Genomic DNA, 57,153 nt, shown 5'->3' with positions numbered 1-57,153 from the left:
CTGTGCCGCACGGTGATGACCACGGGCGAGCTGGCGACGGATACGCTGCTGTCGCTGATGCCGTCTGAAACGGCAAAGCCGAAAATCGGCGCTTACTCGGAGGCGGTGTTTTCAGACAGGCATTTGCGCCTCTACCGCCTGCCGTCGTCCTCGCGGGCGTATCCGCTGGCGTTGGAGAAAAAAGCGGCGGCATATGGGGCATTTTTTGCGGAAATAGGGTTGTTGTGAAAACAGGCCGCCTGAAAATTCAGACGGCCTGAAAGCGGTGCAGCAAAAGCCTTATCGCTTGTTTTCTATGCTAAAACCGATGCTTTGCGTTATAATGCTGCGTTTCAACCTACGCCATACCACTACGATTGAGGATTAAAAAATGGGTTTTCTGCAAGGTAAAAAAATTCTGATTACAGGCATGATCTCGGAGCGTTCGATTGCTTACGGAATCGCCAAAGCCTGCCGCGACCAGGGTGCGGAGCTGGCTTTTACTTATGTTGTCGACAAGCTGGAAGAGCGCGTGCGCAAAATGGCGGAAGAGTTCGGCTCCAAGCTGGTGTTCCGTTGCGATGTGGCCAGCGATGAAGAAATCAACCAAGTGTTTGCCGATTTGGGCAAACATTGGGATGGCTTGGACGGCCTGGTTCACTCCATCGGTTTTGCGCCGAAAGAAGCCTTGAGCGGCGATTTTCTCGACAGCATCAGCCGCGAAGCGTTTAACACCGCGCACGAAATTTCCGCATACAGCCTGCCCGCGCTGGCCAAAGCAGCGCGTCCGATGATGCGGGGGCGCAACGGCGCGATTGTGGCGCTGACCTACTTGGGCGCTGTGCGCGCGATTCCGAACTACAACGTGATGGGTATGGCCAAAGCCAGCCTGGAAGCGGGCATCCGCTTCACCGCTGCCTGTTTGGGCAAAGAGGGTATCCGCTGCAACGGCATTTCCGCGGGCCCGATTAAAACGCTGGCCGCTTCCGGCATCGCCGATTTCAGCAAACTCTTGGGTCACGTTGCCGCGCAAAATCCGCTCGGCCGCAACGTGACGATTGAAGAAGTCGGGAATACGGCGGCGTTTTTGCTGTCTGACTTATCATCGGGCATTACCGGTGAAATTACATATGTGGATGGCGGCTACAGCATCAACGCGCTGAACGACGAAGAGTAAGGCTCGGCGCGGTAATCGAAGGCCGTCTGAAATTGTGTGAAAATGTAACACGTAGTTTTCAGACGGCCTGTTTTTCGTATGAAATGGTAGGTTAAAGTGAAAAAGATTAAAGAAATTCAAAGTTTAACCTTTTTTAATGGTATTTAACCTATTGGTCGGTATCATGCCGACCGTTCGTTTTCATTAAGAAATTTTATTAACATAACATAATCAGGAGTTTGATATGTCTATTGCTTCAGAATTTAAAGCGTTTGTAATGCGCGGCAACGTGGTTGACTTGGCCGTCGGTATGGTCGTCGGTACAGCGTTCAGCGCCATCGTAAAATCATTGGTTGACGATGTAATCATGCCGCCGATCGGTATTTTGATCGGCGGCGTGGACTTCTCCAACCTGTTCCTGACCCTGAAAGACGGCGCGAAAGCGACCGAAGCCGGTTACGCCACTTTGGCGGCTGCCCAAGCCGACGGCGCGGTTACTTTGAACATCGGTCTGTTTATCAACAACATTATCAGCTTCCTGATTGTTGCTGCTGCAATTTTCATGGTTGTTAAACTGCTCAACTCTATGAAAAAACAAGAAGAAGCCGCTCCCGAAGCACCGGCAGAGCCTTCTGAAGAAGTATTGCTGTTGCGCGAAATCCGCGATTCTTTGAACAAAAAATAATTTGTTCTCGATATGAAAAAAGGCCGTCTGAAAAGTTTCAGACGGCCTTTTGGTTTTTCATCATAACGGGGGACATGCTAACCCTCATGCCCCGCCATCTCTAACGCTGTTTCCACCGCCACAATCAAACTGCCCGAATCTGCCCGTCCGCTGCCCGCCAAATCCAGCGCGGTGCCGTGATCGACGGAGGTTCGGATAAACGGCAGACCCAGCGTGATGTTTACGCCTTTGCCGAAACCCGCGTATTTCAGGGTCGGCAAGCCTTGGTCGTGGTACATCGCCAAAACCGCGTCGCCGTCTTTGAGGATAAACGGTTGGAAGACGGTATCCGCAGGATACGGGCCGCGCACGTCTATGCCGTCGGCGTGCAGGTTTTCCAGCGCGGGGATGATGACTTCGATTTCTTCGTGCCCCAAATGTCCGCCCTCGCCCGCGTGCGGATTCAAGCCCGTGACCAGAATGCGCGGCGCGGCGATGCCGAATTTGTCGCGCAAATCCGCGTGCAGAATGCGGGCGACCGATTCGACCCGCGGCTGCGTTACGGCGGCGGCAACGTCTTTCAACGGCAGATGCGTCGTTACCAGCGCCACGCGCAGTCCGCCGCCGGCGAGCATCATCACGACCTGCGGCGTGCCGCTTTTTTCCGCCAGATATTCGGTGTGGCCGCTGAAAAATCCGTGCGCCGCCGCGCCGTCGTTAATCACGCCTTTGTGCAGCGGCGCCGTAACCATCGCGGCAAACAGGCCGTCTGAAATGCCTTGGTGCGCCGTATCCAAAAGCCGCAAGACATAAGCCGCGTTTTGCGGATTCAGACGGCCTGCTTCGCAAGGCGCGTCCAGCGGAATATGAAACACTTCCAAAACACCGTCCGCCGCTTTTTCAGACGGCCTCTGCGGATCGAAATCCTGAAAAACGATGTTTTTCCCCAGTATTTGCGCCCGTGCTTTCAGCAGGTTTTTATCGCCCAACACCACGGCGCGGCAGGGTAAACCGGCGGCGGCCAAGTCCAAACAGATGTCCGGCCCGATGCCGGCGGGTTCGCCCGAGGTGATGGCGAGGAAGGGAAGGGTCATGGTTGTTCCTTTGTGTTTTCCGGCAGAAGAGGGCGGGGCGGTTGGAAAGTCTGCCCGCCGTCTGCCGGTTTCCGGTGACGGCATTGTACGCGCATCGGGCGTTCAAACTGCAAAATAAAACTTCAGGCCGTCCGAACATTCGTTTGCCGTACACAGCGGGTTGGCTGCGTTTGCGGCATCGAAGTTTTCAGACGGCCTCTTTACTACCCAAAAAATCCTTACTTCACAATCTGTTCCAACTCGCCTTTTGCGTAGCGCGTTGCCATTTTTTCCAGCGAAACCGGTTTGATTTTCGCCGCCTGGCCTTCACAGCCGAACGCCGTATAGCGGTCGATACAGACCTGTTTCATCGCTTCGACGGTTTTCGCCAGATATTTGCGCGGGTCGAATTCGGCGGGGTTTTCCGTCATAAATTTGCGGATGGCGCCCGTGCTGGCGAGGCGCAGGTCGGTGTCGATGTTGACTTTGCGCACGCCGTATTTGATGCCTTCGACGATTTCTTCCACGGGCACGCCGTAGGTTTCGCCGATGTTGCCGCCGTGTTCGTTGATCACTTTCAGCCATTCCTGCGGCACCGAGCTGGAACCGTGCATCACGATGTGCGTATTCGGCAGCGCCTCGTGGATTTCCTTGATGCGGTCGATGCGCAAAACGTCGCCGGTGGGCGGGCGGGTAAATTTATACGCGCCGTGTGACGTGCCGACGGCGATGGCCAGCGCATCCACGCCGGTGTCTTTTACGAAGCGCACAGCGTCTTCCACGCTGGTGAGCATTTGGTCGTGCGACAGCTTGCCGGCGGCGCCCACGCCGTCTTCCTCGCCCGCTTCGCCGGTTTCCAGATTGCCCAACACGCCGATTTCGCCCTCGACCGACACGCCGCAGGCATGGGAAAACTGCACCACGCGGCGGGTGACTTCGGCATTGTATTCGTAGGTGGACGGCGTTTTACCGTCTTCCATCAGCGAGCCGTCCATCATCACCGACGAAAAGCCGAGCTGGATCGAGCGCTGGCACACATCGGGCGATGCGCCGTGGTCTTGGTGCATCACCACGGGAATATGCGGAAATTCTTCGACCGCCGCCAAAATCAGATGGCGCAGAAACGGCGCACCCGCATACTTGCGCGCGCCCGCGCTGGCCTGCACAATCACGGGCGCGTTTACTTGGTCGGCGGCTTCCATGATGGCGCGCATTTGTTCGAGGTTGTTGACGTTGAAGGCGGGCAGGCCGTAGCTGTTTTCAGCCGCATGGTCGAGCAGTTGGCGCATGGATACTAGTGCCATAAGAATCTCCTGAATGGGGGGGAATAGAAATTTACGCTGAATTATAGTCGTTTCCGGGTTAAAAGACTACATGATGCTACATTATTTTTTGATGTTAACGAAATAAGTGTAGCATAGATGGAAACCGCGCAAATCTTTACGCAACGGCGGTTTGGCAGAGAAACGGATTTTTTTAGACGGCATGAGGGGCAGATGCTTGAGGCCGTCTGAAAATATGTCGGGGAAAACGGTCGCAGGGCAGGCTTTGCCGCTGCTCCGCTCTTACAGCGCTTGCAAAACGGCAAACAGCCCGCTTCCGCGGAGCAGGAACGCGTCTGTTGGACCGTAAAATATTTCAGACGGCCTCAAACATTCGAATGCCGTCTGAAAAGTTTGAAGTTCCGCAAATTTGTTCCCTCTTCCGCGGGAGAGGGCTGTTTGAATTTGAACAAACGCTTGTTGATAAACCTGCCGAACCGCTCGTACCAAGCAAAGTTGAAGCACTTGTGCCGAGCGGAGCCAAAGTACTTGTGCTGAGCGAAGTCGAAGCATTCAGGTGGCCTCATTTTCTTCCCCGCCCCAACCCGTTCTATAATAAGGCCGTCTGAAAACCGAAAGCCCGACCATGCCCCGCATCACCGTTCCCGCGCCCGAAAAAATCCTGTTTACCGCCGAAATACCCGTTACCATCGGCGACATCAATTACGGCGGGCATCTCGCCAACGATGCGGTTTTGCGGCTCTGCCACGAAACGCGCGTGCGCTGGTTGGCGGCAAACGGCTGGAGCGAACTCGATGCCGGCGGCGCGGGGCTGATTATGGCGGATGCGGCGGTGCGCTACCACGCGCAGGTGCGGCACGGCGACTGCTTGGCGGTGGAAATGGGCGCGGCGGATATCGGGCGCGGCGGGTTTAACCTGCTTTACCGCATCGTCCGCGTTTCAGACGGTCTCAAGATTGCCGAAGTCCAAACCGGCATGGCCTGTTTCGATTATGCCGCGCAAAAGGTCTGCCGCCTGCCCGAGACGCTGAAAACCGCGCTGGAGGCCGTCTGAAACATGAATACCGAAGATTTTTTTACCCATCAGCCGCGTTTTCTCAACACCCTGCGCCAACAGGGCAAATCGGCGCACACGCTTGCGGCCTATCAGCGCGATTTGGCGCAGCTCGAGCAGATTCTGCCCGAAAGGCCGTCTGAAAACGCGGATTTGAAACGCAGCGATTTTGTCGCCGCCCTCAAAAAGCTGTCGCAGCAAAACCTGAGCGAACGCAGCCTCGCGCGCAAACTTTCCGTGTGGCGGCAGTATTGCGGCTGGCTGGTGCGGCAGAACCTGATGACCGCCGATCCGACCGCCAACCTCAAAGCCCCCAAGCCGCCCGAACGTCTGCCCAAAGCGCTTCAGCAGGAGCCGCTCAACCAAATGCTCGACCGCACCCCCGCCGACACCCCGCTCGACGCACGCGATTCGGCCATTTTCGAGCTGCTCTACGGCAGCGGTTTGCGCCTGAGCGAAGTGCATGGTTTGGATGTGGACGATCTCTCGCTCGACGCGGGCTGGGTCAGCGTGACCGGCAAAGGCAACAAGCAGCGCCAAGTGCCGTTGGTTGCAAAAAGCATAGACGCGATAAAGGCTTACCTTCCGCAACGCGCCGCCGCCGCGGGTGAAGCCGCGCTCTTTACCAACCGCAACGGCACGCGTCTGGGCACGCGCCAAATCCAGAAACGCCTGCAGGAATGGGCGGTAAAACAAGGCAGCGCGCAACACCTCTCGCCGCATATGCTGCGCCACAGCTACGCCAGCCATGTCTTGCAGTCGTCCCGCGACATCCGCGCCGTGCAGGAACTTTTGGGGCACGGCAACCTCTCGACCACGCAGATTTATACCAAGCTGGATTTCGACCATCTGGCGCAGGTTTACGACGAATCGCATCCGCGCGCGCGGCGGAAGAGGGGATAAACAAAGGCCGTCTGAAAATTCAGACGGCCTGAAACTGCCGGACTTTGCCGCTACAATACCCGTTTCCAACCTTTTCAGGCAGCCTCATCTGCCAAACTGCTATGCACAACCCAACCATGCAAACCCAAACCGACCCGTTCCAGTTCCTCGAAAACCTCGACTCCCCCGACACACAAAATTTCGCCGCTGCCGCCCATGCCGAAACGCAGGCGCGGTTTTTGGAAAATGATGCGGCGAAATTCCTTTCAGACGGCATTCTTGCGCAGATGCAGGATACGCGGCAGATTCCGTTTTGTCAGGAACACCGCGCGCGGATGTACCATTTCCATCAGGATTCGGAACACCCCAAAGGCGTGTACCGCGTCTGCACGGCGGCGACTTACCGCAGCGGTTATCCCGAGTGGAAAGTGTTGTTTTCCGTGGCGGATTTCGACGAAATGCTGGGCGACGACGTGTATCTCGGCGGTGTGTCGCATCTGGTCGAACAGCCCGACCGCGCGCTGCTGACCCTGAGCCGTGCGGGCGGCGATACGGCCTACACGCTGGAAATGGATTTGGAGGCGGGCGCGCTGGTGGCGGGCGGTTTTCATTTTCCGGCGGGCAAAAACCATATTTCGTGGCGCGATGAAAACAGCGTCTGGGTCTGCCCCGCGTGGGACGGGCGCCAGCTCACCGAATCGGGCTATCCGCGCGAGGTCTGGCTGGTGGAACGCGGCCAGAGTTTTGAAGAAAGTACCCCTGTTTACCAAATCGCTTCAGACGGCATGATGGTCAACGCGTGGCGTTATCTCGATCCGCAGGGTTCGCCGGTGGATTTGATCGAGGCGTCCGACGGGTTTTACACCAAGACCTATCTTCAGATTACGAAAAACCTCGAGTCCAAACCGCTCAAGCTGCCCGCCGATTGCGACGTGGCGGGCTATCTCGCGGGCTGGCTGCTGCTGACGCTGCGCAAAGACTGGCAGCGCGCCAACCAAAGTTATCCCGCCGGCGCGTTGGTGGCGGTGAAGCTCAATAAGGGCGAACCCGGCGCGGCGCAGCTTTTGTTCGCCCCGGACGAAACGCAGGCGCTCGAGTGCGTGGAAACGACCAAACGCTTTGTGGTCGCGCATATTTTGGACAACGTCGAAGGCCGTCTGAAAGCATGGCGTTTTTCAGACGGCCTCTGGCAGGAAGCCGAACTGCCGCGCCTGCCGACAGGCGCGCTTGAGCTGACCGACCAGCCGTGGGGCGGCGACGTGGTTTACCTTGCCGCCAGCCATTTCACCGAGCCGCTCACGCTCTACGCGCTGGATTTGAACGTGATGGAACTCGCCGTCATGCGCCGTCAGCGTGCGCAGTTTGTTTCGGACGGCATCGAAGTGGCGCAATATCAGGCCGTTTCCGATGACGGCGAACGGATTCCTTATTTCCATGTTGGCAAAAAAGCGGACGCAAACACGCCGACGCTGGTGTACGTTTACGGCGGGTTCGGCGTGCCCGAACTGCCGCACTATCTGGGCAGCATCGGCAAATACTGGCTGGAAGCGGGTAACGCGTTTGTGTTGGCGAATGTGCGCGGCGGCGGCGAGTTCGGTCCGCGCTGGCATCAGGCCGCGCAGGGCTTGTCGAAACACAAAAGCGCCGAAGACCTGCTCGCCGTCGTCGCCGACCTCGCCCGCCGCGGCCTGACTTCGGCGGCGCACACCGGCATTCAGGGCGGCAGCAACGGCGGTTTGGTCGCCGCCATGGCGTTCGCAAAAAAACCGGAAAGTTTCGCCGCAATGGTTTGCGAAATGCCGCTCACCGATATGCTGCGCTACCCCCTGCTCTCCGCCGGCGCAAGCTGGACGGACGAATACGGCAACCCGCTCAAATACGGAATCTGCCGCGAATATTGGGCGCAGCATTCGCCGTACCATAACCTTTCAGACGGCCAAACCTACCCCCGCGCCCTCATTACCACCAGCCTCAGCGACGACCGCGTCCACCCCGCCCACGCGCTGAAGTTTTACGCCAAACTGCGGCAGACCGGCGCCGACTGCCGTCTCCATGCCCCCGACAGCGGCGGCCATACCGGTAACGGCACCCAGCGCGACGCCGCCGACGAATTGGCCTGCGTTTTGTCGTTTTTAAAAGAAACCCTCGCCTGAACAGCCGTGCCGTCTGAAAGAGCGGTTTTTCAGACGGCCGCAACGCCCGAAAACCGCGTTAACACTTTGATAAAACACAAAAACAAAAACCCGCTTGTAGGATAAAATCAGCCTATGCTAATATGCGCCGTAACAGAAAGAGTTCCCCCAAAGGCGCAGATTGCGCATTTTTAGATGGAAAACTCCAATCTGATTCGGTAAAATAACGCCGATTCCCTTTTCTTTTATCAAACCGCCGCAAGGCATATAAGGAACGACTGACATGTCAAACATCGAACAACAAGTTAAGAAAATTGTTGCTGAACAACTGGGCGTAAACGAAGCCGAAGTGAAAAACGAATCTTCTTTCCAAGACGATTTGGGCGCCGACTCTCTGGACACCGTTGAGCTGGTTATGGCTTTGGAAGAAGCCTTCGGTTGCGAAATTCCCGACGAAGAAGCCGAAAAAATCACCACCGTACAACTGGCTATCGACTACATCGCTGCCCACAACGGCTAAGACGGTAGCGAACGACACACCGGCCTCTGCTGCGTTCCCGCAACCAGAGGCTTTTAGCGTATTTAAGGAAGGCAGAAATTAGAGAAAAACTCTAATTTCAGGCCGTCTGAAACAACCGGACGAACCGCCGTTTTCAGACGGCATCACGCCGGAACGGAAACCAACAGCGAGATCAACATGAGTCAGAGAAGAGTCGTCATCACAGGTTTGGGACAGGTATCGCCCGTCGGCAACGACGTCGCAACCGCATGGAACAACCTTCTTGCAGGCAAAAGCGGCATCGGTAAAATCACCCGCTTCGACGCCTCCGAAATCAACAGCCGCATCGCCGGCGAAGTGCGCGATTTCGACATCGGCCAATACATCAGCAACAAAGAAGCCCGCCGTATGGACCTCTTCATCCACTACGGCATTGCCGCCTCTATGCAGGCCGTTGCCGACGCAGGCTTGGACGATATTCCCGACTTGGACAAAGACCGCGTTGGCGTCATCGTCGGCTCAGGCATCGGCGGCATGCCCAGCATCGAAGCCACCGGCGTCGCCGTACAAGAAGGCGGCCCCCGCAAAATCAACCCCTTCTTCATTCCCGGCTCGCTGATCAACCTCATCTCCGGCCACGTTACCATCCTCAAAGGCTACCGCGGCCCCAGCTACGGCACGGTTTCCGCCTGCACCACCGGCGCACACGCCATCGGCGACGCCGCCCGCCTGATCAAATACGGCGACGCCGACATCATGATTGCCGGCGGCGCAGAAGGCACCATCAACATGCTCAGCGTCGGCGGTTTCGCCGCCATGAAAGCCCTCTCCACCCGCAACGACGACCCAGCCGCCGCCTCCCGCCCGTGGGACAAAGGCCGCGACGGCTTCGTCATCGCCGAAGGCGCGGGCGTCTTGGTATTGGAAGAGCTCGAACACGCCAAAAAACGCGGCGCCACCATCTACGCCGAGTTGGCCGGTTTCGGCATGAGTTCCGACGCCTACCACATTACCGCGCCCAACGAAGAAGGCCCGGCGTTATCCGTTACCCGTGCCCTGAAAGACGCCGGCATCAACGCCGCCGACGTGGATTACGTCAACGCCCACGGCACCTCCACCCCGCTGGGCGACGCCAACGAAACCAAAGCCCTGAAACGCGCATTGGGCGACCACGCATACAAAACCGTGGTCAACTCCACCAAATCCATGACCGGCCACCTCCTCGGCGCCGCCGGCGGCGTAGAAGCGATTTACAGCATCTTGGCCGTATACAACCAAAAATCGCCGCCCACCATCAACCTGCAAGAGCAGGATACCGAAGGCGGCTGCGATCTCGATTACTGCGCCAACGAAGCGCGCGACATGAAAATCAACGTCGCCATCTCCAACTCCTTCGGCTTCGGCGGCACCAACGGCACGCTGGTGTTCAAAAAGTTTGAAGGCTAAATAATTGATGTAAAAAGACAACAGGCCGTCTGAAAACCATAGCGGATTTTCAGACGGCCTGAGACTTTTGTAAAAGGCTGAAACTTTTTCAAAACAAGATATTGCCTGTTTTTAACTGTGGATTCCCGCCTGCGCGCACTTCTATCCTGAATAAATTTTTCTTAAATATCGAAATGTTACAAAATTAACATTTTAGAAAAAATAAAACTATCGAAAACCGTGCCACATCCGATGATTGACGGTCATCAAGAATGGCTTGACGGCATGGTTCGCAGTGCAAAAGTGCGTAAGAGCCAAGCGGTTTAAGATGATTTGGAAATGGGAATGCCGTCTGAAAATTAAAAACTTTCAGACGGCATCGGTGTTTTTCAGACAGCCGCTTCGCCTCCCTCTTCCAAAAATGCGCGATACACCGCGAGTTTCTGTTCCAAATAATATTGGTAGGCGGCGAGTTCCTGCTGTTGCGCGGTTAGGGCTTCGCGGTGGGCTTGCAGCAGCGCGTAACGCTGGGAGACAGTGGCATTGCCTTGATGTTTCAGGTGTGCGTAGGTTTTCATTTGAGTGAGCGGTACGCCCATTTGTTTCAGGCGCAGGATGCACAACGCCCAGTCTATGTCTTGCTCGCTGTATGCGCGGTAGCCGTTGGCATCGCGTTGGGGCAGCAGCAAGCCTTCTTTTTCGTAGAAGCGCAGGGTGGCGGGGGATAAGCCTGTTTGGGCGGCAAATTCTTTAATTTTCATATTACTACTTGCATTGGAGTTAACTTCATAGTTTATCTTATCGGCTCAGCAGTTGAAAGATTGACTGAAAATGTTTTTCAACCCTTTTAACTTTTAAGGAGATTATTATGACTGTCGGAGTCATCACTTTATGCAATGTGAAACCGGATAAACACGCAGAATTTGAAGCGGTTGAGCGCCGTTTTGTGAGCGAATCAAACACGCATCAGGGCTGCATCAGCTATTTTTGCGGCAAAGTGGCAAACGCAGAAAACCAGTTTATTTTTCAGGAGCATTGGGTTGACCGCGCGGCGTTTGACGCGCATTGTTCGCACCCGTTTTTTAAGGCGAATGAAGCAGAACTGCTCGGCTGTCTGTCGGACGGAAAATTGCATTTGCAGATTGTGGATGCGTTTGAGTAACCCGTAAAATAGGCAGCCTGAAAATAGGAAATGCCGTCTGAAAGATTATTTTCAGACGGCATCTTCAAACGGCATGGCGTACGGTTACGCCGCTTTCGGCGGCTAACCGTACCTACCGCAATACAAAACCTTATCCCGCCGCAACCGCAGCGGCCCAAGCTGCCAAGTCTTCGGTGCCGGTAAGTTCCGTGCCCATGCCGTCTGTAAAGTTGCGCCACTCGGGCAGGTATTTTTCGGAGAGCAGCGACACGACGGGGATGCCTGCGCCGACGGCGGCGGCGTATTCTTCGATCAGGCCGCTGTTTTCGCTTTCGGTGTGGCCGAATTTGTTGAACACTAAAATGTCGGGCGGCGAGGCCAGCGCTTCGCGGATGACCTCCGATGAGGCGGCCAGCCCGTGCGGGTCGAGCAGGCAGGCGTCGTCGCTGCAGCCGCCGTCGTACATAATCGCGTATTCGCGGCTGTCGGTCAGCGAAGCGGTGCGGTCGCGCATTTTGTTGCCGTTTGCGTCGAGTTTGTTCAACAGCCCGACCACGCGCAAGCCCTGCCGCCGCCAGTTTTCCACGGCCTGCCAGAGCAGGCGCAGTTCGTCGTTGCCTTCGCCGCGGTAGATGAGTGCTGCAATCGGTGTCATGGTTTGCTCTTTCATTCGAATTTCAGACGGCTTCAGCTTATTCCGTTCGGTGCGGCTGGGCAAGGCTGTCTGAAAAGAAAACAGCTGTATCGGCTTGGTTTTCCTGCATTAGCCCCCCATTTGCCGTTTGCCGGACATTTTTTCCTCAACTCAATGATTTACTGATAGAATCGGCTTTCGTTTTATTTTTTATTCATACATTTTTTGGAGCAAACGCCATGCAAAACGACGTTTACGACTACACTTCCGCCGGTGCGGTATCGCAGAAAAATACCGTATTGCGCAAAACCTACGGCCTGCTCGGCCTCTCTTTCCTGCCCGCCGCTGCCGGTGCGTTTATCGCCGCGCAGGCGGGGTTGAACATTTATGCCGTGTTGGGCGGCCGCTGGATGTCGTTTATTGCGGTCATGGTGTTTTTCTACGGCATGTGTTTCCTGATTGAGAAAAACCGTTACAGCAACGTCGGCGTTACGCTGCTGATGGTGTTCACTTTCGGTATGGGCGTGCTCATCAGCCCGATGCTGCAATACGTGCTGAATATTCCTTCGGGCGCGAAAATCGTCGGCATCGCCGCCGCGATGACCGCCGCCGTGTTCTTCACCATGTCGGCGCTTGCCCGCCATCCCAACGTCAACATGGGCGCGCTCGGCAACTTCCTCACCGTCGGTTTCGTGGTTTTGATCGTTGCGATGGTCGCCAATATGTTCCTGCAAATCCCCGCGTTGGCGCTGACGGTTTCCGCAGGTATTGTGATTTTCAGCTCGGTTATGATTTTGTACCAGACACGCTTGGTGATTGACGGCGGCGAAGACAGCCACATCAGCGCGGCGTTGACCATTTTCATTTCCATCTACAACATCTTCAGCAGCTTGTTGAACATTCTGCTTTCCCTCTCCGGCGACGAATAATCCGCGCCGTAAAAAGCCGAAAGGCCGTCTGATGCTTCGACTCCGCTCAGCAACCGGAATGATTGTTGGGTTTAATCGAAGTTTCAGACGGCCTTTCCTTTTGACAGCCCCCGTTCCGGCCTATATCCTGACAGCGTTTTCCATCATGGATGCCGTCTGAAATGAACAATCCCGCCCGCCGCGCCGTTTACGCCGGCAGTTTTGACCCGCCGACCAACGGCCACCTCTGGATGATACGCGAAGCCGCCGCGCTGTTTGACGAACTCATCGTTTCCATCGGCACCAACCCCGAAAAGCGCAGCAGCTACACCGTCGCCGAACGGCAGGCCATGCTCGAAGACATTACCCGCGAGTTTTCCAATGTGCGCATTACCGTGTTTGAAAACCGCTTTTTAGTACACTACGCCCGCGAAGTCGAAGCCCGCTTTATCGTGCGCGGCATCCGCGCCAACGCCGACTACGAATTCGAACGCTCGATGCGCTACATCAACAGCGACCTCGCCCCCGAAATTTCCACCGTCTTCCTGATGCCGCCGCGCGAAATCGCCGAAGTCTCGTCCACCATGGTCAAAGGCCTCGTCGGCCCCAAAGGCTGGCGCGACATGATCCGCCGCTACCTGCCCGAACCGGTTTACCAACGGATTTTGCGCGAACATAATAAGACGTGAACAAAAGGCCGTCTGAAACTTTTCGTCTGCATCGGCATTTCAGTTTGTTTTGCCCGAAGCGGGGAACAAAAAACAAAACCGGCTGTCCCAAACGGGTAACTTTGACGAAAGGATTCAACCCGATGGGAACGGCAAAAATATTTTCAGCCTTCTTATTTACGGCGCTCCTCTTAAAGCGCCTGCGGTTCGTTTGATGCGGACGGACTGCCTACCAAGCCCGGTTCCGCTGCCAAGCAGCCCGACCCGAATTGCGACCGCTTCGCCTTTGGAGGCGGCGGAGACAGTTGCCGGCCGAGGGAGGGTATGCCGAAAGACAAAAGCGGCCGGAGATTGCCGTTGTAAATTTTTAAAATGAATCAGGCCGTCTGAAAAACTGCAATGCAGATTTTCAGACGGCCTTTGTTCTCCCAAACTACTGATAAGAATCCTGCGTGGCGTTCGGCATCATAATCCACAACACAATATAAATCAGAATACCCGGCACGGCGGCGCTGGCGCAGGAGAGGATGACAAACAGCAGGCGGGTCAGCGTCGGCGACCAGCCGAGGTATTCGGCGATGCCGCCCATTACGCCTGCGATCATGCGGTAGCGGCGGGAACGGTGCATTTTAACGAGTTTGTCCATGGGTTTTCCTTTTTGTGATGAGGTGTGGCGACAGTTTTGAAATAGCGCTTACGCTCGGAAAATCAAGTCGCAGGGTTTGCAAAATCGTTTAAAACCGTTTCAGAGGCCGTCTGAAAACCGTTTTTTTCAGACGGCCTCTGCCCTCTTCAAGCAGCGGGCGGTTTTGCTTTACAATACGCCCCGTTATTTTCCTTTAATTTCCGTATCATCCATGAACGACCAAACTCCCGTATCCCCCGTCGGCGAAGATTATCTTCTGCTCGGTCAGTATGCCGAACGCGCTTATCTCGAATACGCCATGAGCGTGGTCAAAGGCCGCGCACTGCCTGAAGTTTCAGACGGCCAAAAGCCTGTGCAGCGGCGCATTCTCTACGCCATGCGCGACATGGGGCTGACGCACGGCGCGAAGCCTGTGAAATCGGCGCGCGTGGTCGGCGAGATTTTGGGAAAATACCATCCGCACGGCGACAGTTCGGCCTATGAAGCGATGGTGCGCATGGCACAGGATTTTACCCTGCGCTACCCGCTGATCGACGGCATCGGCAACTTCGGCAGCCGCGACGGCGACGGTGCGGCGGCGATGCGTTACACCGAGGCGCGGCTGACGCCGATTGCGGAATTGCTGCTTTCGGAAATCAATATGGGCACGGTGGATTTCGTGCCCAACTACGACGGCGCGTTTGAAGAGCCGCTGGCGCTGCCCGCGCGGCTGCCGATGGTGTTGCTCAACGGTGCGAGTGGCATTGCGGTGGGCATGGCGACGGAAATTCCGTCCCACAATTTAACTGAAGTAACCAAAGCGGCGATTGCACTTTTGAAAAAACCGTCGCTCGAAACCGCCGATTTGATGGACTATATCCCTGCCCCCGATTTTGCGGGCGGCGGCCACATCATCACGCCCGCGGCGGATTTGCGCCATATGTATGAAACGGGCAAAGGCAGCGTGCGCGTGCGTGCGCGTTATGAAATCGAAAAGCTGGCGCGCGGCCAATGGCGCGTGATTGTGACCGAATTGCCGCCCAACACCAGCGCGCAAAAAATACTCGCCGAAATCGAAGAGCAAACCAATCCGAAGCCGAAGGCGGGCAAAAAACAGCTCAACCAAGACCAGCTCAACACCAAAAAACTGATGTTGGATCTGATTGAAAAAGTGCGCGACGAGAGCGACGGCGAAAATCCCGTGCGTCTCGTGTTCGAGCCGAAATCCAGCCGCACCGAGCCGGAAAACTTTATGAACACGCTGATGGCGCAGACTTCGCTGGAAGGTAATGTTTCGGTCAACCTCGTGATGATGGGTCTGGACAACCGCCCTGCACAGAAAAATCTGAAAACGATTTTGCAGGAATGGCTGGATTTCCGCACGGTAACGGTAACACGCCGTCTGAAATTCCGTTTGAGCCAAGTAGAAAAACGGCTGCACATTCTCGAAGGCCGTCTGAAAGTGTTCCTGCACATCGACGAAGTGATTCGTGTGATTCGCGAGAGCGATGAGCCGAAACCCGAATTGATGGCGGCGTTCGGCCTTTCCGAAATCCAAGCCGAAGACATTCTCGAAATCCGCCTGCGCCAGCTTGCGCGTTTGGAAGGCTTCAAGCTCGAAAAAGAACTGGGCGAGTTGCAGGAAGAACAAGGCCGTCTGAATGTTTTGCTCGGCGATGAAAACGAGAAGAAAAAACTCATCATCAAAGAAATGCAGGCGGATATGAAGCAGTTTGGCGACGAACGCCGCACACTGGTGGAGGAAGCCGGCCGTGCGGTGCTGACGCAGACGACCGCCGACGAGCCTGTTACCGTGATTCTGTCAAACAAAGGCTGGATCCGCAGCCGCGCCGGTCACAATCTGGATTTGAGCCAGACGACGTTTAAAGAGGGCGACGGCCTGAAGCAGACGCTGGAAGGCCGCAGCGTGTGGCCGGTGGTGATACTCGATTCGCTGGGGCGCACCTACACCCTCGATGCGGCGGAAATCCCCGGCGGGCGCGGCGACGGCGTACCTGTATCGTCGCTGATTGAGTTGCAAAACGGCGCCCGCGTCGTTGCCATGCTCACCGGTCTGCCCGAGCAGCATTATCTGTTGAGCGGCAGCGGCGGTTACGGCTTTATCGCCAAACTCGGCGACATGGTCGGCCGTGTGAAAGCGGGCAAAGTGGTGATGACGGTAGAAAGCGGTGAAACCGTGTTGCCGCCCGTTTCCGTGTATGCCGCCTCTTTGATCAACCCCGACTGCAAAGTCGTTGCCGTGACCGACCAAGACCGCGCGCTGGCGTTTACCTTAAACGAACTGAAAGTGATGGCGAAAGGGCGCGGTTTGCAGCTTATCAGCCTGCATCAGGGCGAAACTCTGGCGCACATTCTAACCACCATCAGCCCGACCGTGACGCTGGAAACCGTCGGAAAACGCGGCGCGGTGCATCAGGAAACGCTGGAAACCGCCGAAATTTCAGGAAAACGTGGAAAAAAAGGTAAAAAAATCGAACTTTCCGGCCGCCAGAAAAGATTATTTGATGTAAATTCTGTATAATCACAACAAATTTATTGTAAATATTTACAATGAGTTTATTTGTCTTGTAATTAATGACATGTTACTAACTGTGTAGTAGTTTTCTACAACCGAACCGGAGGTATAAAAGCGGACACGCAGGCCGCCTTTTATTCGAAAAAGGGAGTTTTTTTATAATGATAACAACAAGCCGGAGGACAGGCTCATGACCAAAATCAGCAGTCAGGAGCTGGACAACCTCAGCGAACGCATTCCGGGATTAACCAATATCGCCCGCATCGCCATCGTGATGTCGCTGCTGGTGTTTCAAACCGTCAGCGCCTATGGTGGCGCATCCGAAAAAGCCGCGTTCCCGATGATCGAGTTTTACAGTTGGGCGGCGGTGTATTCGATTTTAATCATGCTGTCGGTGTTCCGCCCCGACTGGCAATGGCAGTCGCTCGAACTACCTAACGCCAGCGCGGTCGTCGATATTTCCATGATGATGATTCTGGTGTACCTCGCCGGCGGACTCGGTTCCGGTTTCGGTATTTTGGTGCTGCCTTTCGTCGCCACGTCATGCCTGCTCAGCTACGGGCATTACCCGCTGCTGTATGCGGGTTATGCGTCTATGCTGTATGTCATCAATCTCGTACTCGACGGCAGCATCCGCTTCAATCCCCTTTCTTGGAACACGCAAAACGTCATCACCGCCATTCTGCTGGCGGGTGCGTGTTATCTCGTTGCCATTCTGACGGCGTTTGCCGCCAAATATCTGGAACAGGCCAGCGAATCGGCCAGCAAACACCAGCTCGCCTACCGCCGCATCAGCGGCCTGAACCGTTTGGTGCTCAACCGCGTTCAGGAAGCCGTTATCGTCATCGATGCGAGCCAGCGCGTTTGGCTGTTCAACAAACAGGCCAAAGCCTATTTCCCCGGCCTGGCCGTCGATCAGCAGGAGCTGGTATTCGGCGAACTGGTCAGCCGCTGGCAGTACCAGCCCGACAAAGCCTTTGAAACCGACATCCACATCTTCCAACACGCCATGCACGTCCGTGCCGTTCCGCTGATTCAGGAGCAGACCGAACTATTGATGCTGTATGTCCGCTCGCTGCGCGAAGTGGCCGCCGAAGCCATGTCCACCAAGCTGACTTCACTCGGCCAGCTGACCGCCAACCTCGCCCACGAAATCCGCAACCCGATGTCGGCCATCCGCCACGCCAGCGACCTCTTGCAGGAAAATGAAGAGCAGGATCCTGTCAAAGCCAAGCTCTACGGCATTATCGACAGTAATATCCAGCGCATCGACAAAATGCTGGAGGACGTTTCCCTGCTCAACAAGCGCGACAATATCAGCCGCGAACCGATTAATCTGATGAAATTCTGGCTGGCGTTCAAACAGGAATTCACCCTCAACAACTCCGATGCCATCGGCTGCCTGCGCATGAATATGGAAGGCAACAACCTGACCGTACTCGCCGACCATATGCACGTCCAGCAAATCATGTGGAATCTCTGCAACAACGCCTGGCGCCACAGCCGCAAAGACGAAAACGCCATTACCGTATTAATCCGCCCGAGCGGACGGATGCACATTTCCATCGTCGTCGCCGACAACGGCAAAGGCGTTTCGCCCGAAATGCGCAACCACTTGTTCGAGCCGTTTTACACCACCGAAAAACAAGGCACGGGCTTGGGGCTGTACGTCGCCCGCGAGCTGGCGTACGCCAACCTCGGCCAACTGCACTACCACCCCGAAATGAACGGATTCGAACTGATTTTACCGAGAGAGGCTGCCGATGAGTAAGCTGCAAGATCCCGTATTGGTTGTGGACGACGAAGCCGACATCCGCGACCTCATGGAAATGACTCTGATGAAAATGGGTCTGCGCGTCGAAACCGCCGCCGGCGTCGAAGAAGCCAAAAACAAGCTCGACGACAACGACTATTCATTGGTGCTCACCGATATGCGTATGCCCGACGGCTCGGGCTTAGAAGTCGTGCAATACATCGACGAACTCATGCTAGACACTCCCGTCGCCGTCATTACCGCATTCGGCAACGCCGACCAGGCTGTCGAGGCGCTGAAAGCCGGCGCATTCGATTATCTGCAAAAACCGATTACCCTTTCGCAACTGCGTTCGCTGGTCAAATCCGCCGTTACCGTTTCCGACGCACCCTCCGTACCGCCCGAACCGCAGAAAAATGTTTCCACGGCAGCCGAGCCTTACCGTAAAAACCTGCAAACCCCTCCCGCCCGCCAACCGCTGCCTGCCCAAAAACAGCAGCGCAACATCAACGCCGGCAACGGTGTTCCCGAGGGTTTGAAATCGCTGAAAGAGCGTTTCAACACCGGCAACAGCATCGGCACCGACATGGAAGACGCGCCGCAACTCGGCGGCGAAGCCGATATGCCGCGCCTCTTGGGCATGTCGCCGCAGATGATCGAAGTGCGCCACCTGATCCGCCGTTTGGCCAAAAGCGGCGTACCCGTTTACATCGCCGGCGAATCGGGTACCGGTAAAGAACAGGCCGCGCGCACCATTCACGAGCTTTCCGAGCGCGCCGACAAACCCTTTATCGCCGTCAACTGCGGCGCCATTCCCGAAAACCTGATGGAAAGCGAGTTTTTCGGTTACAAAAAAGGCAGCTTTACCGGCGCCGACCAAGACCGCCTGGGCTTTTTCCAACACGCCGACGGCGGCACTCTCTTCCTCGACGAAGTGGCCGACCTGCCCCTGTCCATGCAGGTCAAACTCCTGCGCGCCATTCAGGAAAAAGCCGTGCGCCGCATCGGCGACGCGCGCGAAACCTTTGTGGACGTGCGCATCGTTTGCGCCACTCACAAAAACCTCGAAGCCCTCGTCGAAAGCGGCGCGTTCCGCCAAGACTTATACTACCGCCTCAACGTCGTTTCCCTGCACATGCCGCCCCTGCGCGAAATGCGCGAAGACTTGGGCGCACTGATTCTGTATCTGCTCTACCGACACCGCCACGGCAACCGGACCTACAAACTCAGTCCCAAAGCCCAAGAAGCCCTGCTGCATTACAGCTATCCCGGCAACTTCCGCGAGCTGGAAAACATCCTCGAACGCGCCGTCGCCCTGACCGTCGGTTCAATCATCCAGCTTGATGATTTGCAGATTCAGCAAAACACCAACAACGCCGTTGCCCAGCCCGTTGCCGCCGCAGTCGAAGAAGCCCTGTCTGCGTTGGAAGAAACGCCGCTGCTGCCGGTGGGCGCCCCCCTGCAACCCTTCGATCCGCGCACCATGCAGATTCAAGAATACCTCGACCAAGTCGAGCGCGGCATCATCGAAATGGCGCTGGAACAAACCCGCTACAACCGCACCCAAGCCGCCAAACTCTTAGGCATCAGCTTCCGCTCGATGCGCTACCGCATGGAACGGCTCGACATCAACTAAAAATTCAGACGGCCTGTCGCAGCAGCACAGGCCGTCTGAAAACTTTTAACCGCCAAGTTTCAGGGCAGGGTAACCGCCCACCGTTTCACAGATTCCGCCGGCCTGACGGGCCGTGCCACGATACCGACGGACACAACCATGCAGCCGACCTCTCCGACAATCCAACGCTGGGCGCTGACCCTGTCTTACGACGGCAGCCTTTTTTTCGGCTGGCAGAAGCAGGCAGACGGCCTGCCGACCGTTCAGACGGCCTTAGAACAGGCATTGGGCAAAATTGCCTGCCACCCCGTCTGCGTTACCGTTGCCGGCCGCACCGACACAGGCGTTCACGCCACGGCACAAGTCGTCCATTTCGACACAACCGCCATCCGCAGTCCGCAGGCATGGATACGGGGCGTTAACGCCAACCTGCCGCGCGGCATTGCCGTTCTTACCGCCCAAACCGTCGCCTCCGACTTTCATGCCCGCTTTGACGCTTTCGGCCGCCGCTACCGCTACCTGCTCCAATCCGCGCCCGTCCGTTCGCCCCTGCTTATCGGCAGGGCAGGCTGGACGCACCACCGTTTGGATACCGTAAAAATGAAGCAGGCCGCCGCCTTGCTGGTCGGCGAACACGATTTTTCCAGTTTCCGCGCCGCCCAATGCCAGGCCAAATCTCCCGTCAAAACCATCTATCGGGCCCGAATCAGCGGCAACCCCGAATGGATTTCGCTTGATTTGCACGGCAATGCCTTCCTGCACCACATGGTGCGTAACATCATGGGCGCGCTGGTGTATGTCGGCAGCGGCAGACTCAGCGTCGCAGAATTTTCCGGCCTTATCGAAGCCAAAAGCCGCCTCAAAGCGCCGCCGACCTTTATGCCTGACGGCCTTTATCTCACCGGCGTCGATTACCCGCCCGAATACGGCATTGCCGCTGTTTCCCTGCCTGAGTGGCTCAAAATATGCGGAAACTATGGTTGATTAAAATCGCAATGATACGGCGTTGCCAACGCCCTTATGTACTATTCGTACACTGCGGGCGTTGCCGCCTTGTCTCATTTTTATTTTAATCAACTATAGCTATATCCGTGTTTCGGGCAAAGTTTGAGGCCGTCTGAATTGTTTTCAGACGGCCTCTCCGTCTTCTTCCTTCTCCTGCAACGCCGCCAGCAGCGGTAGCAGCAGTTTTTCCAATAACTCCCAAAACAAATCCGTTTCATACGGCGCGGTTTCGTCGTTGCCGAAGATGAGCGCAGTGTCGGTGTAGCTGCCTTGCCCCTTGTTTATTTTGTTGCCTTTGTAGGCATCGGCGGCGGCTTTGAGGGCGGCGGCTTTTTTGTTTTCGTCTGTTTTTTCTTTCAGATATTTTTTTGCGGCCTCAAGGCAGGTTTTGGCGAAGAAGGGCAGGGGGCGGGTTTGGCCGCGGCTGTAGTATGCCAGCCAGTCTGCCAGCATGGCGCGGGCGGCGATTTGCGGGATTTCGGGGTAGTGCTGCGTTTGGTCGGGCAAAACCAGCCAGGTTTGGGCGCTTTCGCTTTCAGACGGCCTGACGGCGCAGAAAATCAGGTGTTTGAGGTAAACGGCGAGGGTTTCGGGGGCGTTTGGTGTTTTTTCGGCAAACAGGATTTGCCCGCGTTGGTACACGTCGGTGAGGCTGCCTTGCAGGGTTTGGTCGCCGAAATCTTGGACGAACGTTAATTCGTAGGCGTGCGGCGGGTGTTTGGGGCCGTCGAGCAGGGTTTGGTCGATGTGTTTGGCATCAGCTTGGAAACGCGCCTGCCAGAGTTTGCCCAATTCGCCGGCGGGCACCAGGCTTTCGGCGGCGAGGCGGACGGCGACGTCATCGAAGTTTTGTTTGCGGCGGCGGGCGTCGAGGTAGGCGGCTGCGGCGGTGCCGGCGGCTTCGGGTTCGAAGGGTTCGGCGGATTCCCACACGGCGTCGCGGTAGGGTTCGCGCCAGCCGAGGGTCTGGTGCAACCAGCTTTTGACGGGGTTTTTCCAAAACGCGATCAGCTCGTTTTGGCCGACTGCGGCGGCGGGTTGGTTTTCCTGCAAAGGCTGTCTGAAAAAGGCTTTCGGGCTTTCGGGCGTTTGCGCGAGGGCGGCGGCGTAGTCGCGGCGGGTGGAACTGAGGCCGTCTGAAATCTGCCCGTGCGGCCGGGTTTCAGACGGTATGAAGTAGCGGCGGGAAAACGGTTGCAAGGGGTGTTGCACAATCCAGGTTTCGAGCAAATCGCGGCTGCGCGTGCCGGTCATGGCGGCGACGGTGTCGATGAGCGCGCCCAAAAGTGCGGACGGCGCGAGTTCGGCATCGTTGCGGATGTCGCGGCCGATGTAGGAAAGGTAGAGGATTTCGCGGGCGCTGATAAGGGCTTCGAGGAAGAGGTAGCGGTCGTCGTCGCGGCGGGCGCGGTCACCTTTTTGCGGGTGGCGGGCGATGAGGTCGAATTCGGCGGCTTTGGTGTTGCGCGGGAAATTGCCGTCGTTCAAACCCAATAAACACAAGACTTTAAACGGCAGGCTGCGCATCGGCACCATGCTGCAAAAGGTGATGCCGCCGCGCAGGAAGCCCGCGTCGCTTTCGCTACCGAGAAAACGGCGCAGGTGGCGCAGGGCGGTCGGCGGCGGCAGTTCGCCCGTAAACCCGGCCAGCGCAGCTTCCTGATTCCATTGCGCAAGCGCCTGTTCAAACTGCTGAAGCGCGTATTGGTCGGCGTCGTCGGGTGCGAAGAGGGCTTCGACCAAACCGCGCGCGCGCGCCGTCCAGCCGGCGGTATCGGCATTTTGCGCCCAAAGCCGCGCGGTGTCGGCGAGCGTGCGCACGAAGGCGGCGAAGCGGGCGAAGGTGTCCAAACGGTTGACGTCGCCGTGCCATGCGCTGATCCCGTGCCAAAGCGGATTTTGTCCCTCGGGCAGCATCCAGCCCAATACCAGCCGCTCCAGCGCCTGCTGCCAAGTGAAGAGGCCGTCTGAACCGCCGCGCATGGTTTTGTCCAAACCCCAATGCACTTTGAGCGCGGCGACGGTGTCGTGCAGCAGAGGCAAATCGTCGGCGGTCAGCCCGAAGCGCGCCAATACGGGCGGACTTTCCAACAACATCAATACCTTATCGACTTCAAAACGGCTTTCGAGCAGATCCAAAACCTGTTCCAACGCATAAAACAGCGGCTGGCGGCGGCTGAGGCGCACGTCGGAAACCGAATACGGCAAAGCCTGCGCGCCCGCCTGCGCCTGCCCGAACACGGCCTCGATAAACGGGCTGTACGGCTCGATATTCGGTGTTAACACAGCAATATCGTGCGGCTGCCAAGTCGGGTGTTCGGCCAGAATGTGCAAAATCCGGTCTTTCAAAATCTGCAATTCGCGCAGCGGGCTGTGCGCCGAAACCACGCGGACCGAGCCGTCGCCGAGCATTTTTTCCGCGTTTGTCGGTACATTTTCAGACGGCATTGCCAGCGTGCGGATGTCGTGCTGAAGCCGGTGCAGCAGCGTATCGGGCTGCGAGTCTTCGTCGAACACGCGGCTTTCTTCCAGCTCGATTTCGTTTAAAAAATCAAAAAAATCGCGCCCCTGTTTGCCCAGCGAAGCCAGAAACGGATGCCCGCTCAAGTTCAAATCCGCGTCGTCCGCGCCTTTCAGAATCTGCGCCGGCTCAATCACATCGCCCCAATAGCGGCTGCTCGGATTGAGCGCAAGCATGATCACATCGCAATGTTCGGAAAGTTTCTGCAAAAGCTGCAAATACATCGGCGCCATCGTCGAAATGCCGAACACAAAAAACCGCTCGGGCAGCTTGTCCGCCGAAAGCCGCGAGAGCAGCGTTTCCCAAAGTGCCACACGGTGCGGCGCCGATTGGCGGCCGTCGTCCAAATAATGCCAAAGCTGTGCCTGCCAGCCCTCCGCATCGCCCAAATCCAGCGTTTTTCCCGCCTGCCATGCGTCAATCCATTGCGGGCGGTACACCAAATACTGGTCGAATACATCCGCAAGCTGCCCCGCAAGCCGGTAATCCGCCGCACCGCCGCTGTTCAGATAACCCTGCAACGCCGAGCGCGCACCGGCAAACTCCGAGGCCGTCTGAAAACGGCTGCTGCGGAACAAATCCAACAGCCGCCAGCGCATCACCTCGGGCGCGAACGGGCTCAGCGCGGGGATGCCGGCAATAAATTCCCGCATCAGCCGCCACGTCAGCCCTGCCGGCAGACTGAATTTCAAATTCGCCGCCACGCCCGTTTCCCGCGCCAGAAACGCGCCCAGATAACGGCGCATCCCCTGGCTCTGCACCACAATCTCCTCCGCCCGCAACGCCCCGGCCAGCGGCTGCTCTCGGCGGATGCGGCAAAACAGCGCGGCAAGATATTCAAGGCGGTCGGATTGGTAGAGGTAAAACATGGCAGGCTCGGTTTTGGTGTGGAACCGGGATTATAATGCCGTCTGAAGTATTTGCGGGATTCGTTGGGGCAGACGGCATCAGGCATTTTATTTTTTCAGCAAACGCCGTAGGTACGGTTAGCCGCCCTAAAGCGGCGTAACCGCATACCGCGCCGTTTGGAAAAACCTGTCGCCGATGCCGCCTGAAAAACGGGATTTGTACGGTACGGGTTGCGTGGGTTCGTATGGTTACGCCGCTTTAGGGCGGCTAACCGTACCTACGGCGTTTGCTCAAACATTTGAATACCGTCTGAAAAGTTTGAAGCTCCGCAAATTTGTTTCCTCCCCCGCAGGAGGGGGCTGCTTGAATTTGAACAAACGCTTGTTGACAAGCCTGCCGAACCACTCGTACCAAGCAAAGTCGGAGCACTTGTGCTGAGCGAAGCCGAAGCATTCAGACGGCCTCAAGCATTTAAATGCCGTCTGAAACCATTCGGGCGGAACTTGACAAGTTTTATGCTGTCTGAAAAACCTTTAATCAGCCGCCATTCTTGCACTTCGTCAAATTTTTAAAACTTTATACTTATCAAATCTAATCCTTTTGAACTATAATCCGCCGAAATCTGAAAAGCAACGCAAAGGAATCCGCCCCATGACCGATACGCAGAAAACGCCCGAAACCCATACCAATCAGGCAAGCCGCCGTTATTTGGCGGTGTGGCGCTGGCATTTTTATGCAGGGCTGTTTGTCGCGCCGTTTCTGATGCTGCTGGCGGCGACGGGGCTGGCGATGCTGCTGTTTGCCAATATTACCGGCAAAGAGGGCGAGCGGATGACGGTAGCGCCGCAGGCGGTGGCGAAACCGCTGTCGGTGCAGGCCGAGGCGGCGCGCGGGGCGTTGAAATCGGAAACGGCGTCGGTGTCGCAGTATTTTGCGCCGCGTGCGGAAAATATGGTGGCGGTGTTCCGCGTGGACGACGGCGGGGCGTCGAAAATGGTGGCGGTCAATCCTTATACTGCCGAAGTGAAAAATGTTTCGACCCGCAATAAAAGCCCGTATCACCTGATGGACGAAATCCACAGCGATATGCTTTTGGGCACGGCGGGCGACTATATTTTGGAAACGGCGGCCTCGCTGACGATTCTGATGATTATCACGGGGCTGTATCTCTGGTGGCAGAAACAGGGCCGTCTGAAAACGCTGCTGTTGCCTGCCGTCGGCAAAGGCCGTGCGGCGTGGCGCGATTTGCACGCGGCAGCCGGCACTTGGATTTCGTTGATTTTACTGACGTTTTGCCTGTCGGGCATTGCGTGGGCGGGGATTTGGGGTGGCAAAGCGGTGCAGGCGTGGAGCCGGTTTCCGGCGGGCAAATGGGGCGTTGCGCCCAATCCCGAATCGGATGCGGAAACCTACGGCAAGCTGTTGAACGACGGCAAAACCAAAGAAGTACCGTGGGTTTTGGAGCTCACGTCCATGCCGCAATCGGGTACGACGCGTGGCAAACACGGCATCAGCCCGAGCGAGCCGATGACGCTGGAAACGGTTGACCGCTACGCGCGCGAAATCGGATTTGAAGGCCGTTATCAGGTCAATTTCCCGAAAGGCGAAAAAGGTGTGTGGACGCTCAGCCAAGACTCGATGAGCTACGACGCCGACAGCCCGTTTATCGACCGTACCGTCCATCTCGACCAATACAGCGGCAGACAGCTCGCCGACATCCGCTACGACGACTACAACTGGTTCGGCAAATTCATGGCGGTCAGCATCGCGCTGCACATGGGCACGCTGGGCTGGTGGAGCGTGGCGGCCAACGTATTGTTCTGCCTGTCGGTGATTTTTATCTGCATCAGCGGTTTCGTGATGTGGTGGAAACGCCGCCCCACAGGCGCCGTCGGCCTGAACCCGCCCGCACAAAAGGCCAAACCGCCCGTGTGGTGGGGCATGGCCGTGCCGTTGCTGATTGTCGCCGTGATTTTCCCGACGGCGGTGATTGCCATTTTGGCGGTGTGGATTTTGGATACTTTTGTTTTATCGAGGATACCCGCGCTGGCGCGGTGGTTTAAGTAAACAGGTTTATCGGGGGAAAAGGCAGAGGCCGTCTGAAACTTCAGACGGCCTCTGTTTTTATAGTGAGATAAAATTAAGAAAAATTAAGAAAGATACAAGGCGCAGACAGTACAGGTAGTACGGGACAGATGAACTTGGCGCTTCAGCGCCTTAGTGAATCGTTCTCTTTGAGCTCAGCCGCAGCCAACGAAGTAGATTTTTATTTTAGTCTACTAAAGCTTATGGCGGCGGCGGACAATCTTTCAGACGGCCTTACACCGCCCATCCGCGTATCCGTTTTTCCAATGCTTCCGCGCTCAAGCCTAGGTCGGCGAGGAGTTTTTTCGGGTCGCCGTGTTCGGTGACGGTATCGGGAACGCCGATGAGCAACACGGGTTTGCGGATGCCGTGTTTGGCCAAAACTTCCAATACCGAGCTGCCGGCGCCGCCCTGTTCGGCGTTTTCTTCGGCGGTCACGAGGTAGTCGTGGTTTTGCGCAAGCTTGAGGATGAGCGCTTCGTCTAACGGTTTGACGAAACGCATATCGGCGACGGTAGCGTTGAGGTTTTCGGCGGCGGCAAGCGCGGGGGCGACCATACTGCCGAACGCGAAGATAGCGGTTTTCCGGCCTTCGCGGCGGACGATGCCTTTGCCGACGGCGACGGTTTCGAGGCCGTCTGAAATTTGCGCGCCGCAGCCCGAACCGCGCGGATAGCGCACGGCGGCGGGGGCGTCGAGTTGGTAACAGGTGGAAAGCAGCAGGCGGCATTCGTTTTCGTCGCTGGGGGCGGCGATGACCATGTTGGGAATGCAGCGCAGGAAGCTCAAATCGTACAAACCCGCGTGGGTCGGGCCGTCGGCGCCGACGATGCCGGCGCGGTCAACGGCAAACAAAACGGGCAGGTTTTGCAGTGCGACGTCGTGCACAAGCTGGTCGTAGGCGCGTTGTAGGAAGGTGGAATAAATGGCGACGACGGGTTTCATGCCTTCGCAGGCCATGCCGCCGGCGAAGGTAACGGCGTGTTGTTCGGCGATGCCGACGTCGAAATAGCGCTCGGGAAACTGCTGTTCAAACTCGACTAAACCGCTGCCCTCGCGCATGGCGGGGGTAATCGCGGCGAGGCGCGGGTCGGCGGCGGCCTGGTCGCAAATCCATCGGCCGAACACTTGGGTATAGGTCGGTCTGGCGGCGGGTTTGGGCGTACCCGTTTCGGCGGCGGCGCCGTCTTTGGGCAGGTTGGCGACGGCGTGGTATTTGACCGGATCGTTTTCCGCCAGCTTGTAGCCGTTGCCTTTTTTGGTGATAACGTGCAGCAGCTGCGGGCCTTTTTTTGTGCGCAACTCTTTCAAAACATTGACCAATTCGATGACGTTGTGGCCATCGACAGGGCCGGTGTAGTCGAAGCCGAAGTTTTCAAACAGCGACAGCGACTGCTTGGCATGATCCGCTTCGCTGGCGAGGCTTTTGATTTTGTGTTCGACTTTTTGGGCGATTTCCATCGCGCCGGGCAGTTTGTCCAAAACCTTGCTCGACTGCGCTTTGATGGTGCTCAACAGGCCGTGCATATCGCGCACGACGTTGCTGGCCAGATATTTCGGCAGCGCGCCGACGTTGGGGGAAATCGACATTTCGTTATCGTTGAGGATGACGAGCAGATCCACATCCATATCGCCCGCGCAGTTTAAGGCTTCAAACGCCTGCCCCGCCGTCATCGCGCCGTCGCCGATAACCGCCACGCTGCGGCGGCCGTTGCCTGCGGTTTTGTCCGCCACCGCCATACCTAAAGCCGCGCCGATGGAAGTGGAAGAATGGCCGACGCCGAACGCGTCGTATTCCGACTCGCTGCGTTTGGGAAAGCCTGCCAAACCGCCGTATTGGCGCATGGTGTGCATACGGTTTTTACGTCCGGTCAGGATTTTGTGCGGATAACTCTGATGGCCGACGTCCCACACCAGATGGTCTTCGGGCGTGTTATAGACATAATGCAGCGCCACCGTCAGCTCGACCGCGCCCAGATTGCTGGCGAAATGGCCGCCGGTTTTGCCGACGGAATCGAGCAGGAATTCACGCAGCTCGGCCGCAACCTGCGGCAGCGCGTCCTGATCCATTCGGCGCAGCGCCTGCGGGTTGTCTAGGGTATCTAATAACGGGGTTTTGCTCATGGTGTGGTTTCTTTATAGAGGCGGCGTTTGGCCGATACGCGATTATAGCAAGAGATTGCGGCACAAAGGCAGGGGGAGCGCTGTGGAACGGGGATTCTTTCAGACGGCACGGGCAGGCTTTGCGTGCGTTCGCGCAGCAGGCCGTCTGAAAGATTTCTGAAACTTTTCCCGCGCAAGCAACACTAACGTCTTGTCGGCAATCCGTTTTGCCGTCTTTTCAAAAATATTCCCCAACCGATACGAACCACGCAATGAAGCTCCCACACACCGCTCTGATTCTTTCCGCCGTCCTCTTTGCCGCCTGCGGCAAAGAGCCCGAAACCCCGCAACCCGACGCGCCGCAAAACGCTTCCGCGCCCGCGGCTTCCGCCGTTCCCGCCGCCGATGCCGCGCCTGAAAACGCGGGCGCGGCATCGGCAGCCGCCGAGTCGCAAGACGTTTCCGGCGCGCTGGTCGAGCAGGAGCGCGCGAAATGGCAGTTTTACCGCTGCGACGACGGCAAGGTCGAAGTGCGCTATTTCAAAGGCGATACCGGCCCCGCCGCGCAGGTGCGCTACAACGGAACAAGCTTTACCGCGCCGTACAGCCCCGAGTTGAGCAACGACGACTTGAGCGCGTTCAGCAACGGCGAGGAAACGTGGACGGTGGGCAATGAGTTTGACAACGACTACTACAAAGAAGGCAACGGCTTCCTCATCAAACACGAAAAAATCGAGGGCATGGGTGAAGACGGTTTGGTCGATAACACGTTGGTGCAGAAATGTATGCCCGAAACCGACGGGCAGAAAAGCTGAAGTCTGAATCCTACCCAACCTACCCAAACAGAAAAAGGCCGTCTGAAAATCCGCTGCTCCCGTGCAGACGTATTTTCAGACGGCCTTTGGGTTTATAATAAACATTTCCCACCCCGACAGGAAAACGCCATGACCGATTTAGAAACCAAACGCCGCGTAACCCAAGCCATGCTCGACAACGCCGATTTGCTGTTTTCCCGCGAAGAATGCGAGGCCGCGCTGGAAAAAGTGGCCGCCGAAATCACCCGCGATTTGGGCGGCAAATACCCGCTGCTGCTGCCCGTGATGGGCGGGGCGGTGGTGTTTACCGGCAAACTTCTGCCGCTGTTGCGTTTCCCGCTCGATTTCGATTATGTGCACGTTTCGCGTTACGGTGACAAGCTCGCGGGCGGGGCGTTCAACTGGAAACGGATGCCTGAGCGCGCGCAGATCGAGGGGCGTCATGTGGTGGTGTTGGACGACATTCTCGATGAAGGCCACACGATGGCGGCAATTCAGGCAAAGCTGCTGGAAATGGGCGCGGCAAGCTGCCGTGCGGCGGTGTTTGCCAATAAATTGATTGGTAAGGAAAAACCGACCAAAGGCGATTACGTCGGGCTGGACGTTCCCAACCGTTATGTGTTCGGCTACGGCATGGATGCCGCGGGCGCGTGGCGCAATTTAGGTGAAATTTACGCGCTGAATCAGGGCTAGGGGCTTCCTGACGATTCATCACGCAGCGGCTTTTTTGCCTTGTATCCGTTTTTTGTCTAAAAAATCCGCTTACGGATAAAATATTAGGAAGCCCTGAGGTCGTCTGAAAAACGGCGTTGGTTCTGCCTTTTCGGATTTCCCTTTTCAGACGGCCTTGTTTCTCCGCCGTTCACAACCATATAACCATAACCCGCAGTTTTAAAAACATCTTTCAGGAATACAGCCATGATCGGCCTGCTTATCATTACCCACGAAACCATAGGCGAAGCCTACCGCGGTTTGGCGCATCATTTTTTCCCCGACGGCAAACCGGAGAATGTGCATATTCTCGGCGTGTTGCCGTCTGAAAGCCACGACGACGTGATCAACGATGCGGTCGCCAAGATTCAGGAGTTTCCCGACAACTGCCACGGTGTGTTGATTATGACCGACATTTTCGGCGCCACGCCCTGCAACGCGGCGCGGCGTTTGGTGCGCGAAAACAAATCGGCGATTCTGACGGGGCTGAACGCGCCGATGCTGATTAAGGCGATTCAGTATTCGCCCAAGGCGGAAAATCTGACCGAGTTTACCGAATTGGTGCGCGATGCGGCGGTACGCGGGATTTTTGCGATTACGGCCGCGCCGGACGATTTGGTTTGTAATAAGGCTGAGGCCGTCTGAACAATATCATCAACAGAATGACGTAGGGTGGGCTTGCCGGCCCACCGTTTGCCCGCAGGACAAAATCTACGCCGGCCGTTTGCAATATTTTTTCAGACGGCATTCCTGCTCTTTTGGGCAGGTGGTGGGTTTACACCCTACTCAACATCAACATTGTTAAACCACGGCTATTTATAAAAAGGCCGTCTGAAAAATTTTCCCCGCCGTTCCACGCACACTTCTACAAGGGAAATCCATGCTCAAGCAAAACATCGAAATCATCAACAAACTCGGCCTGCATGCCCGCGCGTCGAGCAAATTTACCCAAACCGCGTCGCAGTTTGAAAGCGAAGTGTGGGTGTCGAAAAACGGCAGCCGCGTCAACGGCAAAAGCATTATGGGTTTGATGATGCTGGCGGCGGCGAAAGGCACGGTCATCGAGCTGGAAACCGACGGTGCGGACGAGGCGGCGGCGATGGCGGCGCTGACGGATCTGATCAACGACTACTTCGGCGAGGGCGAGTAATGAGCATTGTGTTACACGGCGTGGCGGCGGGCAAAGGCATTTCCATCGGCCGCGCCCACCTGATTGCTCGGGGCACGGCGGAAGTGCCTCAATACGACATCGTTGAAGAGCATCTCGAGGCGGAAGTCGAGCGCTTCAAAGCGGCGGTGAAGGCCACGCGCAAGGAATTGGAACAGCTGCGCAGCGCGATTCCCGAAAACGCGCCGACGGAATTGGGCGCGTTTATCTCGCTGCATCTGATGCTGTTGACCGATGTCACGCTTTCGGGTGAACCGGTGGAAATTGTGCGTGCTCAGAAAATCAATGCCGAATGGGCGCTGAAGCTGCAAAGCGACCGCCTTTCCGCACAGTTCGACAGCATCGACGACGCTTATTTGCGCGAGCGCAAGCAGGATATGCTGCAAGTGGTGCAGCGGATTCACAATAATCTGGTCGGCTTGTCCAACGATTTGACGCTGGCGGAAAATCCCTCGGAAGACACAATTCTCATCGCCCACGATTTATCGCCAGCCGATACCGTTCTCTTTAAAGAACAACGCATTACCGCGTTTGCAACCGACGTCGGCGGCCCCACCAGCCACACCGCGATTTTGGGGCGCAGCCTCAACATTCCGTCGGTCATCGGCCTGCACAACGCCCGCCGCCTGATTACCGAAAACGAAACCGTGATTGTGGACGGCATCAACGGCGTGCTGATTATCGCGCCCGACGACATGGTATTGAGCGAGTACCGCCGCCTCGAGCGCGCCTACCGCAGCCACAAACGCGAACTCAACAAGCTGAAAAAAACCGCCGCCACCACCGCCGACGGCACCGGCATCGAGCTTCTGGCCAACATCGAGTCCGTCGAAGACATCAAAGCCTTAAACACCGTCGGCGCCGACGGGGTCGGGCTGTTCCGCAGCGAATTTCTCTACCTCAACCGCGACACCATGCCGTCTGAAGACGAGCAATACGAAATTTACAGCGAGCTGGTCAAAAAACTCAAAGGAAAAACCCTGACCATACGCACCGTCGATTTGGGCGTCGATAAAAATCCGCGCTGGTTCGGCCAAAACGCCACGCCCAACGGCAGCCTCAACCCCGCGCTCGGCCTGACCGGCATCCGCCTCTGTCTCGCCGAACCCGTGATGTTCCGCACCCAAATGCGCGCCATCCTCCGCGCCGCCGCCCACGGCCCCGTCAAAATGATGTGGCCGATGATTACCTCCGTCGCCGAAGTGCGCCAATGCCTGATCCACCTCGACACCGCGCAAAAGCAGCTCTCCGAGCGCGGCGAAACCTTCGGCAGCGTCGTCGTCGGCTGCATGATCGAAATCCCCTCCGCCGCCATCACCGTCGGCAGCATCCTCAAGCTGGTCGATTTCATCTCCATCGGCACCAACGACCTGATCCAATACGTTTTGTCCGTCGACCGCAGCGACGATGCCGTCAGCCACCTCTACCAACCCGGCCACCCCGCCGTTTTGAAAATGGTGCAGCACATCATCCGCACCGCCAACCGCATGGAAAAAAGCGTTTCCGTCTGCGGCGAAATGGCCGGCGACACCGCCTTCACCCGCCTCCTGCTCGGCATGGGGCTGCGCCGTTTTTCCATGAATCCCAACAACCTCTTGGCCGTGAAAAATATCGTTCTGCAAAGCAACGCCGCCGCGCTGGAAGACACCGTCGCCAAATTCATGCGCAACGAAGACCCGGAAAAATCGGATAAATTGTTGAAAGGGTTGAACCAATTGGAAGTTGAGGCGTAAAGGTTGCGTTTGGAAATAAAAACACAGAGGCCGTCTGAAAATTCAGACGGCCTCTGTGTTTTTTATTTCGCACCGCGCGTTTTAAACCACGCAAACCAAACCGCCAGTACGACAAACCCGAAATACGCCACGCTCCACACGGGCAGCGGGATGTCCAAGAAATAATCGGGTACGGCGCAGTTGCCGAAGCCGCGCACGACAAATTCCCAATAGTCGAACAGCGGCCAGTCTTTCAGGCGGAACGTCCACGGCGCGCCGCAGGAGGGCGCTTCGCCCGGCGGCAGGCTTTGCAGCCAGAGCTGGTAAACCGCCACGCCCGCGCCGTAAACAGCAGGAACGCTGATGAGCAGCGCGCTGAGCGTGCGCACTGCTTTGGAAGTTTGGCGCGAAAACGCGGTCAGCAAAACGACCAAGCCGACAGCCAAAACGGAAACGCGCTGCAAAATGCACAATACGCACGGGTCCAGCCCTAAGACATATTGTGAAAAAAACGAACCGCAGGCGGTCAAGACGGAGAGGACAATCAGCCCAAGCAGGGTTTTTCTAAAGCAATTCATAGCGTTCGCGCCGTTTTCAGACGGCCTTTTGTTGTGAAGCGGAACGGGGATTTTAACACAGGCGGGAAGGCGGGTGGTATCGGGCGGGGAAAACGTCGCTTGCCTGCGGGTTAACGGGCGGAGGTTGAGGCCGTCTGAAAATTTTGGCGGGGGTAGGTCGGATACTTGTATCCGACCGACATTTTCAGCGGTTTCCATCGATGTCGGATTCAGGCAAACGTAGTACGGTTAGCCGCCAAAGGCGGCTAACCGTACGTCTCGCCATTCGGAAACACCTGCAGGTGCCGTCTGAAAAAGCGGGGTAATGGGGTTGTAATTCGTATGGTGCGGTTTGCGTGGGCCTGTACGGTTACGCCGCTTTAGGCGGCTAACCGTACCTACCCATGTTTGTCCAAATGATAAATCTGCGCGACGGCATCGACCAAGTCGCTGTTTTCCGAACCGGCTTTATTGAGGGTGCGGGTTGGGGAGTGGAGCAGTTTGTTGGTAAGCTGGACGGAGAGACGTTCCAAAACTTCTTCGGGCGAGGCGCCTTTGGCGAGCTGTTTCATTGCGTTTTCAAGCACTTGGCGGCGGGCGCGTTCGCCTTCGTCGCGCAGGGCGCGGATGAGGGGGACGCTTTGGCGGCTTTTTTGCCAAGCGGTGAATTCGGCGACTTTTTCTTCGACCATGGCTTCGGCTTCGGCGGCGGCTTTTTGGCGGGCGTCTTTGCCGTTTTGGACGATGCCCATCATGTCGTCAACGGTGTAGAGGTAGGCGTCGCCCAGCTCGCCGACTTCGGCTTCGATGTCGCGGGGAACGGCTAGGTCGAGCAGGAATACGGGCAGATTGTGGCGTTTTTTCAGGGCGCGTTCGACCATGCCCTTGCCGACCAGCGGGAGCTGGCTGGCGGTGGAGGAGACGACGACGTCGTATTCGTGCAGGATGTCGGGTAGCTCGTTGAGCAGGCGCGGTTCGGCATCGACGCTGAGTTTGTCGCACAATTCCTGCGCGCGCGGCAGGGTGCGGTTGGCGACGGCAATGCGTTTGGGGTGTTTGGCGGCGAAGTAGGTGGCGACGAGCTCGATCATTTCGCCGGCGCCGATGAATAAGACGTTGAGATCGGCAACGGACGGGAAAATCTGTTCGGCCATTTTGACGGAGGCGGCGGCCATGGAGACGGAGTTTTCGCCGACGGCCGTGTCGGTGCGCACTTCTTTGGCGACGGCAAATGTTTTTTGAAACAGGGCGTTGAGGTGGCTGCTGAGGCTTCCCTGCTCTTGGGCAACGCGCACGGCGTCTTTGATTTGGCCGAGGATTTGCGGTTCGCCCAAAACCATGGAATCGAGGCCGCAGGCGACGCGGAAGGCGTGGCGGACGGTTTCGCTGCTGTCGAAGGTGTAGAGGTAGGGGCGGATTTCTTCGGCGGGGATGTTGTGGTATTGCGCGAGCCAGTCGATGATTTGCTCGGTGTCGCCGACGCAGTAAAGTTCGGTGCGGTTGCAGGTGGAGAGAATGACCGCTTCTCCCGCCGCGGCGCTGTGCGCCAAATTCCGCACGGCTTCGGGCAGTGCGGCGGCGGCGAAGGCCAGCTTTTCGCGTATGCTCAAAGGCGCGGTTTGGTGGTTGAGTCCGACGGCGGTGAGTTGCATGGGATTTGGAAAACGGGTGGCGTGTGTAGTCGCGTATTATAGCCTAAGTCGGCTTTGGAATGAATGTTTCGGCGCGGGGCGGCGGGGTGTGGAAAGGCCGCCTGAAAACCTGGAATCGGATGTTTTCAGACGGCCTTTATGTTGTTTAAAACGGTGCGTTAGACTGCTTCGGCTTCCTCGGCCAAGAAACCGCGCAGTTTCTGCATGGCTTTGGCTTCGATTTGGCGGATGCGCTCGGCGGAGACGCCGTATTCGGCGGCCAGCTCGTGCAGGGTCAGACCGCCGTCGTCTTGCAACCAGCGGCTTTCGACGATGCGGCGGCTGCGGTCGTCGAGCTGGGAGAGGGCGTTTTGCAGACCTTCGGTTTGCAGCGCGTAATGCGCCTGTTTGGCGATTTGGCGGGTCGGCTCGGTTTCGTTGTCGGCCAACCAGTCAATCGGCGCGAAGCTGTCTTCGTCGTCGCTGTTGTCGGCCATAATCGCGATGTCGTGGCCGGTCATGCGCTGTTCCATTTCCAAAACTTCGGAAAGTTTGACGCCCAAATCGTCGGCGATGTCCTGCGCTTCTTTGGGCGACAGGGCGTTCAAGTTTTTGCGCATGGAACGCAGGTTGAAAAACAGTTTGCGCTGCGGCTTGGTGGTGGCGACGCGAACCAAGCGCCAGTTGCGCAGGATAAATTCGTGGATTTCGGCTTTGATCCAGTGTACGGCAAATGAGAAGAGACGCGCGCCGCGGCTGGGTTCGTAGCGTTTGACCGCTTTCATCAGGCCGATGTTGCCTTCCTGAATCAGGTCGGCTTGGTTGAGGCCGTAGCCGTCGTAACCGCGCGCGATGGAAACAACCACGCGCAGGTGGGAAAGGATGAGCTTTTTGGCGGCTTCGAGGTCGCCTTTGAGTTGGCGCTCAGCCAAGCTGCTTTCTTCTTCTTGAGAAAGCATGGGAATGCTGTTGACGGTATGAATGTACTGCTCCAAGCTGCCGTTACCGCTGTGGATGACGGGTAATGCGAAAGCGTTATTCATTGGTTTTGTTTTCCTTTTGTCAGACTGCCGCCTCGGAGACACGGCTTGGAATTGTGTGCGGCGGTCAAGTATAACACCGCTTTTCCGATACTTCTATCAGACGCGTTCGGTTTGCTGATATTACACTATTGATAGGTAAATTTGTGTTGTTTTTTGAAAGTTGATAGCTTTTTAAAATTTGAGTGGTTTGCTCGGGATATAGGCTTAGTATAGTACAAACATGGGTGTATGTATAGTTGTAAAGAATTTCAGACGGCCTGTTTGGATGCAAGGCCGTCTGAAAAGTTTTGTGCGTCTGCATCAGATTTTTTCTAAGCCTGAGAGCAGGGTGGCGCCTAAGACGTTTTGCATGTGGTTGAGGGCGAATCGGTGGTTTTCTTCGCTGAGGGCGGCGACGGCGGTGGTTTCGACTTCGATGCTGTAGCCTAGGTTATAGGCATCGACGGCGGTATGGAGGACGCAGATGTCGGTTAAGACGCCGGTGAGGATTACGGTATCGACTTTGCGCTCGCGCAGGCGCAGGTCGAGGTCGGTGCCGGCGAAGGCGGAGTAGCGGGTTTTGTCGCGCCAGAACACGCGGCTGTCGGCTTGGTGGGCGGCGTAGAACGCAGCGAGTTTGCCGTAGAGGCCGCGGCCGGCGGTGCCGTTGAGGTTGTGCGGCGGGAACAGGCGGCTTTCGGGATGGAAGGGGTCGTTTTCCTGATGGGCGTCGATGGCGAAAAAGATGTAGTGTCCGGCATCAAACGCGGCTTGGGTCACACGGGCGATGCTGTCTGAAACGGCCTGCGCGGGCACGCCGGCGGTGAGTTTGCCGTCGTCGGCAACGAAGTCGCGGGTGTAGTCGATGGAGATGAGGGCTGTGGGCATGGGGATTCCTCTGGGGGAGGCCGTCTGAAAAGGGGAGGGCGGTTTTGGGGATTATAACGGAGCGGGTTTTCAGACGGCCTTGGGGATGTGTAAAGATTTTTTGGACGGGGTTTCCGTAGGCCGGACTCGGTTGGCGGGTTTGCCGAACCGTCAGCCCGGCAGGATTTCAGATGTTTTTCAGACGGCATTGCCGGGCTGGAGCCCAGCCTGCGGATAGTGGAATATTAATAGCTGCGGTAGTTGTACGGTTAGCCGCCTAAAGCGGCGTAACCGTACCTGCCGCACAAACCTCACCGCACAAATTACAACCCTACCGCCCCGCTTTTTCAGACGGCATCAGCCGCCGTTTCCAAACGGCGTGACGTACTACGTCATTCGTTAAATATCGTCAGGCCGTCTGAAAATCAAACTTTCAGACGGCCTGATTTTTGGCAAAGCGGCCGTTATTCGGGTTTGCGCCGTAAGGCAAACAACACGAGGGCGACGGCGGCGAGCAGTCCGATGAGCCAGTAGGAGCCGCCCATGCGCATGTAGGGGGTTTCGCCGGTGTAGCCTTTAATGTGGCTTTCAAGCACGGCGTCGGTGTTGGGTTCGGCTGCGGCGACGATGCTGCCTTTGGGGGAGACGATGGCGGTGGCGCCGGTGTTGGTGGCGCGCACCATGTAGCGGCCGAGTTCCATTGCGCGGGCTTGCGACTGCTGGAGCTGTTGGTACATGGCGTTGGAGTCGCCGTACCAGGCCATGTTGCTGACGTTGGCGAGCAGGGTGGACTGGCGGGCGGTGGCGATGAGTTCGTCGCCGAAGCCGTCTTCGTAGCAGATGTTGAAGGCGACGCGCTGGTTTTTCAGCACCAGCGGCGCCTGGCCTTCGCCGCCCCGGCGGAAGTCGGCCAAGGGCATATTCATCAGTCTGTAAAGGAAGTTGGTAATCAACGGCAGGGGTTTGTATTCGCCGAAGGGGACGAGGTGGTTTTTGGCGTAATAGGGGACGGCGTCGGACGGGCTGCGGTAGTTGCTCAAGTTGACGACGGCATTTTCGTAACCGTTGCCGTCGGCGGTGTACTGGCTGATGCCCAACGCCAGCGCGCTGCCGTTGCTTTGCGCCTGTTCGGCAAACTGGGTGAGGATGTCTTCGGGCAGGTTTTGGCGCATCACGGGGATGGCGGTTTCGGGCGTGATGATGATGTCGGCGCGGGTTTTGCTCAGTTGGTTGTAGTATTTTTGAATGGTGGGAACGACTTGGTCTTCGTTCCATTTGAGCATTTGCGGGATATTGCCCTGAAGCAGCGCGACGGTGGCGGAACTGCCGTCGGGGCGGGTAAAGTCGGTGTTTTGCGCAATCAGACCGACGGTGCAGAGCGCGACGCAGAAACACAGCGGCATCAGGCGGCTTTTCAGACGGCCTGAGTTATCGACCAGCAACACCAGCCATGAGCCGATAAAGGCGGTGGCGAGCGTGACCAGATGGATGCCGCCGACGGGGGCGAAACCGGCGAGCGGGCTGTCTTTGGTGATTTGCGAGTAGCCGAGTGCGCCCCAGCCGAAGCCGGTGAGCAGGCGTTCGCGGGCAAATTCCGCCAGCGTCCACAAAACCGGTAAAACGATGCCGACTTTAATCCAGCGCGGATAATCGAATTTTTGCCAAAGTTTGAAACACAGCGCGGGATAGAGCGCGAGAAACGCAGGCAGCAAAACGGTCAGCGGTACGGCAAACAGATCGGGCAGGCCGGAGACGTCGTGCAGCGCGGTGTGAATCCAGTAAAACTGCGCACTGTAAGCGGTAAAGCCGAACAGATAAGCGGTCGAAACCGTGCGCTCGGGGCGGATTTCGGTCAGGCGGATCAGTGCGCCGAACAACAGCGGCATCAGCCAGAAATGGTAATACGGCGCAAACGTCAGCGGCGTTGCCAGCGCGATGATGACGGCCAGCAGCCAGTAAAACAGCGGCTTGCGCCAGTAATGCTCGAGAGTGCGGGTAATGTTCATGCGGATTTGGTTGCTTAATCTTTAATCACGGTGAGGCCGTCTGGAAAGTTTAGGGGAGCGGATTTTCAGACGGCCTGAAGGTTTTTGGGGGTAATCGGGGTATGGGCGGTAGGTTGGCATTTCGGGCGTAGGTAAGGCTCGTTGGGTAAGCCGTAGGCTGGGCTTCAGCCCGGCAAATTTTCCGAAATAGTTCATCAGGTCTGCCGGGCTGAAGCCCAGCCTACGGTTTTTGTAACTACATTCACGTTATATTTTTTCAGACGGCCTCAATGTCCCTTACCCAGCGCTTTCATCAACGGCAATACCACCGCGCAGACAATCGCGCCGGCAATCACGCCGACGACCAGATTGGCGATGTTGCCCGCCAGACCGGCGTCCCAATGGTGCGCGTGCAGAAAATCGTGCAGCAGGCCGAAGTTGTGGGCAATCAGGCCGCCGCCGACGAGGAACATCGCCACCGTGCCGACCACGCTCAAAATCCGCATAAACCACGGCATAAACGCAATCAGCCCGCGCCCGAACGCCTGCGCGCCCGAGCTGTTTTTCGACATCAGATGCAGGCCGAAATCGTCGAGTTTCACAATCACCGCCACCAAACCGTACACCAACACCGTCATGCCGATGCCGATGGCCGCCATTACCAGCGATTTGGTCAGAATGCTGTAATCGCCGACCACGCCCAGCGCGATGATGATGATTTCCGCCGAAAGAATGAAGTCGGTGCGCACCGCGCCGCGGATTTTGTCTTTTTCATCCACGATTTCATCGGTGGTATGCGCCGATTCTTTTGCTTCGTCGTCTTTGTGTAAAAGTTTGTGTAACAGCTTTTCCACGCCCTCGAAGCACAGATACGCGCCGCCGGTCATCAGCAGCGGCGTAATCAGAACCGGCATGAAAATCGAAAGCAGCAGCGCTGCGGGCACCAAAATCAGTTTATTGATAAAAGAGCCTTTGGCCACCGCCCAAATAATCGGCAGCTCGCGGTCGGCCGAAACGCCCGTTACCTGATTGGCGTTGAGCGCCAAATCGTCGCCGACCACGCCGGCGGTTTTCTTCGCCGCCATTTTGGTCATCAGGGCAACGTCGTCCAACACGGAAGTAATGTCGTCAAGCAGGGTAAAAAGAGAGGCAAAGGCCATGGCGTATCCTAAAAAACGGGCTGCGCGCGCAGCGGGGAAAAGCAGCGATTATAACCGAAACTGTTGAAAAGATAACTGAAGTTGCTGAAAAATATCCGTTTTGTTTTTTCAGACGGCCTTTGGGTTTGGCACAATAAAACAGGCCGTCTGAAAACGCTGCGTCGGTTTTCAGACGGCCTTATGTTCAGGCTTCCGCCTAGTTGATCGTATAACCTTTCAAATATTGCACGCGCTCGCGGCTCATGCGGGTTTCGCATTGGAGGCGGCGGTATTCGGCCTGCGCAGGATCATCGGCTTGGGCGGCGGCACGCTGGCAGTTTTGCTGTTTGTTCTGAATCCAACTGCGCTGCTCGGATTGCAGGGTCTTGCGGATGCTGCCGTCCATGCTGCGCCATACGCGGTTGACCTCTTCGTCGGCGCGGCGGTTTTGGTCGCGGGCGGCATCGAGGTCGGCTTGGGCGGTGTGGTCAGACAGGGTTTCGACGGGGTTCAAGACTTCGGCTGATGAGGCTGCTGTGTCGTCGGGCAGGCCGGATGTGCCGCTGGCGGCGTTGTTGTCGAGAATGTCCTGCGGATCGGGCGAACTGTCGTCGGAAGGTTCGGCGAATTTCTCGGAAGAGAGCTTGAGTGCCTGCTCGCGGGAAACGGGTTCGCCGTCGATCATGACGATGCTTTTGATACCGTAGGGCATCAGGGCGGCAGAGAGGGTTTGGGCGGTGGCGGTCAGTGTGTTGTCTTCAAAATTTGCACCGTCGGTCTGGCTCGGGGTGTAGCGCAGTTCGGTTTGGAACGCGCCTTGATCGAAGCTCAGGCCGCTGCCGTTGATTTTCCGGGTAATCCATTGGATCAGGCCGACTTCGTTATAGACCAGCGGGCTGTTGGTTTCGGCGGTTTTCATGATGTCGGTAGGGATTTGGATTTTCAAACCGGCGCTGCACAGGGTTTTGCCGCCTTCTTGGATTTCGGCGGGGTTTTCCAGCGAGATTTCGAGCTGGGTGGCGGCGGCGATGATTTTGTCGGCATCGACAAACTGGAGGGCGTCGCTGCGCGCGTAAGAGCGGGCGTCTTGTTTGACGATGTCTTGGATGTTGGTTTTCACGCTTTGTAAGACGGCGGGGTCGTTGCACGACAGCGTCGGTTTCTGTTCGGCTTTGTCGCCGCTGCACGCGCTCAAGAGCACGGCGGCAAGGGAAACGGCCAGCAGTTTTTTATACATGGTTTACTCCTGAAGATGGTTTTTTCAGACGGAATGTTAAGGCCGTCTGAAAAAGGTTTTCCGATAAATCGGATTGCGGCAGAACACCACAATGATGTTTTTAAAAGTTTTTCAGACGGCATAATAGCAAAAGCCCCCGCGTCAGGTAAGCTGCTGCGGGGGCTTTTTCGTTTTGTTAACCGATTATTTGAGGAAGTTTAAGAAACCCGACAAAATCACGGCGTTGATGATGTCCACGAAAAACGCGCCGACCATGGGTACAATCAAAAACGCTTTGTGCGAAGGGCCGAAAGTGTTGGTGATGGACTGCATATTGGCAACGGCGGTCGGCGTCGCACCCAAACCGAAGCCGCAGTGGCCGGCGGCGAGTACGGCGGAGTCGTAGTCGCGACCCATGAAAACGTAGGTTACAAACGTGGCGTAAACCATCATCACAACGGTTTGAACCAGCAGAATAACGGTTACGGGACCGGCCAGGTCGGTAAGTTCCCACAGTTTCAGGTTCAACAGCGCCATCGCCAAAAAGAGCGACAGCGAGGCGTTGCCGAATACGTCAATCGCGCGGTCGAACATATTCATTTTAAACGCGGAAGTCAGGATATTGCGCAAAACCACGCCGCCAAACAGACACCAAACGAATTTCGGCAGGTTCATCCAGCCGGGGAAATAAGTGCTGTCGATGGTATCCATAATCTGACCGAACGCGATACTGGCGGCAAACATCGCCAGCGTTTCGATGGCGGAATCGGCGGTAATCAGGCGCGGTCGTACGGCTTTTTCAAACACGTCGTCGGTATTGTCGTCGTTTGTGCCTGCCGACAGGGTTTCGGCGTTGGTAGGTTTGCGTCCCTGTTTGTTGATGAGGCGGCGGGCGACGGGGCCGCCGATGATGCCGCCGAATACCAGGCCGAAAGTGGCGGAGGCGATGCCCAGCCCGGTTGCGCCGACGATGCCGAGTTTTTCCATGGTTGCCCCCCATGCGCCTGCCGTTCCGTGTCCGCCGGTCAGCGCGATCGAGCCTGTCAGCAACCCGATCATCGGCTCCAGTCCGAAAGCCGAAGCCAGACCGACGCCGACAAGGTTTTGAACGGCGATAAAGATACCGACGACTACGGTAAACACAACCAGCGGCAAACCGCCTGCCTTCAGGCGGGAAAAGTCCGCACTCAGGCCGATGGAGGTAAAGAAAATCAGCATGAATGCGTCTTGCAGCGGTTTTTCGAATTTGAAGCTGACGCCGTAAAACTGGTGCAGCGCAAACAGAATCATGGCGGCAATCAGACCGCCGGCAACCGGCTCGGGGATGTTGAAATCACGCAGAAAACGGATTTTTCCGACCAGCCATTTCCCTGAAAGTAAAACGGCAGTAGCAGCGATTAAGGTGTAGTAGCTGTTGAATTCCCATTCCATAATTCGGGCTCTCCTAAAATATTTTTCTTGGAAAAGATGAAACCCGACTGATATTAGGCGAACGGTTAAGGTTTGTCAAAGAACGAGATTGGTTTTTACATTAAGAAATTTTCATAATAATTTGATTTTAAAATAGTTATTTGTATATTTTGACGGGATTTTGTGTAGGCTGATGTAGTTCGGCATGTATTTCAGACGGCCTTTACGCCGTTTTCCGTTTGCCGCGACGCCACAGGCCGTCTGAAAAATCCCCGCCCAAGCTGATGCTTTGCCGCCGAAACGCGCTATACTTCAAACATCATTCAGACGGCCTTGTGCCGTTATAAAAACAGCAACAGAAAGCCCGCCATGTCCGATCAAAACCGTATCCTCTGCCGCGAATTGAGCCTCTTGGCGTTCAACCGCCGCGTGTTGGCGCAGGCGCAGGATGAAAGCGTGCCGCTTTTAGAGCGGCTGCGATTTTTGTGCATCGTTTCCTCGAATCTCGACGAATTTTTCGAAGTACGCATGGCGTGGCTCAAGCGCGAGCAGAAGCTGCATCCGAATACGGTGTTGGACAACGGCAAAACACCGTCTGAAACCATCGCCGCCGTAACCGCCGAAGTGCACGCGCTGATTGCCGAGCAATATGCGTTGTTCAACGACGTTTTGCAGCCCGAGCTGGCGAAAGAAAACATCCATTTCTACCGCCGCCGCAACTGGACGGCGGCGCAGAAAGCCTGGATCGAAGCCTATTTCGACAACGAGCTTCTGCCCGTGTTGACCCCCATCGGCCTCGATCCCTCGCACCCGTTTCCGCGCCCGCTCAACAAATCGCTGAATTTCGCGGTGGAATTGGAAGGCACGGACGCGTTCGGCCGCCCGTCGAAAATGGCGATTGTGCAGGCGCCGCGCATTTTGCCGCGCGTCGTGCCGATGCCGTCTGAAATCTGTGACGGCGGGCATGGCTTCGTGTTTTTATCGTCGATTCTGCACGCCCATGTGCAGAAACTGTTTTTGGGCATGAAGGTCAAAGGCTGTTACCAATTCCGCCTCACGCGCGACAGCGATCTGACGGTGGACGAAGACGACCTGCAAAACCTGCGCATGGCGGTGCAGAACGAATTGCACGACCGCGAATACGGCGACGGCGTGCGCCTCGAAGTCGCCGACACCTGCCCCGCCTATATCCATGATTTTTTATTGGAACAGTTCCAGCTTGCCGCCGCCGAGCTGTATCAGGTCAAAGGCCCCGTCAATCTCGTGCGCCTCAACGCCGTGCCCGATTTGGTTGACCGCGCTGATTTGAAATTCCCGCAAATGCAGGCAGGCCGTCTGAAAAAGCTGCAAAAAAACGGTTCGGTTTTCGACCTCGCCGCACAGGAAACCATTTTGCTGCACCACCCTTACCAATCGTTCGAACCCGTCGTTCAGATGATTCAGGAAGCCGCCGCCGATCCCGACGTTTTGGCGGTCAAAATGACCATCTACCGCACCGGCAGCAAATCCGAACTCGTGCGCGCGCTGATGAAAGCCGCGCTCGCGGGCAAACAGGTAACCGTCGTCGTCGAACTGATGGCGCGTTTCGACGAAGCCACCAACGTCAATTGGGCGCAACAGCTCGAAAACGCCGGCGCACACGTCGTGTACGGCGTATTCGGCTACAAAGTCCATGCCAAAATGGCGCTCGTCATCCGCCGCGAACAAGGCCGTCTGAAACGCTACGCCCACCTCGGCACCGGCAACTACCATCAAGGCACATCCAAAATCTACACCGACTTCGGCCTGATTACCGCCGACGAACAAATTACCGCCGACGTCAACACTTTATTCATGGAAATCACAGGTTTAGGCAAACCGGGCCGTCTGAACAAACTCTACCAAAGCCCGTTTACCCTGCACAAAATGGTCATCGACAGTATCCGCCGCGAAACCGAGCACGCCAAAGCCGGCCGCCCCGCGAAAATCACCGCCAAGATGAATTCGCTGATCGAGCCGACCGCCATCGACGCCCTTTACGAAGCCGCAGCCGCAGGCGTCAAAATCAACCTTATCGTACGCGGCATGTGCACCCTGCGCCCGGGCGTAAAAGGCCTCTCGGAAAATATCCGCGTCGTTTCTATTATCGGCCGCCAGCTCGAACACTCGCGCGTCTATTATTTCTACAACGGCGGCGAAGAAAACACCTACATCGCCAGCGCCGACTGGATGGGGCGCAACTTCTTCCGCCGCATTGAAGTCGCCACCCCCGTCGAAACCCCCGCCCTCAAAGCCCGCGTTATCCGCGAAGGCTTGCAGATGGCGCTCGCCGACAATACCAAAGCCTGGCTGATGCAGCCCGACGGCAGCTACACCCGCATCAGGCCGTCTGAAAACGAAACCCCGCAGGGATTGCAGGAAGGGCTGTGGGCGGAATACGGGCGGTAGGTACGGTTAGCCGCCCGAAAGCGGCGTAACCGTACGCCTCACTACGGGAAAAGTCTGCCGATGCCGTTTGAAAAAAGACAGGCGGGGGTAATTTGCACGGTACGGTTTGCGCAGGGTTGTACGATTACGCCGCTTTCGGGCGGCTAACCGTACCTACGACCTTTCTAAAAAACCAAAGGCCGTCTGAAAAGCATTCCAACTTTTCAGACGGCCTTTGGTTTGCCCAAACATCAAGCCGGGCGGCAGGCGATCATATAGTTCACATCGGTATTGTCGCTGACATGATACTGCTTGGTGAGCAGATTGTATTTCACGCCCTTGCCGTCCACCATGTCCAGCCCCGCTTGGCGGCACATCCGCGCCAGCTCGGCGGGGGTGATGAATTTCTGCCAGTCGTGCGTGCCTTTGGGGACGAAATTCAAAACGTATTCCGCGCCGACAATCAGGTGGAGATAGGATTTCGGGTTGCGGTTGATGGTGGAGAAAAACACCATGCCCTCGGGTTTGACCAGCTTGGCGCAGGCTTTGACGATGGCGGAGGGGTTAGGAACGTGTTCCATCATTTCCATGCAGGTTACGATGTCAAAGCTGTGCGGCATTTCTTCGGCCAAGTCTTCGACGCGGATACAGCGGTAGGCGGCGTTGGAAACGCCCTGCCGCGCGGCGTGGGCTTGGGCGGTTTGCAGCGATTTTTCCGCCATGTCGATGCCGGTAACGTGCGCCGCGCCGCGTTTGGCCATGCTTTCGCTCAAAATGCCGCCGCCGCAGCCGACGTCGAGCACCTGCTTGCCCGCGAGTCTGCCCAAGCGGTCGATGTAGCCGAGGCGCAGCGGGTTGATGTCGTGCAGGGGTTTGAACTCGCCGTTTTTGTCCCACCATTTGTCGGCGATTTGGCTGAATTTGGCGATTTCTTTGTCGTCAACGTTGTGTGTGGCATTCATAAAGCGGGTTTCCTGTGTGAACGATGCGGGGATTTTATAACAAACGGGCGGGGGCGGGAATGCGGGTTTTCAGACGGCCTCTGCCGCAAAATCCGCCAGCGTTGTCCACAGCGCCCGTTTGTTTTCCGCGCTCATTTTTTTCACTTCGATTTCCCGTTTCAAGGCCGCGCTTTTGTTCAGGCCGTGCACGGCAATCCGCATGGCGAGCGGTTTGTTGAGACGGGTGTATTTCGCACCTTTGCCTGCGGCGTGGGCGGCGAAGCGTTCGGCGGGTCGGTTGCTGATGCCGCAGTAGAGCGCGCCGTTTGCGCAGAGGATGAGGTAAACGCACCAGTTTTCCGCGTTTTTTTCCGTGGTGTTTTGCGCGCTCATTCCGCTGCCTTTGCGAAACTTTCCTGAAAGATTCTGACCGCCGCTTCGGTTTTCGCCGACTGGATGCGGTAGGGCGTGACCAGATAGAGGTTGACGGGCGGCAACGTCCAGTCGGGCAGGACGGTTTTCAGACGGCCTTCAGACAAATGCCTGCCGATTTCTCCGCCGACCTGCAGCGAGAGGCCGAAGCCTTCGACGGTCAGGCTGCGCACGGCGGAGAGTTGGTTGCAGAACATGCTGTCTGCGATGTCGATGAAACAGCTTTCGCCGCCGCGGTGGAGCGTGGTACGCACGGGTAAAAAGTGCAGCCAGCGGCAGGCGTGGAGCTGTTCGGGGCGGGTAATCGGCGGGAGGGTGTCGAGGTAGGACGGTGCGGCGCAGATGTGGTACGGCCAAGTAGCGAGGTGGCGGGCGACCAGATTCGGGTCGTCGAGCGCGTGGCCGCCGCCGCGTATGGCGAGATCGGTGGGGGTGTGCTGCAAGTCGTCGAGGGTGTCGCTGAAGCGGAACACAGGGCGGATTTTCGGGAACTCGTTTTGCAGCCGCCGCAAGGCCGTCTGAAAAGCGGGCGCGTCGATGATGCCTGAGGTAAGCGCGATGTGGAGTTCGCCCGAGGGCTCGGTTTTCAGACGGCCGATGGTGCGGCGGGTGTCGGAAAGCGTGTCCTGCAAACGGCGGCAGTATCCGCCGAGCGCGCGGCCGGCGTCGGTCGGTACCAGGCTGCGCGTGCTGCGGTTGAGGAGCTTGATACCGTGCAGGGTTTCGAGGCGGCTGATGTGCTGGCTGACGGCAGAGGGGGTCATGCCGAGCGCGGCCGCGGCGGCATTCATGCTGCCGTGTTCCAAAACGGCGGCAAAGACGAGGAGGGGTTTGATTTCTTGCATTTTGTTTGCTTGGTTTTTAACGGCGGCGGGCGGGGAGCCGGATTTTTCAGACGGCCTAAACCGTAGGGTAGGTGTGAACCCACTGCCTGCCTGAAAGGCAGGAAAACGCTTGAAGCATTTCAGACGTTTTGATTTTGAACTGCGGTCGAATGGTGGGTTTACACCCACCCTACGGCGGAAGAAATGCTGAAGGCCGTCTGAAAACCGTATCTAACCCCGATTATACAGTTAAGCTTAATAATCCCGACAGCAAAATCCCGCTTATCAAGCGTTTCAGACGGCCTTACAATGCGTTCGTCTAATCAATCGAAATATACAAGAAAGGATTTATCATGAAAATCGCAGTCATCGGCGCAACCGGTTTGGTCGGCAACGCAACCGTTCAAGAGCTGGCTTCGCGCGGGCATGAAGTGACCGCGTTTGCCCGCAATGTCGATAAAGTGTTCCAAGCCGGCAACGTCAAAGCCGTGAAAGCGGATGTGAATGCGGCGGATTTTGCCGAGGCGTTGAAAGGTTTCGACGCCGTGGTCAGCGCGTTTAACGCGGGTTGGGAAAACCCGAATCTGGCGGCGGATTTCGCCAAAGGCGCGGCGGCAATCAACGAAGCGGCGAAAGCGGCCGAAGTGCCTTATCTGCTGGTCGTCGGCGGCGCGGGCAGCCTGAACGTCGCGCCCGGCCTGCAACTGGTCGATACCCCCGATTTCCCCGCCGAGGTTTATCCCGCCGCCAACGCCGCCCGCAATCTATTGAACGACCTGCGCGCGCGCCGCGATGTAAACTGGGCGTTTGTTTCGCCCGCCGCGATGTTCGCCGTAAATCCCGTGCGCTTCGAGCGCAGCGGAAAATACCGCTTGGGCAAAGACGATGTTTTGCTGAATGTCGGGGGCGCGCCCGCAGACATTTCCGCCGCCGACCTGGCCTGCGCGATTGCCGATGACGTAGAACAAAAAGCGCATTTGTTTGAACGTTTTACCGTTGCGGAAGTGTAAGGTTGAGACCGTTGCAAAAATCAAAAAGGCCGTCTGAATGCTTCGGCGCTCAGCACAAGCACTTCGGTGGTTGCTGAGCGTAGTCGAACCACTACGCTCAGCACCGGAATTTTCACGGACGTGATTCCCGCGCAGGCGGGAATCCACGTTTGGCTTTCTGAAACTGTGTTAAACAAAATATTGTCTGTTTTTAACCGTGGATTCCCGCCTGCGCGGGAATCACGTCGGTTGAAAGATTAACCGTTTCAGACGGCCTTCAGCATCCATCAATAGGAAACACATCATGCAGGAAATCACTTACTTATTCGGCTGGTGTTACGCCGTATCGGGCGAAACCGAACGGCATCTTGCCGACCGCCAAGCGTTGTTTGCATAATCTTTTGAATATCAAGGAAAACAGAAACATGAAAAAAGTCTTCACTGCCGCCGTATTGGCCGCCTCTTTCGGCCTCGCCGCCTGTTCCGCCGTGTCGGGTAAACCCGCGCAGAATACCGCCGAGCGCAACAAAGCCAATGTTTTGGCGTTTTACGACATGGCGTTCAACCAACACAAAGTGCGCGAGGCGACGGAAAAATACGTCGGCAAAGAATATCTGCAACACAATCCCGACGTGGCCGACGGCGGCGAAGCGTTTGTGAAGGCATTTGAGCCGTTTGTCAAAGCCAATCCCACCACCCGCGCCGAAATCAAGCGCGTGGCGGCGGAGGGCGATTTGGTGTTTTTACACGTCCACAGCCGTCTGAACGGAAAAGACAAAGGCGAGGCCGTGGTCGATATTTTCCGCTTGGATAAAGAGGGCAAAATCGTCGAGCATTGGGATGTGATCCAGCCCGTACCCGCCAAGAGCGCGAGCGGGCGCGGTATGTTTTAAGCGCTCGGTTTAAATTTTAACCAAAGGCCGTCTGAAATTTTCAGACGGCCTTTCTGCATTTTGACGCTTTGTCGCACAAAGACAACCGAGTGGCACGGCGGGCGAAAGGCGGCGGGGGCGGTTGGGGCTATATTGGCTGCGACAGAATTTTACGGTCGTGTTCAGAAAAGGAGAACGAAAATGCCGGGTTATCCACAGGATATTTTGAGAAACCGTTCCGTCGTCAAACACGGAAATTATGCGTTTATTACCCCCGAAGGCCGCGTGATCAACGTGATTCCGGGCATCGAAGACTGCCTGATGACGATTTTGGCCACGCCGAAAATGGGCGCGAGCTTCGTTCAGCTCATCGGCACGCTGGGCGAAAAGGCGAAAACGACGATGCCTTACGGCGCGAAGCCGCACGAAGAGTCGTTTATCTACCTGCTCGACGGCGAGGCGGAACTGAAAGTCAGCGTCGGCGGCGAGAGCCGTGTCATCAAACAGGGCGGTTATGCCTATGCGCCGCCGGGCGTGGGGATTTCGTTTGAAACCGCCAACGGAAAAGAAGGACGGATTCTGCTTTACAAACAACGCTATATCGAACATCCGAGCGGCCTGATGCCGTATGCCGTATTCGGTAATGCCAACGATATGGAATGGACGGACTACGACGGTATGGCGAATGTGCACATCAAAGACCTGCTGCCCGTCGAGCAGAATTTCGACATGAATATGCACATTTTGAGCTTCGACCCGGGCGCCAGCCACAACATCGTGGAAACGCACGTTCAGGAACACGGTGCATATGTATATGAGGGTCAGGGCTGCTACCTCTTGGATGAGGATTGGTATCTGATTAAAAAAGAAGACTTTATCTGGTTCGGCCCGTATTGCAAGCAAACCGCCTACGGCGTGGGGCGCGAACAGTTTACCTATATTTATTCGAAAGACTGCCACAGGGATGTGGAGGTTTGAGGGGTAAGGCCGCTCGCGGCGTTTCCGAAGTCCGACCGGCCCTCTCCCAACCCTCTCCCGCGAGGGGGCGCATGAGCGGAATTTCGGCCTGCCGTAGGGTGGGTGTAAACCCGCCACCCGCCCGAAAGGCAGAAAGGCCGTCTGAAAATCCGCCGCACGCCCACCCGAAAAAGTTTCAAAAGGCCGTCTGAAACCCTTTCAGACCGCCGCACCAGCAAACCCGAAAGGAGAACCATCATGGCTTTGGACAAAAATTTCAAAACCCTCGACATCCGCGAAGCATTGGCCGCAACCAATCTGCGCGGGCGCAACCTGACTTTTTTGGACGACCACAAGCGCGAGGAGCTGTTGGCGCTGTTTGAGGCCGCCAAAATGATGGAACCGTTTTTGCGCACGGGGCTGAACCTGTTGCAGGGCAAAGTTTTATACACTCTGTTTTTCCAACCTTCCACCCGCACCCGTTGCAGCCACGAAAACGCCATGCTGCGCTTGGGCGGCCAAGTGATTACCGAATCCGACCCGCAGCACAACGCCGCCGTGGCGAAAAACGAAAGCCTCTATGACACCTTGCGCGTGACTTCGGAATACGCCGACGTTATCGTCATGCGCCACCCCGACGACAAAGAAGCGTTAGGCGCGATTGACGAACTCAAAGGCTACGCATCGCCCGTGATTTCAGGCGGTTACGGCCACGTTACCCACCCGACCCAGGGTCTGCTCGACTGCTACACCTGCTGGCGCGCGTTCGGCGATCTGCAAAACGCCACCGTCGCCATCGCCACCCCCGACCTTTCCCGCGCGCGTTCCGGCCAGTCGTTTGCGCTGGCACTCGCCTCGATGGGCGCGAAAATCATCTACACCGGCACCAGCGAACTGCGTACGCCCGAAGTGGTGCGCGAAAAACTCAAAGCGATGGGCGCGCATTTCGAGGAACACTTCGACCTGACCGAAAAACAGAACGAAGAGCTCTACGCCGAAAACAACGTCGATCTGATCTACCTGCCGGGCAGCTCGGTAAAAAAAGACGACCCCGCGCGCGAAGACTTCATGAAAAAAATGGCCAACTACTACATTTCGCTCGACATGCTCAAACGCATTAAAGAGAAAAACGGCAAAACGGTGGGCGTCCACCACTCTCTGCCGCGCAACGAAGGCGAGTTCGACTACGGTATCGACAATACCGAACACCAGCTCTACTTCCGAGCCATCGGTTTCTCGGTTGCCGTGCGCATGGCGCTGTTAAGCGCGATTGTGGGGGTGAACTGAGGTTTTCAGACGGCATTGGGGCGTTTGAGGCCATCTGAAAAGTTTGAATCTTCGCAAACGCGCCCCCTCTCCCGCTCGCGGGGGAAGGCTAGGGTGGGGGTGGAAGGTTTGGCCGTCTGAAAGTTTGTAAAAACCTGCCGTAGGGTGGGTGTGAACCCACCGCCTGCCTGAAAGGCAGGAAAACCGTTGATGCAATTTCAGGCGTTTGGATTTTGACCTGCGGTCAAACGGTGGGTTTACACCCACTTTGCGACTGATTTTTCAGACGGCATCCAAACCCCGTTTGAGGCCGTCTGAAACGCTTAAATCCTCTGCAACGCGTCTTCTCCCTCTCACGGGGGAGGGTTAGGGTGGGGGTGGAAGGTTTGGCCGTCTGAAAAATCTGACCCAACCCCACGGCTTCCCCCATTTTCCCTATCAATAAAAATTTCAGGAGTTTTGTCATGAGTACGCAAAATCCGAAGAAATCGTTCAAGATGCCCGATATTTATATCGTTTTGGCGGTGTTTATCCTGGTCGTCGCGGCGCTGACGTATATCGTGCCGGCGGGCGAATACGAGCGGCAGACGGTGGAAACCGTGCACGGTACGCAGACGCTGGTGGTGGCGGGTACTTACCATCAAATCGAGCAGACGCCCGTGGGCTTTATGGATTTGGTCACGGCGATTCCCGACGGCTTGAAACGGGCGGCGGGCATCGTGTTTCTGACCTTTATGGTCGGCGGCTGTATGGGCCTGATCAAACGCGCGGGTCTGATTGATATGGGCGTGCAGAAATTGAGCTCGGCGGTCGGCGGTAAAGACATCATGATCATCCCGATTCTGATTGCCATCTTCTCCGGTCTGGCGGCGTTTATCGGCGTGCCCGAGCTGTCGCTGGCTTATCTGCCCGTGTTGCTGCCGCTGTTTTACCGCTTGGGTTACGACGGCATGACGGCGACGGCGGTGTCGCTCTTGGGGCCGTGTATGGGCTTTACCTTCGGCCTGACGATTCCGGGTTCGGTCGGTATGGGTCAGCAGATTGCGCAGCTGCCGATATTTTCCGGTTCGGCGTTCCGCGCGGTGATTTTGGCGGCGGTTGTGTTGATTACCATCGCTTATGTGATGCGCTACGCCATCCGTGTGAAACACCACCCCGAAACCAGCCTGACGCTGGATACCGATAAAGAGGTGCGCGCGGCGCTGGCGCAGGAAGAGGCGGAAAAAGGCGAAATGGTGTTCACATCGCGCCAGAAAATGGCGGGTATTACCTGCATGGTGCTGTTTCCGATTGCCATTGCGCTGATTTTGATGAAAAACCTCGGTTTTGAAGCCATCGGCGGCCTGTTCCTCTTCATCGGCATTACCGCAGCGGCGGTGGCGGGCAAATCGGCGCAGCAAATTTGCGACGACGTGAACGCGGGTATGCGCGACATGATGGTGGCGGCGCTGCTCTGCGGTGTGGCTTCCGCGATTGCGGTGGTGATGGATAAGGGCGTGATTACCGATACGCTGGTGTATTGGCTGGAAAGCATGATGCGCACCGTGCCGCCCGAGCTGACTGCGATTGCGATTTTCTGGGAACAATCGGTGTTTAACTTCCTGATTCCGGGCGCGACCGCACTGACGGTATTGACCATGCCGATTATTTCCCCGCTCGCCAGCCTGCTGGACATTTCCCAACAAGCCGTGGTTTCGGCCAACGCCTGGGGCGGACAGCTGACCGATATTTTCTTCCCGACTTCCGGCTTCTTCGTCGCCACGCTCGTGATTGCGAAAGTGGAATTCGGCAAATGGCTGCGCTTCTACACTCCGCTGATGCTGATTTTGGGCATTCTCTCAAGTGTGGCGCTGTATCTGATGCAGTCTATGGGGATTGGTTTGTAGGAACAAAAACGGGCAAAAGGCCGTCTGAACCCAAGTCGGAGCGGCTGCGGCTGAAACGCAGTGTTCAGACGGCCTTTCAAACGCCCGACAGCCTTCAAACCCACTTCGCAATCCAAACCCAAACACATCAAACCCAATCAAACCGAACAGCAGGCCGGCAGAACAGGCCATCTGAAAAAGGAGGACAAAATGTACGATTTACTGATTCAAAACGGCCTTTTGGTCTTACCCGATCAAATGCTCCACGGCGACATCGCCGTCAAAGACGGAAAAATCGCCGCCATCGCCCCGCAGATCGAAGCCCGGGCCGCGAAAACCGTTGACGCAGGCGGCAGTTACGTTCTGCCCGGCATGGTCGATGTCCATATGCACATTTCCGAACCCGGACGCACCGAATGGGAAGGCTACTTCACCGGCACACAAGCGATGGCGGCGGGCGGCACGACTTCCTACGTCGAAATGCCGCTGAACACCATACCCGCCACCATCGACGTCGAAACGCTGGAAATCAAACGCCAAGCCGCCGCCGGCCAAAACCACGTCGATTACGCCTTTTTCGGCGGCCTCGTTCCGCATAATCTCGACAAACTCGAAGAATTGTCCGCCGCCGGCTGCGGCGCGTTCAAATGTTTCGTCGCCACCTGCGGCTCGGGCAAACCCGGCGACTTCAAAAACGTCACCGACTACGAACTCTACGTCGGTATGCAGACATTGGCGAAAACCGGTGATCTGCTTGTTATCCATTGCGAAAACGCCACGATTACCGACGAGCTCGGCCGCAAAGCCAAAGCCGAGGGCAAAAACCGCGTATCGGATTATGTTGCCAGCCGCCCGATTTTTACTGAAGTCGAAGCCGTGCGCCGCGTCCTCTATATCGCCGAACAAACCGGCTGCCGCGTCCACATCGCCCATTGCAGCTGCCCCGAAGCTATTGAAGCAGTTTTGGAGGCGCAGGCGCGTGGCGTGGACGCCAGCTTCGAGAGTTGCCCGCACTACTTCCTTTTGGCCACCGAAGACCTCGACACCATCGGCAATAAAGCCAAATGTTCGCCGCCCATCCGCGACCGCGCCCACCAGCGCGAAATGTGGCGGCTGCTGGAAGAAGGCGTCATCACCGTCCTCGCTTCCGACCATTCGCCCTGCACGCCCGATTTGAAATCCGACCCGAATGCCTTCAACGCATGGGGCGGCATCAGCGGCTGCCAAAACAGCGTCGACGCCATGTTTGATGCCGCCGTCAAACAGCGCAACATCAGTCCTGTTACCCTGATGAACGCGCTCGCCACCGGCCCTGCAAGCCGCTTCGGTCTGATCGACAAAGGCGCCTTGGCCGTCGGCAAAGACGGCGACATCGTCATCCTCGACCCCAACCAAAACTACACGCTGACCGCCGACAAACTGTTTTACAAAAACAAATTCAGTGCCTACGAAGGCATGGAAATCGGCTGCCGCATCACCCATACCTTCCTGCGCGGACAGGAAGTGTACAGCCTTTCAGACGGCATCATCGGCGAAGCGAAAGGCTGTCCGGCAAGATGGCTGAAAAATCCGTAAGCAGTTGAAGTTTCAGACGGCATTAGGCCGTTTGAGGCCGTCTGAAAATTTGAAAACCTGCCGTAGGGTGGGCGTCAACCCACCGCTTGCCCGAAAGGCAAGAAAAAACCGTTTGAAAACTCAGGCGTTTGGATTTTGACCTTGAAATTGAACGGTGGGTTGACACCCACCCTACAGCTGAAAAAAACCAAAGGCCGTCTGAACAAAACACCACCCGAAAGGAGACCTGCCATGAGAATCGTCATCGCACTGGGCGGCAACGCCCTTCTCAAACGCGGCGAGCCGCTCACCTCCGCCAACCAGCGCAGCAACGTGCGCGCCGCCTGCGAACAAATCGCCAAAATCCACAGCGGCAACCAGCTTGTCATCACCCACGGCAACGGCCCCCAAGTCGGCCTGATGGCCTTGCAGAGCAACGCCTACAAAGACGTTCCCATGTATCCGCTCGACGTACTCGGCGCCGAATCCGTCGGCATGATCGGCTACATGATCCAGCAGGAAATGGCCAACTGCATCCCCAAAGACTATTCCCTGACCACCGTGCTTACCCAAACCGAAGTCGATCCCAAAGACCCCGCGTTCCAAAAACCGAGCAAACCCGTCGGCCCCGTGTACAGCAAAGCCGAAGCCGAGGCCGTGGCCGCCGAAAAAGGCTGGACGATGGCGCCCGACGGCGACAAATTCCGCCGCGTCGTGCCCAGCCCGCTGCCCACACGCATCTTCGGCCTCAAACCGCTCAAAACCCTGATCGAACACAACTACGTCTTAATCTGCGCGGGCGGCGGCGGCATTCCGACCTATTACGACGAAGACGGCCGCCTCTGCGGCGCCGAAGCCGTCATCGACAAAGACCTCGCCACCGCGCTTTTGGCCTCGTCGGTCGAAGCCGACCTGCTCGTCATCGCCACCGACGTCGATGCCGTCTACCTCGATTGGGGCAAACCCGAACAGCGCGCCGTCCGCGCCGCCCACCCCGACGCCATCGAAAAACTGCCGTTCGCCGGCGGCTCGATGGGGCCGAAAGTGCAGGCCGCCGTCAATTTCGCCCGCGCCACCGGCAAAACCGCCGTCATCGGCGCCTTGGGCGACATCGAGAAAATCGTCAAAGGCGAAGCAGGCACGCGCGTCAGCAATGATGCGGCAGGCGTGGTGACGGAATAGGCCGTCTGAAATATTTGAACCGGCAGACCGTAGGTACGGTTAGCCGCCCAAAAGCGGCATAACCGTACAAACCCGCGCAAACCGTACCGTGCGGATTACGCCCATCTGTCTTTTTCAGACGGCCGCGTAGGGAGGGTGTCAACCCACCGCTTGCCCGAAAGGCAAGAAAACCGTTTGAAAAATTTCAGACATTGGTTTTTTTTGACCCGTGGTCAAACGGTGGGTTGACACCCCCTATGGCATTGCACGCCGCCGCCGCTTTGCGAAAACAGTTTGATACGGATGTGCAGGTTTCAGACGGCATCAAATCGTTTGAGGCCGTCTGAATACCGCAAACAGCCGTTCGGAAGCCCCGTTTGTTCAGACGGCCTTTTTATCAATACCCAAACTGCTACCTTTAAAACCACCACATACCAAACAATTACAAAAGAAATTTATCTTTATGTTTTAAAACATAAACCCAACATATCTTTAGCCTTGTTTACAAAAAGGCGTTGCCGTTTCGGCTATGATTAGAGCAAATACTATAAGGGCGTGTAGAGGAAAAAACGCAGCAGTGCGCGCCCGAGCTGTCGGCGAAAACGTTTATGCAGTGATTCCGCAGAACAAGGAGCGCTTTATGAACCGCCACAGCATCTCTTCCGATACGTCCGCCCACAGCGTCTTAGTGAGCTGGGTTTCATCCATCTGCCAAACCGCGCGCGGTTACGGGGTTGACCCGCTGCCGCTCTTAGACGCCGCAGGTTTGGACGCCAAATTGCTGCACATTCCCGACGCGCGTTATCCCGTTGACAACATGCGCCGTTTTTGGGATTTGCTGATCGATCAAACCGGCGACCCGTTTTTCGGCCTCCAAGTCGGGCGCGAAATCCAAGCCTCCGCCTTGCAGGGCTTGGGGCTGGCGATGATTACCTGCGCCTCGCTGGCCGATTTGATGATGCTGATGGTGCGCTACTGCAAAATCATTTCCACTACCATGCGCATCAGCTTCGACCATCCGCCCGATTTTAAAGGCACCAAGCTGGTGTTGCGCACCGACAGC

50 protein-coding genes (2 of these 50 only partly in view) are annotated in these 57,153 nt (G+C 56.8%); 31 read left to right on the top strand and 19 right to left on the bottom strand.

Annotated features, from left to right (window positions below; translation table 11 throughout):
• The 3 genes from BG910_RS04085 to mscL form a co-directional block, all read left to right on the top strand.
• On the top strand, positions 1-228 hold the 3' end of the coding sequence (locus tag BG910_RS04085; protein WP_089035746.1) for a uracil-DNA glycosylase family protein. Its footprint begins 354 nt before the window's first position; the window shows 228 of its 582 coding nt (coding positions 355-582); its start codon lies beyond the left edge, outside the window; the stop codon is at positions 226-228.
• Between the two features lie 142 nt (positions 229-370).
• Positions 371-1,156 carry an enoyl-ACP reductase FabI gene (gene fabI, locus BG910_RS04080; RefSeq protein ID WP_089035745.1) on the top strand — a complete coding sequence of 262 codons (786 nt, stop codon included), beginning with the start codon at positions 371-373 and terminating at the stop codon, positions 1,154-1,156.
• 223 nt (positions 1,157-1,379) lie between these two features.
• Complete coding sequence (mscL, locus tag BG910_RS04075) at positions 1,380-1,820, top strand: large conductance mechanosensitive channel protein MscL (protein WP_089035744.1); 441 nt, start codon at positions 1,380-1,382, stop codon at positions 1,818-1,820.
• Positions 1,821-1,897: 77 nt separating this feature from the next.
• On the opposite strand, the gene pdxA is transcribed toward mscL, so the two are convergent.
• Positions 1,898-2,893, bottom strand: coding sequence for a 4-hydroxythreonine-4-phosphate dehydrogenase PdxA (gene pdxA / locus BG910_RS04070; RefSeq protein ID WP_089035743.1), 996 nt, complete (start codon positions 2,891-2,893; stop codon positions 1,898-1,900).
• A 218-nt stretch (positions 2,894-3,111) separates the two neighbouring features.
• On the bottom strand, positions 3,112-4,176 hold the full coding sequence (gene fba, locus BG910_RS04065; protein WP_089035742.1) for a class II fructose-bisphosphate aldolase: 1,065 nt from the start codon (positions 4,174-4,176) through the stop codon (positions 3,112-3,114).
• A gap of 317 nt (positions 4,177-4,493) precedes the next feature.
• Between fba and BG910_RS04060 the strand changes: the two genes are divergently transcribed.
• From BG910_RS04060 to fabF, 6 genes are all read left to right on the top strand, one after another.
• On the top strand, positions 4,494-4,763 hold the full coding sequence (locus BG910_RS04060; RefSeq protein WP_157694020.1) for a hypothetical protein: 270 nt from the start codon (positions 4,494-4,496) through the stop codon (positions 4,761-4,763).
• Positions 4,764-4,780: 17 nt separating this feature from the next.
• Positions 4,781-5,209: an acyl-CoA thioesterase gene (locus tag BG910_RS04055; protein ID WP_089035740.1), complete on the top strand. Its 429-nt coding sequence runs from the start codon at positions 4,781-4,783 to the stop codon at positions 5,207-5,209.
• Between the two features lie 3 nt (positions 5,210-5,212).
• Entirely contained in the window at positions 5,213-6,112 is a 900-nt protein-coding gene (gene xerC / locus BG910_RS04050) for a tyrosine recombinase XerC (protein WP_089035739.1), read from the top strand.
• Positions 6,113-6,228: 116 nt separating this feature from the next.
• Positions 6,229-8,244 (top strand): prolyl oligopeptidase family serine peptidase, encoded by a 2,016-nt coding sequence (locus tag BG910_RS04045; RefSeq protein WP_089037132.1) that lies wholly within the window; start codon positions 6,229-6,231, stop codon positions 8,242-8,244.
• A 262-nt stretch (positions 8,245-8,506) separates the two neighbouring features.
• Positions 8,507-8,743, top strand: a complete 237-nt coding sequence (acpP, locus tag BG910_RS04040) for an acyl carrier protein (protein WP_089035738.1) — start codon at positions 8,507-8,509, stop codon at positions 8,741-8,743.
• A 177-nt stretch (positions 8,744-8,920) separates the two neighbouring features.
• Positions 8,921-10,168, top strand: coding sequence for a beta-ketoacyl-ACP synthase II (gene fabF, locus BG910_RS04035; protein WP_089035737.1), 1,248 nt, complete (start codon positions 8,921-8,923; stop codon positions 10,166-10,168).
• A gap of 368 nt (positions 10,169-10,536) precedes the next feature.
• Here fabF and BG910_RS04030 read toward each other — a convergent pair whose 3' ends face one another.
• Complete coding sequence (locus tag BG910_RS04030; protein WP_089035736.1) at positions 10,537-10,908, bottom strand: MerR family transcriptional regulator; 372 nt, start codon at positions 10,906-10,908, stop codon at positions 10,537-10,539.
• 107 nt (positions 10,909-11,015) lie between these two features.
• Between BG910_RS04030 and BG910_RS04025 the strand changes: the two genes are divergently transcribed.
• Complete coding sequence (locus BG910_RS04025) at positions 11,016-11,309, top strand: putative quinol monooxygenase (protein WP_089035735.1); 294 nt, start codon at positions 11,016-11,018, stop codon at positions 11,307-11,309.
• 130 nt (positions 11,310-11,439) lie between these two features.
• Here BG910_RS04025 and BG910_RS04020 read toward each other — a convergent pair whose 3' ends face one another.
• A complete protein-coding gene (locus tag BG910_RS04020; RefSeq protein ID WP_089035734.1) occupies positions 11,440-11,958 on the bottom strand; it encodes a DUF2478 domain-containing protein in 519 nt (172 codons plus the stop codon).
• Between the two features lie 203 nt (positions 11,959-12,161).
• Here BG910_RS04020 and BG910_RS04015 point away from each other — a divergent pair, with 203 nt between their 5' ends.
• Complete coding sequence (locus BG910_RS04015; RefSeq protein WP_089035733.1) at positions 12,162-12,851, top strand: Bax inhibitor-1 family protein; 690 nt, start codon at positions 12,162-12,164, stop codon at positions 12,849-12,851.
• A 161-nt stretch (positions 12,852-13,012) separates the two neighbouring features.
• Entirely contained in the window at positions 13,013-13,519 is a 507-nt protein-coding gene (coaD, locus tag BG910_RS04010) for a pantetheine-phosphate adenylyltransferase (RefSeq protein WP_089035732.1), read from the top strand.
• Positions 13,520-13,931: 412 nt separating this feature from the next.
• On the opposite strand, the gene BG910_RS04005 is transcribed toward coaD, so the two are convergent.
• Positions 13,932-14,144 (bottom strand): PspC domain-containing protein, encoded by a 213-nt coding sequence (locus BG910_RS04005; protein WP_089035731.1) that lies wholly within the window; start codon positions 14,142-14,144, stop codon positions 13,932-13,934.
• A 211-nt stretch (positions 14,145-14,355) separates the two neighbouring features.
• Here BG910_RS04005 and parC point away from each other — a divergent pair, with 211 nt between their 5' ends.
• From parC to truA, 4 genes are all read left to right on the top strand, one after another.
• Positions 14,356-16,665 (top strand): DNA topoisomerase IV subunit A, encoded by a 2,310-nt coding sequence (gene parC, locus BG910_RS04000; RefSeq protein WP_089035730.1) that lies wholly within the window; start codon positions 14,356-14,358, stop codon positions 16,663-16,665.
• Between the two features lie 184 nt (positions 16,666-16,849).
• Positions 16,850-18,430: an ATP-binding protein gene (locus BG910_RS03995; protein ID WP_089035729.1), complete on the top strand. Its 1,581-nt coding sequence runs from the start codon at positions 16,850-16,852 to the stop codon at positions 18,428-18,430.
• A complete protein-coding gene (locus BG910_RS03990) occupies positions 18,423-20,048 on the top strand; it encodes a sigma-54-dependent transcriptional regulator (protein ID WP_089035728.1) in 1,626 nt (541 codons plus the stop codon). The genes BG910_RS03995 and BG910_RS03990 overlap by 8 nt, the downstream gene beginning before the upstream one ends.
• Before the next feature lie 138 nt (positions 20,049-20,186).
• Positions 20,187-21,011, top strand: coding sequence for a tRNA pseudouridine(38-40) synthase TruA (gene truA / locus BG910_RS03985; RefSeq protein WP_089035727.1), 825 nt, complete (start codon positions 20,187-20,189; stop codon positions 21,009-21,011).
• A 144-nt stretch (positions 21,012-21,155) separates the two neighbouring features.
• Here truA and recC read toward each other — a convergent pair whose 3' ends face one another.
• Complete coding sequence (gene recC, locus BG910_RS03980; protein WP_089035726.1) at positions 21,156-24,422, bottom strand: exodeoxyribonuclease V subunit gamma; 3,267 nt, start codon at positions 24,420-24,422, stop codon at positions 21,156-21,158.
• A 631-nt stretch (positions 24,423-25,053) separates the two neighbouring features.
• On the opposite strand from recC, the gene BG910_RS03975 reads away from it, so the two are divergent.
• Entirely contained in the window at positions 25,054-26,469 is a 1,416-nt protein-coding gene (locus tag BG910_RS03975; protein WP_089037131.1) for a PepSY-associated TM helix domain-containing protein, read from the top strand.
• A 252-nt stretch (positions 26,470-26,721) separates the two neighbouring features.
• On the opposite strand, the gene dxs is transcribed toward BG910_RS03975, so the two are convergent.
• The gene (gene dxs, locus BG910_RS03970; protein WP_089035725.1) at positions 26,722-28,611 is read right to left on the bottom strand and encodes a 1-deoxy-D-xylulose-5-phosphate synthase; all 1,890 of its coding nucleotides are present in this window, start codon (positions 28,609-28,611) and stop codon (positions 26,722-26,724) included.
• 251 nt (positions 28,612-28,862) lie between these two features.
• Between dxs and BG910_RS03965 the strand changes: the two genes are divergently transcribed.
• A complete protein-coding gene (locus BG910_RS03965; RefSeq protein ID WP_089035724.1) occupies positions 28,863-29,405 on the top strand; it encodes a hypothetical protein in 543 nt (180 codons plus the stop codon).
• A gap of 129 nt (positions 29,406-29,534) precedes the next feature.
• Positions 29,535-30,098: a hypoxanthine-guanine phosphoribosyltransferase gene (locus BG910_RS03960; RefSeq protein ID WP_089035723.1), complete on the top strand. Its 564-nt coding sequence runs from the start codon at positions 29,535-29,537 to the stop codon at positions 30,096-30,098.
• A gap of 83 nt (positions 30,099-30,181) precedes the next feature.
• Here the strand turns inward: BG910_RS03960 and BG910_RS12155 are convergent, their stop codons facing one another.
• Positions 30,182-30,325, bottom strand: a complete 144-nt coding sequence (locus BG910_RS12155) for a hypothetical protein (RefSeq protein ID WP_157694019.1) — start codon at positions 30,323-30,325, stop codon at positions 30,182-30,184.
• On the opposite strand from BG910_RS12155, the gene BG910_RS03955 reads away from it, so the two are divergent.
• From BG910_RS03955 to ptsP, 3 genes are all read left to right on the top strand, one after another.
• Positions 30,324-30,761, top strand: a complete 438-nt coding sequence (locus BG910_RS03955; RefSeq protein WP_089035722.1) for a PTS sugar transporter subunit IIA — start codon at positions 30,324-30,326, stop codon at positions 30,759-30,761. The two genes, BG910_RS12155 and BG910_RS03955, sit on opposite strands and share 2 nt — an antisense overlap.
• Before the next feature lie 235 nt (positions 30,762-30,996).
• Positions 30,997-31,266, top strand: a complete 270-nt coding sequence (locus BG910_RS03950; protein ID WP_089035721.1) for an HPr family phosphocarrier protein — start codon at positions 30,997-30,999, stop codon at positions 31,264-31,266.
• Positions 31,266-33,017, top strand: coding sequence for a phosphoenolpyruvate--protein phosphotransferase (gene ptsP / locus BG910_RS03945; RefSeq protein ID WP_089035720.1), 1,752 nt, complete (start codon positions 31,266-31,268; stop codon positions 33,015-33,017). The genes BG910_RS03950 and ptsP overlap by 1 nt, the downstream gene beginning before the upstream one ends.
• Before the next feature lie 62 nt (positions 33,018-33,079).
• On the opposite strand, the gene BG910_RS03940 is transcribed toward ptsP, so the two are convergent.
• The 8 genes from BG910_RS03940 to gltS all read right to left on the bottom strand — a co-directional run bounded on the left by BG910_RS03940 (position 33,080) and on the right by gltS (position 42,844).
• On the bottom strand, positions 33,080-33,574 hold the full coding sequence (locus BG910_RS03940) for a disulfide bond formation protein B (RefSeq protein WP_089037130.1): 495 nt from the start codon (positions 33,572-33,574) through the stop codon (positions 33,080-33,082).
• Between the two features lie 377 nt (positions 33,575-33,951).
• Positions 33,952-35,205, bottom strand: a complete 1,254-nt coding sequence (gene hemA, locus BG910_RS03935) for a glutamyl-tRNA reductase (protein WP_089035719.1) — start codon at positions 35,203-35,205, stop codon at positions 33,952-33,954.
• Between the two features lie 158 nt (positions 35,206-35,363).
• The gene (rpoH, locus tag BG910_RS03930) at positions 35,364-36,227 is read right to left on the bottom strand and encodes an RNA polymerase sigma factor RpoH (protein ID WP_089035718.1); all 864 of its coding nucleotides are present in this window, start codon (positions 36,225-36,227) and stop codon (positions 35,364-35,366) included.
• Between the two features lie 300 nt (positions 36,228-36,527).
• Entirely contained in the window at positions 36,528-37,094 is a 567-nt protein-coding gene (locus BG910_RS03925; protein ID WP_089035717.1) for a cysteine hydrolase family protein, read from the bottom strand.
• A 443-nt stretch (positions 37,095-37,537) separates the two neighbouring features.
• Complete coding sequence (gene lnt / locus BG910_RS03920; RefSeq protein ID WP_089035716.1) at positions 37,538-39,079, bottom strand: apolipoprotein N-acyltransferase; 1,542 nt, start codon at positions 39,077-39,079, stop codon at positions 37,538-37,540.
• Positions 39,080-39,345: 266 nt separating this feature from the next.
• A complete protein-coding gene (locus BG910_RS03915) occupies positions 39,346-40,218 on the bottom strand; it encodes a DUF808 domain-containing protein (protein ID WP_089035715.1) in 873 nt (290 codons plus the stop codon).
• A 196-nt stretch (positions 40,219-40,414) separates the two neighbouring features.
• Positions 40,415-41,434, bottom strand: a complete 1,020-nt coding sequence (locus BG910_RS03910; RefSeq protein WP_089035714.1) for a lysozyme inhibitor LprI family protein — start codon at positions 41,432-41,434, stop codon at positions 40,415-40,417.
• A 183-nt stretch (positions 41,435-41,617) separates the two neighbouring features.
• A complete protein-coding gene (gene gltS, locus BG910_RS03905) occupies positions 41,618-42,844 on the bottom strand; it encodes a sodium/glutamate symporter (protein ID WP_089035713.1) in 1,227 nt (408 codons plus the stop codon).
• Positions 42,845-43,192: 348 nt separating this feature from the next.
• On the opposite strand from gltS, the gene ppk1 reads away from it, so the two are divergent.
• Positions 43,193-45,250 (top strand): polyphosphate kinase 1, encoded by a 2,058-nt coding sequence (gene ppk1 / locus BG910_RS03900; protein ID WP_089035712.1) that lies wholly within the window; start codon positions 43,193-43,195, stop codon positions 45,248-45,250.
• 230 nt (positions 45,251-45,480) lie between these two features.
• Here the strand turns inward: ppk1 and ubiG are convergent, their stop codons facing one another.
• The 3 genes from ubiG to BG910_RS03885 all read right to left on the bottom strand — a co-directional run bounded on the left by ubiG (position 45,481) and on the right by BG910_RS03885 (position 47,447).
• Complete coding sequence (gene ubiG / locus BG910_RS03895; protein WP_089035711.1) at positions 45,481-46,191, bottom strand: bifunctional 2-polyprenyl-6-hydroxyphenol methylase/3-demethylubiquinol 3-O-methyltransferase UbiG; 711 nt, start codon at positions 46,189-46,191, stop codon at positions 45,481-45,483.
• Positions 46,192-46,260: 69 nt separating this feature from the next.
• A complete protein-coding gene (locus tag BG910_RS03890) occupies positions 46,261-46,563 on the bottom strand; it encodes a GIY-YIG nuclease family protein (protein ID WP_089035710.1) in 303 nt (100 codons plus the stop codon).
• A complete protein-coding gene (locus BG910_RS03885) occupies positions 46,560-47,447 on the bottom strand; it encodes a LysR family transcriptional regulator (RefSeq protein ID WP_089035709.1) in 888 nt (295 codons plus the stop codon). The genes BG910_RS03890 and BG910_RS03885 overlap by 4 nt, the downstream gene beginning before the upstream one ends.
• A gap of 332 nt (positions 47,448-47,779) precedes the next feature.
• Between BG910_RS03885 and BG910_RS03880 the strand changes: the two genes are divergently transcribed.
• The 8 genes from BG910_RS03880 to BG910_RS03845 form a co-directional block, all read left to right on the top strand.
• Positions 47,780-48,436 carry an NAD(P)-dependent oxidoreductase gene (locus tag BG910_RS03880; protein WP_089035708.1) on the top strand — a complete coding sequence of 219 codons (657 nt, stop codon included), beginning with the start codon at positions 47,780-47,782 and terminating at the stop codon, positions 48,434-48,436.
• A 404-nt stretch (positions 48,437-48,840) separates the two neighbouring features.
• Entirely contained in the window at positions 48,841-49,308 is a 468-nt protein-coding gene (locus BG910_RS03875) for a nuclear transport factor 2 family protein (RefSeq protein ID WP_089035707.1), read from the top strand.
• A 180-nt stretch (positions 49,309-49,488) separates the two neighbouring features.
• Entirely contained in the window at positions 49,489-50,265 is a 777-nt protein-coding gene (gene allE / locus BG910_RS03870) for a (S)-ureidoglycine aminohydrolase (RefSeq protein ID WP_089035706.1), read from the top strand.
• Between the two features lie 237 nt (positions 50,266-50,502).
• The gene (locus tag BG910_RS03865; RefSeq protein WP_089035705.1) at positions 50,503-51,531 is read left to right on the top strand and encodes an aspartate/ornithine carbamoyltransferase family protein; all 1,029 of its coding nucleotides are present in this window, start codon (positions 50,503-50,505) and stop codon (positions 51,529-51,531) included.
• A gap of 443 nt (positions 51,532-51,974) precedes the next feature.
• The gene (locus BG910_RS03860) at positions 51,975-53,396 is read left to right on the top strand and encodes a YfcC family protein (RefSeq protein ID WP_089035704.1); all 1,422 of its coding nucleotides are present in this window, start codon (positions 51,975-51,977) and stop codon (positions 53,394-53,396) included.
• 189 nt (positions 53,397-53,585) lie between these two features.
• The gene (gene allB / locus BG910_RS03855) at positions 53,586-54,950 is read left to right on the top strand and encodes an allantoinase AllB (RefSeq protein ID WP_089037129.1); all 1,365 of its coding nucleotides are present in this window, start codon (positions 53,586-53,588) and stop codon (positions 54,948-54,950) included.
• Between the two features lie 231 nt (positions 54,951-55,181).
• Positions 55,182-56,111 (top strand): carbamate kinase, encoded by a 930-nt coding sequence (gene arcC / locus BG910_RS03850; RefSeq protein ID WP_089035703.1) that lies wholly within the window; start codon positions 55,182-55,184, stop codon positions 56,109-56,111.
• Between the two features lie 556 nt (positions 56,112-56,667).
• A protein-coding gene (locus BG910_RS03845; RefSeq protein WP_198344825.1) for an AraC family transcriptional regulator crosses the window boundary here: on the top strand, positions 56,668-57,153 show its 5' end (the start). The gene runs 624 nt beyond the window's last position; 486 of the gene's 1,110 nt are visible here — the first part of the coding sequence; its start codon is at positions 56,668-56,670; its stop codon lies off the right edge, out of view.

The organism is Neisseria chenwenguii, from assembly GCF_002216145.1.
GTDB lineage: Bacteria > Pseudomonadota > Gammaproteobacteria > Burkholderiales > Neisseriaceae > Neisseria > Neisseria chenwenguii.
This window is presented reverse-complemented; position numbering and strand designations above follow the sequence as displayed.

What these genes read in the sequence shown, in the direction of transcription:
- fabI (WP_089035745.1), top strand. Translation starts at nt 371, where the DNA reads ATGGGTTTTCTGCAAGGTAAAAAAATTCTGATTACAGGCATGATCTCG.
- mscL (WP_089035744.1), top strand. Translation starts at nt 1,380, where the DNA reads ATGTCTATTGCTTCAGAATTTAAAGCGTTTGTAATGCGCGGCAACGTG.
- pdxA (WP_089035743.1), bottom strand. Translation starts at nt 2,893, where the DNA reads ATGACCCTTCCCTTCCTCGCCATCACCTCGGGCGAACCCGCCGGCATC.
- fba (WP_089035742.1), bottom strand. Translation starts at nt 4,176, where the DNA reads ATGGCACTAGTATCCATGCGCCAACTGCTCGACCATGCGGCTGAAAAC.
- BG910_RS04055 (WP_089035740.1), top strand. Translation starts at nt 4,781, where the DNA reads ATGCCCCGCATCACCGTTCCCGCGCCCGAAAAAATCCTGTTTACCGCC.
- xerC (WP_089035739.1), top strand. Translation starts at nt 5,213, where the DNA reads ATGAATACCGAAGATTTTTTTACCCATCAGCCGCGTTTTCTCAACACC.
- BG910_RS04045 (WP_089037132.1), top strand. Translation starts at nt 6,229, where the DNA reads ATGCAAACCCAAACCGACCCGTTCCAGTTCCTCGAAAACCTCGACTCC.
- acpP (WP_089035738.1), top strand. Translation starts at nt 8,507, where the DNA reads ATGTCAAACATCGAACAACAAGTTAAGAAAATTGTTGCTGAACAACTG.
- fabF (WP_089035737.1), top strand. Translation starts at nt 8,921, where the DNA reads ATGAGTCAGAGAAGAGTCGTCATCACAGGTTTGGGACAGGTATCGCCC.
- BG910_RS04030 (WP_089035736.1), bottom strand. Translation starts at nt 10,908, where the DNA reads ATGAAAATTAAAGAATTTGCCGCCCAAACAGGCTTATCCCCCGCCACC.
- BG910_RS04025 (WP_089035735.1), top strand. Translation starts at nt 11,016, where the DNA reads ATGACTGTCGGAGTCATCACTTTATGCAATGTGAAACCGGATAAACAC.
- BG910_RS04020 (WP_089035734.1), bottom strand. Translation starts at nt 11,958, where the DNA reads ATGAAAGAGCAAACCATGACACCGATTGCAGCACTCATCTACCGCGGC.
- BG910_RS04015 (WP_089035733.1), top strand. Translation starts at nt 12,162, where the DNA reads ATGCAAAACGACGTTTACGACTACACTTCCGCCGGTGCGGTATCGCAG.
- coaD (WP_089035732.1), top strand. Translation starts at nt 13,013, where the DNA reads ATGAACAATCCCGCCCGCCGCGCCGTTTACGCCGGCAGTTTTGACCCG.
- BG910_RS04005 (WP_089035731.1), bottom strand. Translation starts at nt 14,144, where the DNA reads ATGGACAAACTCGTTAAAATGCACCGTTCCCGCCGCTACCGCATGATC.
- parC (WP_089035730.1), top strand. Translation starts at nt 14,356, where the DNA reads ATGAACGACCAAACTCCCGTATCCCCCGTCGGCGAAGATTATCTTCTG.
- BG910_RS03995 (WP_089035729.1), top strand. Translation starts at nt 16,850, where the DNA reads ATGACCAAAATCAGCAGTCAGGAGCTGGACAACCTCAGCGAACGCATT.
- BG910_RS03990 (WP_089035728.1), top strand. Translation starts at nt 18,423, where the DNA reads ATGAGTAAGCTGCAAGATCCCGTATTGGTTGTGGACGACGAAGCCGAC.
- truA (WP_089035727.1), top strand. Translation starts at nt 20,187, where the DNA reads ATGCAGCCGACCTCTCCGACAATCCAACGCTGGGCGCTGACCCTGTCT.
- recC (WP_089035726.1), bottom strand. Translation starts at nt 24,422, where the DNA reads ATGTTTTACCTCTACCAATCCGACCGCCTTGAATATCTTGCCGCGCTG.
- BG910_RS03975 (WP_089037131.1), top strand. Translation starts at nt 25,054, where the DNA reads ATGACCGATACGCAGAAAACGCCCGAAACCCATACCAATCAGGCAAGC.
- dxs (WP_089035725.1), bottom strand. Translation starts at nt 28,611, where the DNA reads ATGAGCAAAACCCCGTTATTAGATACCCTAGACAACCCGCAGGCGCTG.
- BG910_RS03965 (WP_089035724.1), top strand. Translation starts at nt 28,863, where the DNA reads ATGAAGCTCCCACACACCGCTCTGATTCTTTCCGCCGTCCTCTTTGCC.
- BG910_RS03960 (WP_089035723.1), top strand. Translation starts at nt 29,535, where the DNA reads ATGACCGATTTAGAAACCAAACGCCGCGTAACCCAAGCCATGCTCGAC.
- BG910_RS03955 (WP_089035722.1), top strand. Translation starts at nt 30,324, where the DNA reads ATGATCGGCCTGCTTATCATTACCCACGAAACCATAGGCGAAGCCTAC.
- BG910_RS12155 (WP_157694019.1), bottom strand. Translation starts at nt 30,325, where the DNA reads ATGGCTGTATTCCTGAAAGATGTTTTTAAAACTGCGGGTTATGGTTAT.
- BG910_RS03950 (WP_089035721.1), top strand. Translation starts at nt 30,997, where the DNA reads ATGCTCAAGCAAAACATCGAAATCATCAACAAACTCGGCCTGCATGCC.
- ptsP (WP_089035720.1), top strand. Translation starts at nt 31,266, where the DNA reads ATGAGCATTGTGTTACACGGCGTGGCGGCGGGCAAAGGCATTTCCATC.
- BG910_RS03940 (WP_089037130.1), bottom strand. Translation starts at nt 33,574, where the DNA reads ATGAATTGCTTTAGAAAAACCCTGCTTGGGCTGATTGTCCTCTCCGTC.
- hemA (WP_089035719.1), bottom strand. Translation starts at nt 35,205, where the DNA reads ATGCAACTCACCGCCGTCGGACTCAACCACCAAACCGCGCCTTTGAGC.
- rpoH (WP_089035718.1), bottom strand. Translation starts at nt 36,227, where the DNA reads ATGAATAACGCTTTCGCATTACCCGTCATCCACAGCGGTAACGGCAGC.
- BG910_RS03925 (WP_089035717.1), bottom strand. Translation starts at nt 37,094, where the DNA reads ATGCCCACAGCCCTCATCTCCATCGACTACACCCGCGACTTCGTTGCC.
- lnt (WP_089035716.1), bottom strand. Translation starts at nt 39,079, where the DNA reads ATGAACATTACCCGCACTCTCGAGCATTACTGGCGCAAGCCGCTGTTT.
- BG910_RS03915 (WP_089035715.1), bottom strand. Translation starts at nt 40,218, where the DNA reads ATGGCCTTTGCCTCTCTTTTTACCCTGCTTGACGACATTACTTCCGTG.
- BG910_RS03910 (WP_089035714.1), bottom strand. Translation starts at nt 41,434, where the DNA reads ATGTATAAAAAACTGCTGGCCGTTTCCCTTGCCGCCGTGCTCTTGAGC.
- gltS (WP_089035713.1), bottom strand. Translation starts at nt 42,844, where the DNA reads ATGGAATGGGAATTCAACAGCTACTACACCTTAATCGCTGCTACTGCC.
- ppk1 (WP_089035712.1), top strand. Translation starts at nt 43,193, where the DNA reads ATGTCCGATCAAAACCGTATCCTCTGCCGCGAATTGAGCCTCTTGGCG.
- ubiG (WP_089035711.1), bottom strand. Translation starts at nt 46,191, where the DNA reads ATGAATGCCACACACAACGTTGACGACAAAGAAATCGCCAAATTCAGC.
- BG910_RS03890 (WP_089035710.1), bottom strand. Translation starts at nt 46,563, where the DNA reads ATGAGCGCGCAAAACACCACGGAAAAAAACGCGGAAAACTGGTGCGTT.
- BG910_RS03885 (WP_089035709.1), bottom strand. Translation starts at nt 47,447, where the DNA reads ATGCAAGAAATCAAACCCCTCCTCGTCTTTGCCGCCGTTTTGGAACAC.
- BG910_RS03880 (WP_089035708.1), top strand. Translation starts at nt 47,780, where the DNA reads ATGAAAATCGCAGTCATCGGCGCAACCGGTTTGGTCGGCAACGCAACC.
- BG910_RS03875 (WP_089035707.1), top strand. Translation starts at nt 48,841, where the DNA reads ATGAAAAAAGTCTTCACTGCCGCCGTATTGGCCGCCTCTTTCGGCCTC.
- allE (WP_089035706.1), top strand. Translation starts at nt 49,489, where the DNA reads ATGCCGGGTTATCCACAGGATATTTTGAGAAACCGTTCCGTCGTCAAA.
- BG910_RS03865 (WP_089035705.1), top strand. Translation starts at nt 50,503, where the DNA reads ATGGCTTTGGACAAAAATTTCAAAACCCTCGACATCCGCGAAGCATTG.
- BG910_RS03860 (WP_089035704.1), top strand. Translation starts at nt 51,975, where the DNA reads ATGAGTACGCAAAATCCGAAGAAATCGTTCAAGATGCCCGATATTTAT.
- allB (WP_089037129.1), top strand. Translation starts at nt 53,586, where the DNA reads ATGTACGATTTACTGATTCAAAACGGCCTTTTGGTCTTACCCGATCAA.
- arcC (WP_089035703.1), top strand. Translation starts at nt 55,182, where the DNA reads ATGAGAATCGTCATCGCACTGGGCGGCAACGCCCTTCTCAAACGCGGC.